43 protein-coding genes are annotated in these 44,999 nt (G+C 64.9%); 25 read left to right on the forward strand and 18 right to left on the reverse strand.

Annotated elements, in window-relative coordinates; translation table 11 throughout:
• The 5 genes from AC1DT2_RS00655 to AC1DT2_RS00675 all read left to right on the forward strand — a co-directional run.
• On the forward strand, positions 1-419 hold a 419-nt coding region (locus tag AC1DT2_RS00655; RefSeq protein WP_477293452.1), incomplete at its 5' end, for a glucoamylase family protein.
• On the forward strand, positions 416-1,705 hold the full coding sequence (locus AC1DT2_RS00660) for a sugar ABC transporter substrate-binding protein (protein WP_477293454.1): 1,290 nt from the start codon (positions 416-418) through the stop codon (positions 1,703-1,705). The genes AC1DT2_RS00655 and AC1DT2_RS00660, both read left to right, overlap by 4 nt.
• Complete coding sequence (locus tag AC1DT2_RS00665) at positions 1,702-2,580, forward strand: carbohydrate ABC transporter permease (protein ID WP_477293456.1); 879 nt, start codon at positions 1,702-1,704, stop codon at positions 2,578-2,580. Before AC1DT2_RS00660 ends, AC1DT2_RS00665 begins: the two co-directional genes overlap by 4 nt.
• Positions 2,577-3,398, forward strand: coding sequence for a carbohydrate ABC transporter permease (locus AC1DT2_RS00670; RefSeq protein WP_063571280.1), 822 nt, complete (start codon positions 2,577-2,579; stop codon positions 3,396-3,398). Before AC1DT2_RS00665 ends, AC1DT2_RS00670 begins: the two co-directional genes overlap by 4 nt.
• Before the next feature lie 5 nt (positions 3,399-3,403).
• Positions 3,404-6,148 carry a discoidin domain-containing protein gene (locus tag AC1DT2_RS00675; RefSeq protein ID WP_477293459.1) on the forward strand — a complete coding sequence of 915 codons (2,745 nt, stop codon included), beginning with the start codon at positions 3,404-3,406 and terminating at the stop codon, positions 6,146-6,148.
• A 57-nt stretch (positions 6,149-6,205) separates the two neighbouring features.
• On the opposite strand, the gene AC1DT2_RS00680 is transcribed toward AC1DT2_RS00675, so the two are convergent.
• From AC1DT2_RS00680 to AC1DT2_RS00720, 9 genes are all read right to left on the reverse strand, one after another.
• Positions 6,206-6,565 (reverse strand): hypothetical protein, encoded by a 360-nt coding sequence (locus AC1DT2_RS00680; RefSeq protein WP_213949107.1) that lies wholly within the window; start codon positions 6,563-6,565, stop codon positions 6,206-6,208.
• A gap of 217 nt (positions 6,566-6,782) precedes the next feature.
• Positions 6,783-7,613, reverse strand: coding sequence for a pirin family protein (locus AC1DT2_RS00685; protein ID WP_477293461.1), 831 nt, complete (start codon positions 7,611-7,613; stop codon positions 6,783-6,785).
• A gap of 182 nt (positions 7,614-7,795) precedes the next feature.
• Positions 7,796-8,467, reverse strand: coding sequence for a YecA/YgfB family protein (locus AC1DT2_RS00690; RefSeq protein WP_477293463.1), 672 nt, complete (start codon positions 8,465-8,467; stop codon positions 7,796-7,798).
• Positions 8,464-9,231 (reverse strand): exodeoxyribonuclease III, encoded by a 768-nt coding sequence (gene xth / locus AC1DT2_RS00695; RefSeq protein WP_477293465.1) that lies wholly within the window; start codon positions 9,229-9,231, stop codon positions 8,464-8,466. The genes AC1DT2_RS00690 and xth overlap by 4 nt, the downstream gene beginning before the upstream one ends.
• Before the next feature lie 49 nt (positions 9,232-9,280).
• Positions 9,281-11,329 carry a M3 family metallopeptidase gene (locus AC1DT2_RS00700; RefSeq protein ID WP_477293467.1) on the reverse strand — a complete coding sequence of 683 codons (2,049 nt, stop codon included), beginning with the start codon at positions 11,327-11,329 and terminating at the stop codon, positions 9,281-9,283.
• A gap of 48 nt (positions 11,330-11,377) precedes the next feature.
• Positions 11,378-11,911 (reverse strand): gamma carbonic anhydrase family protein, encoded by a 534-nt coding sequence (locus tag AC1DT2_RS00705; RefSeq protein WP_477293469.1) that lies wholly within the window; start codon positions 11,909-11,911, stop codon positions 11,378-11,380.
• 40 nt (positions 11,912-11,951) lie between these two features.
• Positions 11,952-12,260, reverse strand: coding sequence for a hypothetical protein (locus AC1DT2_RS00710; RefSeq protein ID WP_477293471.1), 309 nt, complete (start codon positions 12,258-12,260; stop codon positions 11,952-11,954).
• A gap of 134 nt (positions 12,261-12,394) precedes the next feature.
• Complete coding sequence (locus AC1DT2_RS00715) at positions 12,395-12,682, reverse strand: hypothetical protein (protein ID WP_063573592.1); 288 nt, start codon at positions 12,680-12,682, stop codon at positions 12,395-12,397.
• A gap of 96 nt (positions 12,683-12,778) precedes the next feature.
• Positions 12,779-13,312: an energy transducer TonB gene (locus AC1DT2_RS00720; RefSeq protein ID WP_477293474.1), complete on the reverse strand. Its 534-nt coding sequence runs from the start codon at positions 13,310-13,312 to the stop codon at positions 12,779-12,781.
• A 298-nt stretch (positions 13,313-13,610) separates the two neighbouring features.
• Between AC1DT2_RS00720 and AC1DT2_RS00725 the strand changes: the two genes are divergently transcribed.
• Complete coding sequence (locus tag AC1DT2_RS00725) at positions 13,611-16,850, forward strand: protease pro-enzyme activation domain-containing protein (RefSeq protein ID WP_477293476.1); 3,240 nt, start codon at positions 13,611-13,613, stop codon at positions 16,848-16,850.
• Between the two features lie 170 nt (positions 16,851-17,020).
• On the forward strand, positions 17,021-17,479 hold the full coding sequence (locus tag AC1DT2_RS00730; protein ID WP_477293478.1) for a DUF4126 domain-containing protein: 459 nt from the start codon (positions 17,021-17,023) through the stop codon (positions 17,477-17,479).
• A 20-nt stretch (positions 17,480-17,499) separates the two neighbouring features.
• Here AC1DT2_RS00730 and AC1DT2_RS00735 read toward each other — a convergent pair whose 3' ends face one another.
• Positions 17,500-19,806: a TonB-dependent receptor gene (locus AC1DT2_RS00735; RefSeq protein ID WP_477293480.1), complete on the reverse strand. Its 2,307-nt coding sequence runs from the start codon at positions 19,804-19,806 to the stop codon at positions 17,500-17,502.
• 238 nt (positions 19,807-20,044) lie between these two features.
• On the opposite strand from AC1DT2_RS00735, the gene AC1DT2_RS00740 reads away from it, so the two are divergent.
• The gene (locus tag AC1DT2_RS00740) at positions 20,045-20,659 is read left to right on the forward strand and encodes a LysE family translocator (protein WP_477293482.1); all 615 of its coding nucleotides are present in this window, start codon (positions 20,045-20,047) and stop codon (positions 20,657-20,659) included.
• A gap of 52 nt (positions 20,660-20,711) precedes the next feature.
• Positions 20,712-21,029: a hypothetical protein gene (locus AC1DT2_RS00745; RefSeq protein ID WP_477293484.1), complete on the forward strand. Its 318-nt coding sequence runs from the start codon at positions 20,712-20,714 to the stop codon at positions 21,027-21,029.
• Positions 21,030-21,072: 43 nt separating this feature from the next.
• Here AC1DT2_RS00745 and AC1DT2_RS00750 read toward each other — a convergent pair whose 3' ends face one another.
• From AC1DT2_RS00750 to AC1DT2_RS00760, 3 genes are read right to left on the reverse strand one after another with little or no spacing between them, the layout of a single operon-like run.
• The gene (locus AC1DT2_RS00750) at positions 21,073-21,342 is read right to left on the reverse strand and encodes a YkgJ family cysteine cluster protein (RefSeq protein ID WP_477293486.1); all 270 of its coding nucleotides are present in this window, start codon (positions 21,340-21,342) and stop codon (positions 21,073-21,075) included.
• A 13-nt stretch (positions 21,343-21,355) separates the two neighbouring features.
• Positions 21,356-22,186: a shikimate dehydrogenase gene (gene aroE, locus AC1DT2_RS00755; RefSeq protein ID WP_477293488.1), complete on the reverse strand. Its 831-nt coding sequence runs from the start codon at positions 22,184-22,186 to the stop codon at positions 21,356-21,358.
• Positions 22,187-22,244: 58 nt separating this feature from the next.
• Complete coding sequence (locus AC1DT2_RS00760; protein ID WP_477293490.1) at positions 22,245-22,793, reverse strand: lipocalin family protein; 549 nt, start codon at positions 22,791-22,793, stop codon at positions 22,245-22,247.
• Between the two features lie 131 nt (positions 22,794-22,924).
• On the opposite strand from AC1DT2_RS00760, the gene AC1DT2_RS00765 reads away from it, so the two are divergent.
• A complete protein-coding gene (locus AC1DT2_RS00765; RefSeq protein ID WP_477293492.1) occupies positions 22,925-23,200 on the forward strand; it encodes a hypothetical protein in 276 nt (91 codons plus the stop codon).
• Positions 23,201-23,225: 25 nt separating this feature from the next.
• On the opposite strand, the gene AC1DT2_RS00770 is transcribed toward AC1DT2_RS00765, so the two are convergent.
• A complete protein-coding gene (locus AC1DT2_RS00770) occupies positions 23,226-24,710 on the reverse strand; it encodes a RimK family protein (protein ID WP_063572511.1) in 1,485 nt (494 codons plus the stop codon).
• A gap of 242 nt (positions 24,711-24,952) precedes the next feature.
• Between AC1DT2_RS00770 and AC1DT2_RS00775 the strand changes: the two genes are divergently transcribed.
• The 14 genes from AC1DT2_RS00775 (at position 24,953) to rbsB (ending at position 36,192) form a co-directional block, all read left to right on the forward strand.
• The gene (locus AC1DT2_RS00775; protein ID WP_063572512.1) at positions 24,953-25,423 is read left to right on the forward strand and encodes a GNAT family N-acetyltransferase; all 471 of its coding nucleotides are present in this window, start codon (positions 24,953-24,955) and stop codon (positions 25,421-25,423) included.
• A gap of 43 nt (positions 25,424-25,466) precedes the next feature.
• On the forward strand, positions 25,467-25,676 hold the full coding sequence (gene lptM / locus AC1DT2_RS00780) for an LPS translocon maturation chaperone LptM (protein WP_213949097.1): 210 nt from the start codon (positions 25,467-25,469) through the stop codon (positions 25,674-25,676).
• 5 nt (positions 25,677-25,681) lie between these two features.
• A complete protein-coding gene (gene dapF / locus AC1DT2_RS00785; protein ID WP_477293496.1) occupies positions 25,682-26,512 on the forward strand; it encodes a diaminopimelate epimerase in 831 nt (276 codons plus the stop codon).
• Between the two features lie 49 nt (positions 26,513-26,561).
• Positions 26,562-27,248, forward strand: a complete 687-nt coding sequence (locus tag AC1DT2_RS00790) for a DUF484 family protein (RefSeq protein ID WP_063574262.1) — start codon at positions 26,562-26,564, stop codon at positions 27,246-27,248.
• A complete protein-coding gene (locus AC1DT2_RS00795) occupies positions 27,245-28,123 on the forward strand; it encodes a tyrosine recombinase XerC (RefSeq protein WP_213949095.1) in 879 nt (292 codons plus the stop codon). The genes AC1DT2_RS00790 and AC1DT2_RS00795 overlap by 4 nt, the downstream gene beginning before the upstream one ends.
• 198 nt (positions 28,124-28,321) lie before the next feature.
• Positions 28,322-28,855 (forward strand): ATP-dependent protease subunit HslV, encoded by a 534-nt coding sequence (hslV, locus tag AC1DT2_RS00800; RefSeq protein ID WP_063572655.1) that lies wholly within the window; start codon positions 28,322-28,324, stop codon positions 28,853-28,855.
• A gap of 4 nt (positions 28,856-28,859) precedes the next feature.
• Positions 28,860-30,200, forward strand: coding sequence for an ATP-dependent protease ATPase subunit HslU (hslU, locus tag AC1DT2_RS00805; protein ID WP_213949094.1), 1,341 nt, complete (start codon positions 28,860-28,862; stop codon positions 30,198-30,200).
• A gap of 39 nt (positions 30,201-30,239) precedes the next feature.
• Complete coding sequence (locus AC1DT2_RS00810; protein ID WP_063572653.1) at positions 30,240-30,860, forward strand: hypothetical protein; 621 nt, start codon at positions 30,240-30,242, stop codon at positions 30,858-30,860.
• 184 nt (positions 30,861-31,044) lie between these two features.
• The gene (locus AC1DT2_RS00815) at positions 31,045-31,398 is read left to right on the forward strand and encodes a gamma-butyrobetaine hydroxylase family protein (protein WP_046968103.1); all 354 of its coding nucleotides are present in this window, start codon (positions 31,045-31,047) and stop codon (positions 31,396-31,398) included.
• 116 nt (positions 31,399-31,514) lie between these two features.
• Complete coding sequence (gene rbsK / locus AC1DT2_RS00820; RefSeq protein ID WP_477293518.1) at positions 31,515-32,408, forward strand: ribokinase; 894 nt, start codon at positions 31,515-31,517, stop codon at positions 32,406-32,408.
• Positions 32,408-32,806, forward strand: a complete 399-nt coding sequence (rbsD, locus tag AC1DT2_RS00825; protein WP_477293500.1) for a D-ribose pyranase — start codon at positions 32,408-32,410, stop codon at positions 32,804-32,806. The genes rbsK and rbsD overlap by 1 nt, the downstream gene beginning before the upstream one ends.
• Complete coding sequence (locus AC1DT2_RS00830) at positions 32,806-34,287, forward strand: sugar ABC transporter ATP-binding protein (RefSeq protein ID WP_477293502.1); 1,482 nt, start codon at positions 32,806-32,808, stop codon at positions 34,285-34,287. Before rbsD ends, AC1DT2_RS00830 begins: the two co-directional genes overlap by 1 nt.
• Position 34,288: 1 nt before the next feature.
• Positions 34,289-35,233: an ABC transporter permease gene (locus tag AC1DT2_RS00835; protein ID WP_477293504.1), complete on the forward strand. Its 945-nt coding sequence runs from the start codon at positions 34,289-34,291 to the stop codon at positions 35,231-35,233.
• Positions 35,234-35,256: 23 nt separating this feature from the next.
• Positions 35,257-36,192 (forward strand): ribose ABC transporter substrate-binding protein RbsB, encoded by a 936-nt coding sequence (gene rbsB, locus AC1DT2_RS00840; RefSeq protein WP_477293506.1) that lies wholly within the window; start codon positions 35,257-35,259, stop codon positions 36,190-36,192.
• A gap of 139 nt (positions 36,193-36,331) precedes the next feature.
• Here the strand turns inward: rbsB and AC1DT2_RS00845 are convergent, their stop codons facing one another.
• Together AC1DT2_RS00845 and AC1DT2_RS00850 are read right to left on the reverse strand one after the other, a co-directional pair.
• Complete coding sequence (locus AC1DT2_RS00845; RefSeq protein ID WP_477293508.1) at positions 36,332-38,896, reverse strand: FtsK/SpoIIIE family DNA translocase; 2,565 nt, start codon at positions 38,894-38,896, stop codon at positions 36,332-36,334.
• 165 nt (positions 38,897-39,061) lie between these two features.
• The gene (locus AC1DT2_RS00850; RefSeq protein ID WP_477293510.1) at positions 39,062-39,856 is read right to left on the reverse strand and encodes an SDR family NAD(P)-dependent oxidoreductase; all 795 of its coding nucleotides are present in this window, start codon (positions 39,854-39,856) and stop codon (positions 39,062-39,064) included.
• A gap of 184 nt (positions 39,857-40,040) precedes the next feature.
• On the opposite strand from AC1DT2_RS00850, the gene AC1DT2_RS00855 reads away from it, so the two are divergent.
• Positions 40,041-40,376 carry a winged helix-turn-helix transcriptional regulator gene (locus AC1DT2_RS00855; RefSeq protein ID WP_477293512.1) on the forward strand — a complete coding sequence of 112 codons (336 nt, stop codon included), beginning with the start codon at positions 40,041-40,043 and terminating at the stop codon, positions 40,374-40,376.
• On the opposite strand, the gene AC1DT2_RS00860 is transcribed toward AC1DT2_RS00855, so the two are convergent.
• Both AC1DT2_RS00860 and AC1DT2_RS00865 read right to left on the reverse strand, forming a co-directional pair.
• On the reverse strand, positions 40,363-43,515 hold the full coding sequence (locus AC1DT2_RS00860) for a DEAD/DEAH box helicase (protein WP_477293514.1): 3,153 nt from the start codon (positions 43,513-43,515) through the stop codon (positions 40,363-40,365). The two genes, AC1DT2_RS00855 and AC1DT2_RS00860, sit on opposite strands and share 14 nt — an antisense overlap.
• A 104-nt stretch (positions 43,516-43,619) precedes the next feature.
• Positions 43,620-44,801 carry an MBL fold metallo-hydrolase gene (locus AC1DT2_RS00865; protein WP_477293516.1) on the reverse strand — a complete coding sequence of 394 codons (1,182 nt, stop codon included), beginning with the start codon at positions 44,799-44,801 and terminating at the stop codon, positions 43,620-43,622.
• Between the last annotated feature and the right edge of the window lie 198 nt (positions 44,802-44,999).

Below are 44,999 nucleotides of genomic sequence, written 5' to 3' on the forward strand. Positions count from 1 at the left end.
CCGGTTACACCGCACGAGGCGCCGGCCTGGACTACATCTCCGACGACGGCACCATCGTGCCCACGGCAGCCGGCGGCTCGATCGCCTTCGCGCCCGAGATCGTGATTCCCGCGCTCGAGGAGATGAAAAAGAAGTACGGCCAGTACATCTATACGAAGTACGGCTTCGTCGACGCCTTCAACATGACCTTCGACACCAAGACCGAAGTGCGCACCGGCAGGCTGGTACCGGGTTTCGGCTGGGCAGACACCGTGCACCTGGGCATCGACCAGGGCCCCATCGTGTTGATGATCGAGAACTACCGAAGCGATTTCGTCTGGTCGGTGATGAAGAAGAACCCGTATATCCGCAAGGGTCTGCAGCGCGCCGGCTTCACCGGCGGCTGGCTCGATGCCGATACGGCCGCCAACCTGTGGTGAGTCGCGTCACCCGCGCTTGCCGGACCACCCTGGCGCTGGCGCTTGCCGCCGTCGCGGTGGCCGGCTGTGCGAAACCGGACGCGGACGCGCGGACCCTGCAGTTCTGGACCATCGGCCGCGAAGGCGAGGCGGTGGAAAAGCTGCTGCCGGAGTTCGAGCGTGAGCATCCCGGCCTGCACGTGTCCGTGCAGCAGCTGCCGCTTACGGCCGCTCACCAGAAGCTGCTGACGGCCTACGCCGGTGACTCCACGCCAGATATCACCCAGCTGGGTAACACCTGGGTGCCGGAACTGGTGGCACTGGACGCGATCGAGCCGCTCGACGCACGCGTCGCCGCGTCGAAGGTCGTCGATCGCAACGACTATTTCCCGGCCATCTGGTCCACCAACGTCATCGACGGCAAGCTGTACGGCGTGCCCTGGTACGTCGACACGCGCCTGTTGTTCTATCGCAAGGATCTTCTCGCGAAGGTCGGTTACGACCATCCGCCGCGCGACTGGAACGAGTGGCAGGCGATGATGGCGAAGCTGTCGCAGCCGCCCGGCAAGACCTATGGCGTGCTGCTACCGACCAACGAATTCGAACAGCTGCTCGCGCTCTCCCTGCAGCAGGATGAGCCCTTGCTGCGCGACGATGGTCGCTACGGCAATTTCCGCAGTGCCGGTTTCAAGAAGGCGCTGACCTTCTACGTCTCGCTGTTCAAGAACAAGCAAGCCCCGATGATGACCAACGTCGGTGTGGGCAACCCGTGGGCGGCTTTCGGCCAGGGCTTTTACACGTTTTATCTGTCGGGTCCGTGGAATATCGGCGAGTTCCGCAAACGCCTTCCACCCGAGCAGCAGGGCGATTGGGCGACCACGCCGTTGCCGGGGCCCGACGGTCCGGGCGCATCGAATGCGGGCGGCTCCAGCCTGGTCATCTTCCGTGCGTCGAAGCACAAGGATGACGCCTGGGCGCTTGTCGAGTTCCTCTCGCGCCCGGCCATCCAGGAGCGCTTCTACCAGATCCTCGGCGACATGCCGCCGCGACGTTCCTCGTGGGAAGCGCCCGCGCTGCGTAACGACGACAAGGCCACGGCCTTCCGCGAGCAGCTCGAGCGCGTGAAGCCCACGCCGCCGGTGGCCGAGTGGGAACGCATCGTCACCGAGATGCAGCTCGTCGCCGCGCAGGCCGCTCATGGCGATCTCTCCATCGACGAAGCCGCCGCCGAGATCGATCGCCGGGCGGACCGCCTGCTGGAGAAACGTCGCTGGATGCTCGACCACGGCCATAAGGCATCGCCATGAATACCTCCCGCGCCGCCTGGCTGTTCATCACGCCCGCGCTGATCATCCTCGGCCTGTTCTTCCTGCTGCCGGTGGTCGCGGCGCTGATCCTTTCGGTCACCGATTACGATCTTTATGCGCTGGCCGACATCCGCAACCTGCGCTTCGTTGCCCTGCAGAACTACTGGCAGCTGCTGCAGCGCCCGCTGTTCTGGTCGGCACTCGGCCATACGGTGTACTTCGTGGTAGTCGGCGTGCCCTTGTCGCTGATCGCTTCGCTGGGTTCGGCGATGCTGCTCAATTCACCACTCGTCCGGTTCAAGCCCTTCTTCCGCACGGCGCTGTTCGCACCCGTCGTGACGACCGTGGTCGCGGTCGCGGTGATCTGGCGTTACCTGTTCAACACCAAGTACGGCCTGGTCAACTACGCGCTCGATGCGATCGGCATGCCGACCATCGACTGGCTGGGTGATCCGCACTGGGCGATGCCGACGATCATCCTGTTCGCCGTGTGGAAGAACTTCGGCTACAACATGATCATCTTCATGGCCGGCCTCCAGGCGATACCCGGCGATCTCTACGAGGCCGCGCGCATCGATGGTGCGTCGGCCTTTGCGCAGTTTCGTCACATAACCCTGCCGATGCTGAAACCCACCATGGTGATGGTGAGCATTCTTACCGTTTCCGGTTACTTCCAGCTGTTCGCCGAGCCGTATGTCATGACCGAAGGCGGCCCGCTGCAGAGCACCACCTCGGTGCTGTACCTGATGTACGAAGAGGGCTTCAAGTGGTGGAACCTGGGTTCGGCCTCGGCCGTGGCCTTCATCCTGTTCGTCATCATGTTCGCGGTCACCGCGACGATGCTGCGCCTGTCGCGGCAGGGAGAGAAGGCATGAGCCCACGTCTGGCCAAGGCCCTCATCAACGGCCTGCTGATCGGCGCCGCGGCGATCGCCATTGCGCCGCTGCTGTACATGCTGTCCGTGTCGTTCATGCCGCAGGGTGAGGCGAGTGCCTTGCCGCCGCCCATCCTGCCCACGCATCCGACGCTCGCCAATTATCGCCAGCTGTTCCTCAACGCCGGCATGGGCCGTTACCTGGTCAACAGCCTGCTGATCTCGACCGCGATTACCGTGGTCTCGCTCGCCTTCAACCTGATGGCCGGCTACGCCTTTGCCAAGCTGGAATTCAAGGGGCGCCAGCGGATCTTCCAGGTGCTGCTCGGCGCGCTGGTGATCCCGGCACAGGTAGCGATGCTGCCGCTGTTCCTGCTGCTGAAGTACATGGGCCTGGTCAACACTTATGGCGCGGTGATCGTGCCTGCGCTGGCGACCATCTTTGGCATCTTCCTCGTGCGCCAGTACGCCAGCGGTATTCCGGACGACCTGATGGAGGCGGCGCGCATCGATGGTGCTGGCGAATTCCGTATCTTCGCCACCATCGTGATGCCGCTGCTGAAGCCGATCATGGTGACGCTGGCGATCTTCACCTTCCTGGCCGCGTGGAACGACTTCATGTGGCCGTTGATCGCACTGACCGGACAAGAGCACTACACGCTGCCGATCGCGCTGGCGTCGCTGTCGCGCGAGCACGTGCAGGACAGCGAGCTGATGATGGCTGGCTCGGTCGTGACCATCCTTCCGGTACTCGTTCTGTTCCTCGCCCTGCAGCGCTACTACCTCGAAGGTCTGCTCATGGGTAGCGTCAAGGGATAAGCCGTATGTCGCGTTTCGCTTTATTCAAACTGGCCGCGTCTGCGTGCTTCCTCGTCGCCTTGCCGACGTTTGCCACGGACAAGGCACGCACGCTCGACACCTTCGATACGGCGACAGGTTGGGCAGCGATCCACACCGATGATGTGTCGGCTACGCTGCGCCCGATGCCCGGACGCGTGGGACAGGCCATCTGCCTCGCCTACGATTTCAACGGCGTGTCGGGCGCAGCGTCTATACGCAAAACCCTGCCGATCGATTACCCGGATGGCTTCGCGCTGAGTTTCGACGTGCGCGGCCACATGCCGCCAAACACCTTGCAGCTGAAGCTGGTCGACGATAGCGGCGACAACGTCTGGTGGTTCCAGCAACCGCACTTCATGCCGACCGGCACGTGGACAACCGTCCAGGCGACGAGCCGCCAGGTCGAGTTCGCGTGGGGGCCTGTCAAAGACCGCGCCTTGCGTCATACGCGCGATATCGAGTTCGTCGTCTATGCCGAGGCGCAACCTGGGCAGGCGGCGAATCGTGGCGAGGTCTGCTTCGACAATCTTCGTCTCACACCGCGAATGCCGGAGGCGGTGGCCGTGCCGCCACCGACGCCGAACGCCGTGTTCGAGTCGCGTGCCAGGCAGGTACGTCGCGGACTGTACCCGCGCGGCTTCTCGGGCGAGCAATCGTACTGGACCATCGTCGGTGTGGATGGCGGTAGTCGTGATTCCGCGCTGCTCTCCGAAGACGGTGCGGTGGAAATCGTACGCGGCGGCTTTTCCATCGAGCCCTTTCTCGTCTCTGGCGGCAAGCTCATCACCTGGGCGGACGTCACGACGACGCAGTCGCTGCGCGACCGCTACCTCCCGATGCCGTCGGTGCGCTGGGCGACAGGTGGACTCACCCTCGATACAACGGTATTCGCACAGGGTCCTGCAGGCGCCTCGCGATTGCTGCTGAGCTATCGGGTCGCGAACGACAATGACACCGCGCGCGATGTGACACTGGCGCTCGCCACGCGCCCGTTCCAGGTGAATCCGCCGACGCAGTTCCTCAATGCGCCGGGTGGCACCAGTCCCATCCACGATCTTGCGTGGGATGGTCGGGCATTGACCGTCAACGGTGCGCGCAAGGTGGTGCCCTTGCAGGCGACGACCGCCTTCGTCGCCAGCGCCAGTGCGCCGAAAGCGCTCGGTGAACGACTGGATGCAGGCGAACGCCCGAGCATGAAGGCGATTCACGACGCGACGGGCTTCGCTCAAGGCGCGTTGCTGTACGACCTGCATGTACCGGCGCATGGTCACGTCGATCTTGGCGTCGTCGTGCCGGTGAAACAGGACGACGTGGTTGACGTGCCCGCGGACGCTGGCACCTGGCTGGCCACCCAGGCCGACGCCGTCGCCGCGACCTGGCATGAAAAGCTCGACCGCGTCGAGGTGGCGGTACCGTACACGGCGCAACCCATCGTTGACACCATGAAGAGCGGCGTCGCGCAGATGCTCATGTCGCGTGACGGGCCTGCGCTGCAGCCCGGTACGCGCTCGTATGCACGCACCTGGGTGCGCGACGGCGCGATGATGCTCGAAGGGCTGCTCCGCACGGGCCACGAAGATGTCGCCTCTGCCTTCATCCGCTGGTACGCACCGCACCAGTTCTCCAGCGGAAAGGTGCCGTGCTGTGTCGACGCGCGCGGTTCCGATYCGGTACCCGAGAACGATAGCCACGGCGAACTCATCTTCAGCGTGGCCGAGCTCTGGCGCTACACGCACGACCGCGGCACCGTTGATGCACTGTGGCCGCATGTCGAGAAGGCCGTGACGTACATGGACACGCTACGTGCCAGCGAGCGGGAGCCGGAGCGCCTGCGGAATGCCGACCGTCCGCTCTATGGCCTGATGCCTGCCTCGATCAGCCACGAGGGCTATTCGACCAAGCCGATGCATTCGTACTGGGACGACTTCTGGGCACTCAAGGGCTACGACGATGCCGTCGAACTCGCTGCCGCGCTCGGTCACGCGGACAAGGTCCCGGCATACACGGCTTCGCGCGATCAGTTCCGCGGCGATCTGCATGCGTCCATCGAGGCGGCCGTGAAGGCGCGCGGCATCGACTTCCTTCCGGGTTCGGCCGAGCTTGGCGACTTTGACGCTACCTCGACCACGATCGCGTTGTCGCCGGGCGGCGAGCAGTCACGCCTGCCGAAGGCGTTGGTCGAGCACACCTTCGAGAGGTACTGGCAGGGATTCGTGGCGCGGCGCGACGGCCAGGTGGCGTGGGAGGACTACACGCCCTATGAGGTGCGAACGATCGCCACCTTCGTCCGGCTGGGCTGGCGAGACCGTGTCAACGACCTCATCGCGTTCTTCTTCGCCGATCGCCGGCCGGCCGCGTGGAACCAGTGGGCGGAGGTCGTCGGCCGCGACCCGCGCAAGCCGCGCTTCGTCGGCGACATGCCCCACGCGTGGATTGCCTCGGACTTCGTCCGATCAGCGCTCGATCTGTTTGCCTACGACCGCGAGGCGGACGGCAGCATGGTCCTGGCAGCCGGCGTGCAGCCTGGCTGGCTGGAAGGCGAGGGCATCGCCATTCGCGACCTGCGCACGCCTTACGGGCGTCTGGGCTACACACTGGTGGCAAAGGGAGCACAAGTCACCCTGACCATCACCCAGCCCATCCATCCGCCGGGCGGCCTGATCCTCTCGCTCCCTTCAGGCGAAACGAAGATCCCCCCGAACGCCAGCACCTTCAAAGCCACCCTGTAGGAGCCGATTCATCGGCGATCCCGCGCCAGCGGGCCAGACAGGGCGAAAGGCCCAGGCTTAGTGCGTAGCAACCCGCGTCCGCAACAGCGCATCCACCGCCTGCTGCCACTCCGCCGATCCCGGCTTCGCCTGCGGAGCCTCTTCGCCCAGCTTGGTATTCACCGCCTGGTCCCAGGCCGGGGTATCCGGTTTCGGACCATGGCCGTCATCGCTGATGGCCAGGGTCTTATCGACCCAGGCGAACCAATCGGGCGATCCCAGCACGGGGTTTGCGGGCGCGGTCTTACCGGGCGCCGGGGCAGACGCCGTCGTCGTCTCGGCCGAGGGTGCAGCCGTTGGCGCGGGCGCTTGCGACGGTGAACACGCCGCAATGATGAGAGCTGCCGTGATGGGCACGGCGGTAAAAAGGAAGCGCATGGGCAATGAAATCCTCGCGAATGCCGATGCGCCGATGCTAAAGGGCCGTTCCCGTCCGGCACTTAAACAGGGTGGGGAACTTCTCGTGCTTGTTCAGGTTTGGGGTTCTTGTTGGAGTCGGCGAATTGGCCCGCTGCGCGGGATCGCCGATGAATCGGCTCCTACAGGGGCCGATTCATCGGATATGGGGGAGCCGATTCGTTGGTACGAGGAACCGTCAGAACTTGCCGGCGCGGAAATCCGCGATCGCTTCGTGAATCTGCGCCGGGGTGTTCATGACGAACGGGCCGTAGCGCGCGACAGGTTCAGCGAGCGGACGGCCGGCGACGACCAGGACACGAGCGGACTCGTCGGCCGCGAAGGTCACCGTCTTTCCCTTGGACAACACCGCCAGCTCACTACGCGCCAGCGATTCACCCGCCACCACTGCGGCCTTCCCATCGAACACATAGGCAAACGCGCTGTGTCCTTCGGGCAGATCGAGTTCGAAACGCGCACCTGCGTCGAGGGCGATATCGAGATACACCGGCTCAGTCGCCACGGCGGACACCGGACCCTTCGCGCCTGCCAGTTCGCCGGCAATGACGCGCACGGCCACGCCTTCCACCGGATGCACCAGCGGAATATCCGAAGGAGGGATGTCCTGATAGCGCGGTTCGACCATCTTGTCTGTCGCCGGGAGGTTCACCCACAGCTGAAAGCCCCACATGAGCCCTTCTTCCTGCTGCGGCATTTCCGAATGCAGGATGCCGCGCCCTGCCGTCATCCACTGCACGCTGCCCGGACCGAGATCCCCGCGGTTGCCGTGGTTGTCGCCGTGCTGCATGCGCCCGGCGAGCATGTATGTGACGGTCTCGAACCCGCGGTGGGGATGCTCGGGAAAGCCCTCGATGTAGTCGCCGGGCTGGTCGGAGCGAAACTCGTCGAGCAGCAGGAAGGGATCGAGCATGTCGAGGGCGGGCTGGCCGATCACGCGCTTGAGTTTCACGCCGGCGCCGTCGGCGGTGTCCATGCCGCGAACGCGGCGGACGATGCTTCGTTGGGTCATGACGGGTCTCCGGTAGCTGATGCGACCAAAGATGACGCCAATCGGCGACGGGGCCAAGACGCGTCCGGTGAACGATCTGTCCTGTGGGAGCCGCTTCAGCGGCGAAAGGCCAACGGAGCGGTGACGCGGCAACGCCTATCGCCGCTGAAGCGGCTCCCACATGGAAAACAGTCAGCGCTTTCTTAATGCACCCAGTGGCCCGAGCGCTGCCGCGGCGGGCCTTCTTCACCGTCCACGCGCGGGCGGGTCATCGCTGCCAGTTCGTCTTCGGTCGGCGCGTTCTGGCGCCAGTACTCGCCGACGGCATTGAGCACCTCGGGCAACTGGCCCAGGCACTCGTCGTACTCCTCGTCGGTGAGCTTCTCGAACTCGGCATCGGCCTGGAGTACGCCTTCATCCACGGCAAGGGCCATGATCGGGCCGAGCAGCTGCATCAGGTTCGGGTCCTCGGYCAGGCGGTTTTCCCAGAGCTGTGCGCGCATGTCGATGCCGCGACTGAAGCCTTCACACCAGCCGGCGGCAGAGAGCATGGGACCGTCTTCGGTGTCGATCTCACCGAGGATGGGCTCATAGGCATCGACGTCGAGTTCAGCGCTGATGGAATCGTTGAGCTTGGCTAGCAGGGCGAGCAGCCGGTTCCCTTCGTCCTCGTCCTCGAAGGCGTCATGCAGGATCTCGTGCAGCCACTCTTCCGGCTTCACTTCGAGCGGCCCGATGGCGATCGCCGAGAGAAGGCCATGCAAGCCGTCGAGCATCAGGTCGCCGTCGCCACCGTGCATCCGCAGGTAGGTATCGAGGACTTCGAGCTCGGCGTCATCCAGCGAGCTGGGCCATTCGGACTTGGGTGTGTTCAAAGCATCAACTCCAGCGCGACGGGCGCGTGGTCGGACGGTTGCTCCCACTTGCGCGGGGCCTTGTCGATGATCGACGAGGTTACCGACGATTTGAGCGCATCGCTGATCAAGATGAGGTCGATCCGCAGGCCCATGTTGCGGCGGAACCCGGCCTGGCGGTAGTCCCACCAGCTGAAGAGACCGGCTTCGTCGTTGAACATGCGAAAACTGTCGTGAAGGCCGACATCGAACAGCGCCTGCAGTGCCGCGCGCTCGGGCGGGGAGCAGAAGATGTCTTCGCCCCAGGCCACGGGGTCGTATACGTCGCGGTCGTCGCGGCAGATGTTGAAGTCGCCCAGCACGACCAGCTTCGGATACTTCAGGATCTGCTGCTCGAGGAAGTCGCGGACCTTCGCCAGCCAGTGCAGCTTGTAGGTGTACTTCTCGTCACCCAACGCCTTGCCGTTGACCACGTACAGATTCACGACACGGATATCGCCGACGGTGGCTGCGAGGATCCGACGCTGCGGATCGTCCAGGCCCTCGATATCGGTGACGACATCGCTCAGCTCACCGCGCGCGAGGATAGCCACGCCGTTATAGGTCTTCTGACCGGAGAAGACAGCCTGATAGCCCATGGCCGCGATCTCGTCGACGGGAAACTTGTCATCGGTGAGCTTGGTTTCCTGCAGCGCGATGATGTCCGGCTGCGCCTCGCCCAGCCATTGCTGGAGATGGGGCAGACGGACCTTCAGCGAATTGACGTTCCACGACGCGATCTTCATGGCGATATTGTAAAGGAACGGCCGCGCGGCGACCCGCGCGGCCTGTGCCTCAGGCCCCCAGGCCGTAGCTCTTCAGCAGTGCATCCGGCCGCGGCTCACGGCCCCGGAAGGCCTTGAACGACTCGAGCGCCGGCCGTGTCGCGCCCACGGCGAGAATCTGCTCGCGGAAGCGCTGTCCGGTCGCACGGTTCAGCACCCCGGCTTCCTCGAACGGCTCGAACGCGTCCGCCGACAGGACCTCGGCCCACAGATAGCTGTAGTACCCGGCCGAGTAACCGCCGGCGAAGATGTGGGTGAAGGCATGCGGGAAGCGCTGCCAAGCCGGTGGGTGCATGACGGCTACTTCGTGGCGCACCTGCTCGAGTACGTCGAGCGGACGGGCGCCCTGCGCGGGGTCGTACTCGAGGTGCAGACGGAAGTCGAACAGGGCGAATTCCAGCTGGCGAACGAGGAATAACCCGGCATGGAAATGCCGCGCATCCAGCATCCGTTGGTAGAGGTCGTCCGGCAGCGGCTCGCCCGTCTCGTAGTGCCTGGCGAACAGGCGGAGCGCCTCGCGATCCCAGGCGAAGTTCTCCATGAACTGGCTCGGCAGCTCCACAGCGTCCCACTCCACGCCATCGATACCGCCGACCGACGGAATATCGACCTCGGTCAGCATGTGATGCAGGCCGTGGCCGAATTCGTGGAAGAGGGTGAGGACGTCGTCGTGCGTCAGCAGCGCGGGAGCCCCATCGGTCGGCGGCGGGAAATTGCAGGTCAGGAAGGCTATCGGCAGTTGTAGGTGGTCGCCGTCACGGAAACGCGACTCACATACGTCCATCCAGGCGCCGCCGCGCTTGCCCGAGCGCGCGTAGAGGTCGAGGTAAGCGCCGGCAAAGATCGAGCCGTCGGCATTCATCACGTCGTAATAGCGCACATCTTTATGCCAGGTGTCGACGTCATCGCGAGGCGCGAAACGGACGCCATACAGGCGCTCGACCACAGCGAACAGGCCGTCGATGGCGCCGGATGCCGGGAAGTAGGGCTTGATCTGCTCTTCGTCCAGTGCGTAACGCTGCTGGCGGAGACGCTCGGAGGCGAAGCCGACATCCCAGGGCTCGAGGTTGTCCAGCTTCAGTTCTTCCGAGGCGAAGCGGCGCAGTTCCTCGAGTTCCTTTTTCGCCACGGGCTTCGCCCGGGCGGCAAGATCGCGAAGGAAGGCGAGTACGACATCGGGCGACGTAGCCATCTTCGTCGCCAGCGATTCCTCGGCGGCATTGGCAAAGCCGAGCAGTTGGGCAGCCTCGTGGCGCAGGGCCACGATCTTCTCGATGCGCTCGGAGTTGTCGAACTTGCCCTTGTCCGGCCCCTGGTCGGAGGCCCGGGTCTGGTACGCGTAGTACACGGCCTCGCGCAGGTCGCGATTCTCCGCGTAGGTCAGCACCGCCTGCACGCTGGGCTGCTTCAGGGTGACCAGGAAGCCGTCGAGCGACTCCTCACGGGCGTATTCGCGCAGCACGGCGCGGCCCGAGGCGGGAATACCCGCCAGGTCACGCTCGTCGGTGATGTGCTTGCGCCAGGCTTCGCTGGCGTCGAGCACCGCGTTTGAGAACTCCGTGGTCAGCTTCGAAAGCTCCACGCCGATCTCGCGGAAGCGACTGCGGGCCGGCTCCTCGAGCGCCACGCCAGACAGACGGAAGTCGCGCAGGGCATGGTCGACGGCGGCACGCGCCGCGACGGGCAGTCCGGCGAAGTCACCGCGATCCGCCACGGCCTGGACGGCGGCGTAGAGATCGCGGTTCTGGCCGACTTCAATCCCATGATCGGTAAGCTTTTCTTCCGCCGCGCCATGGGCCTTGCGCAGGGCTTCGGAGTCGGCCACCGAATGCAGGTGGCTGACCGGTGACCAGGCACGGGACAGCACCTGGTCCAGGCGTTCCTGGGCCAGCATCACATGGTCGAAATCCCGCACGGCGTCGGCGGCGGCAATCCGGTCGATGGCGGCGCGCTGCTCGGCGATGAGGCTGTCGATGGCCGGCTCGATGTGTTCCGGACGGATCGCCGAGAACGCCGGCAAGCCGTTGGGGTCGAGAAGGGGATTGGTGCTGCTGTCCATCGGTGATCTCCTGTCAGGCGTCCAGCGTGGTGTTGCGGCCCGGTCAAATCAAGCCAGGTAGTCGTCTTTCAGGCGCACGTAGTTGGCCGCCGAGTAGTACAGCTGCGCCACCTGCGCGTCGCTGAGCACCCTGACCATCTTCGCCGGGTTGCCCAGCCAAAGCTCTCGCTCGCCGACCACCTTCCCGGGCGGGACCACCGCGCCGGCGCCGACGAAGCCGTTCTTCCTGACAACGGCGCCATCCAGCACGGTGGCATGCATGCCGATGAGGCAGCCGTCCTCGATGGTGCAGGCGTGGATAACGGCGCCGTGGCCGATGGTCACATCCTCGCCGATGATCGTCGGGAAGCCGCCGGGGGTGTACGGCCCGTCGTGGGTCACGTGGATGATCGCGCCGTCCTGCAGGTTGCTGCGGGCGCCAATGCGGATGTGGTGGACATCGCCCCGGGCGACGGCGCCGGGCCAGACGGAGGCGTCGTCGCCGAGCTCCACGTCACCGATGACGGTGGCCGCGGGGTCGACATAGACCCGCGCGCCGAGGCGGGGATGGATGCCCTTGAAGGGCCGGATCGAGGTAGGCATGGCGCCATTCTAATCGGTCGCGCCACGCCCACCGTGGGCATTACATGAACGCGCCGCCCACGATACGGCCGTCGGCGTCCATCTTCGGGAAGTAGCGGCTGTGGTTCTGGCGCATTTCTCGGGTGGTCATCATGTCCGGGGTGACCAGCATGACGTCCGGGTAGGCCGCGTGGAACTGCTCGGGGGTGGGCTTTGTGGCGATAAAGGCATCGAAAGCCTTCATGTCAGTGACGAAACCCGCCGTCGGCTTCGGCTGCGCGGCCGGCCCGGTCTGCGGCGCGGTCTGGCAGGCCACGAGGGCAGCGCCACCGAGCACGGCGGTGAAAAAGAGGATGGCGAGACGATGCATGGCGAGGCTCCTTGCCTGGGGGAGCCCGATTATGGCGCGACAAACGGCTCTGGACGATGAACGCCGTTGCGTCTGCCGGGTTTGTGCACCGGTAAATAAGGCGGCCGCGATAACGACGCGGCCGCCGGCCTTACTTAGTGGAAGCTGCCGCCGACAATGCGGCCGTGCGCGTCCAGCTGCGCGAAGTAGCGGCTGTTATCCGTGCGCATTTCCATGGTCGTGACGTCACCCGGGAGGACGAGGCCCACGCACGAGTAGGCCGCGCGGAATTCGACCGGCGTCGGCTTGCCGGCGATGAACTTGTTGAATGCGTTGCTCTCAACGGTGCAGCGCACTTCGTTGCCGCCATGGATCTGGGCCGTAGCCGCGACCGGGGCGGCGACGAGAAGAGCGAGGGCGAGCGGGCGGAGGTACTTGTTCATGATCAGGCTCCTTGCCTTGATGGATAGGTATGGCGTGCCGTCGCTGACACGCGGTACGACTATCACCCGAAAAGCCCCGCAAAAACCTGAATTCGCCTAGCCGTTTCGCCTACGGATTGCGTCAGCTTTCGCCTCGTCTTCGGCCGTGACGACCCGTTGCTGGGCATCGAGCTTCGCGCCCAGGATGATCAGCGTGTAGTTGGTCGGATCGTAGTCGCGCAGCAACGCGATCTCTCGGCGCGCCTCTTCCAGCTCGCGACGATTGATCTGTCGTTCGATCTCCTGCGATGCGAACGGCAGTGTCTCGCGCAAGGCATCCTGCGCCGTCGCGTTCTTCGGATCGAGCTGGCTGACGCTGAGGTAGTACTCGTAGGCGTTGTTGCCCTGCGGCGCCACGAGGCGCCCTTCCTTCGTGGCATCGCGCGCCAGGCCGAGGAGGATATCGATTTCCGGCGCCGCACCGGACGACGGGCCGGCATCGCTGCTCAACGTGCCCGAGGCGTCGGTGGAGGATGTCGCCTGGTGGCTGCGAAACGCGACGACGCCAACGATGACCGCAAGTGCGGCCACGCCAACGGCAATAGCTAGAACCGTGCGTCGGGGAAACGCCGCGGTGAGTGTCTGGGACATGGGGGTGGTTCCGTGGCGCACCCGCAACCAGGCCGTCCCCCTGTTGGACGACCCCAGCGGGCTTGTCATCTTGGCGGCGAAATGTTGCAGCGACGTTGCGGTCGTCGCGGATCGCAAGAAATTGCCTTTGACGCACATCTGTCATTTAGACGGCCAAATGTGACTGCGGTCATGGTTCGTGCCGATGCACAGGACTACGGTGGCCCGACTGATCGCCCTGAAGACGTGGCATTGAGGGGGGAGRCCTGATGCAGGGAGCTCGGTGGGGATACAGCACTCACGCAAGGGAGTAGACACAATGTCACGCAGGTTCACACCCTGGCTCGCATTCGCGAGCCTGACGGCAGGCTATGTCCTGTCGTTACCCGCCCCGGCGACCGATTTGCAGCAGGCGGCACGCGCGCTGCAGCCAACGGCCGCCGCGCGCATCACGACCAAGGTCGAAAACACATCCACGTTCGCACTACCCGGTACGACACCCCGAGAGGCCATGGCCCAGTACGATGCCGGGGCGATGTCGGCGGGGGATACGGTAAACGACATCACCCTCGTACTGAAACGCGACGACGACCACGAGAACGCATTCCGCTCGTACCTCTCGCGCCTCAACAATCCGGCATCACCCGACTTCCACCACTGGCTGACCGCGGCCCAGCTCGGCGACCGGTTCGGGCCCTCGGCGCAAGACGTGAAGACGGTGCAGCAGTGGCTACGCTCGCAAGGCATGACGGTATCGGCCATTTCCAGCGACCACATGCGTATCGTGTTCTCGGGTCCGGCCAGCGCCGTGGCGAAGGCCTTCGGCACTTCGTTGCATCACTACACGGTGAACGGCGAGAAGCATTTCGCCAACAGTACCCAGACGCGCATTCCCGCGTCGCTTTCGCCGGTTATCCGCAGCGTGGCGCTGCATGACTTCTTCCCGAAGCCACAGCACACGGCGCTGATGCACAGCACRTTCGATCGCAAACATGGCAAGTGGAGCACGGCCGACGCGGCGAAGCCCGCGTTCACCGTACCACCGGGCACGAGCGATCCGAACATCACCTACGACATGGTGCCGGCCGATTTCAACCAGGTCTACAACGTGAAGTCGCTGTGGGATCGGCGCAATGCATTGCGCGGGGCAGGACAAACCGTCGTCGTACTGGAGCGCACCAACGTGCTTCCCGATGACGTCGCGCGTTTCCGCAACGCGTTCCTCCCTGCCGATGCGAAAGGCAGCTTCAGCATCCTGCATCCGCTGGATGGTGGTGTCGCCTGCGCCGACCCCGGCGTGAACGGCGACGAAGGCGAAGCCGCGCTCGATGCCGAGTGGGCCGGTGCGGCTGCACCGGACGCGAACATCGTGCTCGCATCGTGCGCCGATAACGGGGCCACCTTCGGCCCGTTCACGGCGGCCGCGCGCCTCCTCGAAGGCGGTCCCGACGGAAGCCTCCCTCCGTCCATATGGAGCCTGAGCTACGGCGCGTGCGAGTCCGGTGATCCGAGCGACGCCTTCACGGCGGACGCGATCTGGTCGTCCGCCGCGGCCGAAGGCGTGACCGTGTTCGTCTCCACCGGAGACGGCGGTTCAACGCAATGCGACCAGGGTGCGTTGTTCTGGTCGACCTCGGGTGCCGCGGTCAACGGGTTGGCGTCGTCGCCCTCATCGGTAGCCGTGGGCGGTACGGACTTCAACGACCGTGGCCAGCAGTCTACTTACTGGACCACGACGAACCTGCCCTATTACCAGTCCGCCATCAGCTATATCCCGGAAATGACCTGGAACAACAGCTGCGCCAGCAGCCATCTCTACACCCTGCTCGGCTACAAGGACGGCATCACGGCGTGCAACGACAGCGTCGGGCGCGGTCAGGACTTCCTGCAGGTCGGCGGTGGCGGTGGTGGCCCCAGTGGCGTCTTTGCGCAGCCGGAGGAGCAGATCGGCCTGAATGGTTCCATCAATCACACCTCGCGAACGTTGCCGGACGTGTCGCTGTTCTCGGCCAACGGCATCTTTGGCCATGCGCTGGTGTTCTGCATGTCCGATGCGGATAACGGCGGTACGGCTTGCGACTTCAGCAATCCGGACAGCGTGTTCGCCAATTCGGCAGGTGGCACCTCGTTCGCCGCACCGGCGATGGCCGGCGTGCAGACGCTGATCAACCAGGCCGCCGGCGACCGCAGCGGTAACGTGCTCCCTGCGTTCTACGGCATCGCCGCACGCCAGTTCGGCACCGTCGGCTCGCCGAACACGAAAAGCCTTACCGCGTGCAACGCCAGCAACGGCGCGACGATCGGCACGGACTGCGTGTTCAACAACGTCACCGAAGGCGACATCGTCCAACCCTGCGCTACCGGTACGCTCAATTGCGACACGGGCCGCAAGCTCAATAACATCGTCGGCATCGTTGAAGGGGGCGATCCCACCACCAACGCCCTGGTGCCGGCCTGGAAGAGCAATGTCGGCTACAGCCTGGCGACCGGTCTGGGTACGATCAACGCGGCCAACCTGGTCGACGCCTTCCTCGGCTGGGGTGCACCGGCCAAACGTGGCTACGCCGCATCGGCGGACTTCCTCTCGCTCAACAACCTGTTCACCAACGACGGCTACAGCGACTTCGCCTATGTCGATCCCACGCAGGGAGTGCTCCACTCGGTAGCGATGAAGGGTGCGGTGAGCCTGTATGACGAAACCCAGGCAATCGATCCCAGCCTGACGGTGGCCGCCTTCGGTGACCTGATTCCGGGCCTGGATGCGCTTTCGCTGAAGTCGGGCGAGATCGTCCTGCTAGGCGCCGACAACCAGGTCAATGTCTGGGTCTCGACCGGTACCGGCGGTTACTACACCTTCGTGGTCAACCATGTCGTCCCGGCTACGTGGAAGCTTCTCGGCAGCGGCGTCAACGACGCCAGCGGCACGCAGAAGCTGGTCTGGTTCGACACGGCGACATCGCAGATCGTCTGGTGGTCGCTGGACCTGGATCCGACCACGCAGAACGACATCATCGTCACCGCCGAGTCCGCACCGATCGATGGCGTTGCCGGTGCCACGCCCACCCTGGCCGACGCCAACGGCGACGGTTACACGGACCTGGTCTGGACCCGCGCCGACAACACCTCGCTGGCGCTGTGGATCGCCGACCAGCGAGGCAACTTCGTTGCGCATGCCTTGCCGGATCGCCCGGTGGGCGCGACGCTCTACGGCGTCGGTGATATCGACGGCAATGGGACCACCGACCTGATCTGGACGGATACGACCAACGCTCAGGTCAGTTGGTGGACACTGGACAGCTTCCGCGTCATCGCGAAGAAGAGCCGTGCCATCCCCGCGGGTTACACGCTGGCCAGCATCGGCGACTTCGACGGCGACGGCCTGGCCGACCTGCTCTGGCGCAACGCGAACAACCGCGTGTTCGAGTGGCAGGGCACCGGTACCGGCTTCACCTCGTTCAAGGTGGCCGATGCGTGGGGTACCGCCCTCGTGCTGGCCAAGCAGGACATCGTGCCGGCTAACCGATTCCAGGGTAGTCGCCGCGTGGCTTCCGCACCGTAAGGCATGACGACGGGTCGGCCCCCGGCCGGCCCGTCACCTTGCATCAGGCCGTGAACGGCTATCTCGGCCAGTGACTTCCCCTGCCAACCCGCCACCGCGCTAGGTTTGAGCAAGCCACACGCATCCGGCCACGCTTGAATGGGCCCACTACCCAGGAAAGGAATGCCGTAATGATCTTCGTCCTTGCTCTTCTCATCGGCGTCGTCGCCGGTCTGCGCGCCATGATGGCTCCGGCTGCCGTGGCCTTCGCTGCCCGCTTCGGCGGCCTTGCGCTCGCCGGAACACCGCTGGCCTTCATGGGCTACGCATGGACACCGTGGGTCCTCGGGATCGCCGCCGTTGGCGAACTGATCACCGACCAGCTGCCATCCACGCCGAGCCGGAAGATCCCGGTCCAGTTCGGTACCCGTGTGGTCACGGGCGCCCTGTCCGGCGCCTGCATCGGCGCCGCACACGATGCGCTGGTCATCGGCCTGGTCGCCGGCGCCATCGGTGCCGTCCTTGGCACGCTGGGTGGTTCGGCATTGCGCACGAAGATGGCCGCCGCGTTCCGGAGCGACCGTCCGGCGGCCATCGTCGAAGACATCGTGGCGATCGCCCTTGCCGTGCTGGTCGTCGCCTCCGCCTGATTTCCGACGGTGTGCCGTCGTCAGAACTTCGCGTTGAGGTTCACGAAGTACTGGCGCGGCGCACCGGCCATCAGGGTCTGGTTGTAACCGTCCGGGTCGGAGGCGACGTAGCCGTTCGTGCCGGTAGACGCGAAGTAGCGCTTGTCGAACAGGTTGGTCACGTTGAAGCCGATGCTCATTTCCTTCAGCACCGAGAGATTGCCGATGTCGTAGGCGAGACCGGCATCGACCACCCAGTACGACGGTACGGACGAATCGTCGGTGTAGGTGATATAGCGACGACCGGTGTACTTGCCTTCGACGTTGGCGCGCCAGCCCGCGATCTCGTAGCTTACCGAGCTGGAGAACATCGTCTTCGGTACGCCAACCACGTACTTGCCCGCCGTGTGGACGGTGCCCGAGTTCTGGTAGTCATCCTGGTACTTGGAATTGTTATACGAGAACGAATTGAGCCAGCTCAGTCCCTGTAGCGGCTTCCACAGGAACGCCACGTCTGCACCGCGGCTCTTCACGTCGCCCACGTTGTTCAGCGACGCGGCGCAGGTCACGACCGCCGGGCAAGGMGTCGTTGCCAGCAGGCGATTCTCGAAGCGCGTGTAGAAGAGGCCCAGCGAGGCCTCGAAGGTTTCGCCGTGCGCGCGATAGCCGGTCTGCCAGGTCTGCGACTCTTCCGGCTTCAGGTGATCCTTTGCCGCATCGAACGCTGCCTGTGACGTGCTGAAGGGCGTGATGCCAAAAGCGGAGATGTTCTTCGCATACGAGGCGTAGACGTCCTGGTTGGCATCGAGCTTGTAGTCGATACCGGCCTGCGGCAGGAAGCCCTTCTTCGCGCGCATCTGGCCCTGCGCGAACGCGGTGGTCGGCACCAGGGAGGTCGCGTCGGTGGTCACGCGCAGCGACTTCGCGCCGAAGTTGATCGTCAGCTGGTCGTCGAGCAGGTGGATCGTGTCCTCCGCGTAACCCATGCGCGTCTTGGTTTCGTAGTGCTGCAGGAAGGCCCGCAGGAACGGATCCTGGTCGTTATAGACCGTGTACAGCGCCGTGTACTGGCCATTCAGCGTGAAATAGTTGCGCTCCTGATTGGTGTTCGAATTCTCGCCCCAGATACCGACCTCAATGTCGTTGTTGCCGAGGTTGAACTTCAGCGCCGAAGTAATGCCGTAACGATCCAGCCCATAGTCGGTGGTACGCATCGAGATGGGCATGGTCGGCGAGGATGCCTGGTACGGCGTGGCCCACTGACCCTCGCCGCGATCGGCGTGGTAATAGCCCGTGGTGTCGAGCGTGGCACCGCCGAGATTGAACGAACCCGACAGCCCGGTCAGCGTGTCACGACGAATGCCGCCGCCGGCATAGTAGGTCGCGTCGCCCTTGTCGTAGTTGGCGGGAAGCCCATTGAGCGAGGCCGGGTACTGCCCCTTGCCGTTCAGTGCGTTGGCGATCTGCACGGCCGAGTTCCAGTCCGGCTGCAGGTAGTCCCAGTTCCAGCCCAGCACGCGCTGGCTGGTCAGGGACAGATCCATGTAGTCGTATTCCTTGCGCTTGCTGCTGTCCACGAAGAGGCTGATGCGGTTGCCGTCGCCCCACTGGTACAGCGCCTTCAGGTTGGCCTGGTTCGACTTCTGGTCGCCGAAGCCCTTCCACTTGTCCGTATCGGCGTTGGCGAACGACGCGTATACGGAGAAGCCGTGGTAGTCACCGGAGTCGACGCGGACGAAGGTCCGGTGCGTGGAGTCGGAGCCGAGCACCTGGTTCAGGCGCACGCCCGGCGTCATGTCCGGATCGGCCGAATAGAACTGCACGGTACCGCCAAGGTTCGTGTTCGACGCGGTACCCAGCGCGCCGGCGCCCTGGGCGAGTTCCACGGTGGCGAGATTCTCGGTGGTGATGGCGCGCGTGACCTGAAGGCCGTCGGTCACGCCGTAGCCCATGGTGCCGAGCGGAATCCCGTCGAGGGTAAAGCCGAGGCGGGACTGGTCGAAGCCGTGCAGGGTGATCTGCGTCGACCACTCGTAAGCGCCCCAGGGATCGGCGGACTGGAACTGCACGCCCGGCAGCTTATCGAGTGCTTTCAGCGCGCTGGTTCCCGGCGTCTGCTGCTTGGTGATCTCCTCGACGCCGATGCTCTGGATCTGTCGCGTTTCACCCGGCGCAATCACCGACACGGCGTCTAGCTGCTTCGCGTCCTTCGTGGTCGCGGCGGTGTCGGCCGCCGGTGCCGCCTTGTCGTTGTCGTTGTCGGCGGCGTGGACGAAACCGGCATGCAGCGAAAGCGCAAGCGCGGTGGCGAGGGCGGTGCGACGAAGCGAAGCACGTGCGAACGTCATCGGGTCGATCCCCTGGAGGTGTAAAACCAGGGAGAGTCGCGGATACGCATGTATCGTCGTTTACTTACAGATGACGGCTGGTTGACGGTGGTTGAAAACGTGATGCCGGTGCCTTCGCGGCTTTTTTGTCCAACGCGCAGCTTTCGTCCAAAACCACTTCGGACTTCTGGACGTCCGTAAGCTGTAACGTTTTCCGAAACGCGCTACAGTCCAACGTCAGTCTTCCGGCCGCGTTGTCATGATCGATTGGACCGCCATCACCACCGTTCTTTCCGTGTACGTCGTCGGCGTCGTGCTGCCGGGCCCCAACTTCGTGGCCGTCGCGCACAAGGCCGCCTCGACGACAACGCGCGAGGCACTGGCCCTGGTCGCTGGCGTCGTCGTGGTCAACCTGTTCTGGGCAAGCTGTTCCATCCTGGGTATCGGCATCGTCTTCGCGACCTTCCCATGGATCGCCCTGGCTGTGAAGGTCATTGGCGCCAGCTACCTGATCTGGTTCGGCGGGCGCCTGATCTCCAAGGCCGGCAGCGCCAGCGCCGCACGGATTTCCAGCGGGGGGCGCAGCCTGGGTCAGGCTTTCCGCACCGGCGTCGCGACCAACATCGCCAACCCGAAGTCGATGGCCTTCTATGCGGCCGTCTTCGCCGCCGCCGCGCCGAAGCACGTCTCGAGCCCCACGTTCGTCGGCATGCTCGCCACTGTAGCGATCGTCGCCGCGGCCTGGTACGGCATCGTTGCCCTCGTGTTCGCGACACCGAGCGTTGCCGCGCGTTACCGACGCGGCAAAGCGTGGATGGATCGCGTCTGCGGCGCCATGATCGTCGCGCTCGGGATTCGCCAACTGGTTCGCTGAAAAGACCCGGTCATACCGACAGCCTAGGCTGTGTCATGAGCAGGAGCTTCCGATGAATGTCGCTGTCCGTCTCGTCTGGCCCACCGTCGCGCTGCTGGCGCTGGCGGGCTGTGCCAGCGCACCTACCACGCCCGTGAACGTCGCAGCAGCACCGGTCGCGCCGATCGCCGTGTCCTGCCAGACCGATGCGATTACCGACCAGCCGTGCATCGCGGCTGCCCGCAAGCGCTGTAGCGCACCCACCGTGGACACCATTCGTCTGGTCCTGGCAAAACAGGTACCCGCCGACGCGCAGGACACGCAGAAGACCGTTTACGAGTACCAGGCGACGTACGCGTGCCCGGCGCAGCCCGTGGCCACGGTGCCCTGAGCGACCCCGTCACGCTGGAACGTAGGTCAACCTGCAGAACCTCTCAGTGGGTGGCCGTCGCCCGCTCCAGGCCGGTGATCCAGTCCATTGCGTAATCCCGATCCGGTCCGCACATCTCCGCATCGGGCCGCAGGCCGCCGCAAACCGTCGGCCGTTCCGGCCGACCGAAGATCGCGCAACGGTTGTCGTCGGTCAGCTGCACGCAGCGCACGCCCGCCGGCTTACCGTGAGGCATGCCGGGGATGGGCGAGCTGATGGAGGGCGCGATGCAGCAGGCACCGCAGCCCATGCGGCAGGACAAGGACATGGTCATGACCGGGTGGGCGTCAGAACCTCTGGCGCAGGAGGTTGTAGACAGGATCCGTATCCGGCCGCGTACCGTGCCAGCGCTCGAACGCATCCGCGGCCTGTTCCACCAGCATGCCGAGGCCGTCGCGGAAGTAGCGCGTACCTGCCGCGGTGGCCCAGCCTTTGAAGTCCGCTGCGGCAGCCCCGTAACAGAGGTCGTAGCAGGTGCTGTGGTCCTGCAGGATCGACATGGGCAGGTCGAACGTGCCGCCGATGACGCCGATCGAGGTGGCGTTGACGACGAGATCGAAGCACTTTCCCGTCAGGTCGTCCCAATACCGGGTATGGCAGCGGGCGGGCTCGCCGATGGCGTCGGCCAGTTCGTCGGCGCGCTCCGGCGTGCGGTTGACGATGGTCAGCGTCTCGACGCCTGCATCGAGCAGTGCCCAGGCGACGGCGCGTGCGGCGCCGCCGGCGCCGAGGAGGAGGGCATCGTGCCCGCGCAGGTCGAGCGCGTGACGTTCCGTGATATCTCGGACGAAACCGCTGCCGTCGGTGTTGTGTGCCTGGAGCTTGCCGCCAATCAGGGGGGTGAGCGTGTTGGCCGCGCCGGCGCGGACGGCCGCCTCCGAACGCTCCTGCGCCACGTTCAGGGCAGCGCGCTTGTGCGGCATGGTCACGTTGGCCCCGAGGCCGCCTTCGGCGAAGAAGCGGCGAACGGCCGGTTCGAACTGGTCCGGCGCGGCATCGATGGTCTCGTAGCTCAGGCGGATGCCGAGTTGTTCGGCAAAGGCCTGGTGGATCTGCGGGGACAGCGAATGCGCGATCGGATGACCGAACACGGCAAAACGGTGCGCTTCAGCGCTCATGGACACTCCTGGATCGACGCCGGACCGAATCCGCCCGGTACGCCAATTCTAACGCGGCCTACTGATAACCGGGCTTGCCGACATCGTCGGCAGACTGCGGAACGCGGCGCATCTGCTCGACCGGGAAACCCTGCTGGCGGGCGATGTCGATCAGACGCTGGTAGACGGCATCGTCCATGGTCCGATCCTTCGACATGATCCAGAGCAGTTTGCGTGAGGGTAGGCCCACCATGCTGACGCGGTAGTCATCGGACAGGGCGAGGATCATGTAATCGGAGCGGAACGGCCATAGCAGCTGTACCTTCCAGCGGCTGGCGTCTTTCGGATCGGGCAGCCACGCCTTGCCGTGCCAGGTCTTCGCGGGCTGATCGAAGCCTTTCCGGTAGTGGTAGATGTTGTCGATCTGGCCGTCCGGCCGTAGCGAGTACTCGTCCGCCGTGGCCACCTTGCCGCGCTCGGCAAAGTTGGGAATGTTGCCCACGACGTACCAGGTACCCATGTAGCGGGGCAGGTCCACGGGGCCCACGGTCTTCAGCGGGGCATCGGCGGCGCATCCGGCCGTGGTCATGCCGGCGGCGAGGAGGAGGACCAGCGAGAGTCGGTTCATGGAGGCAGCGTGGTCGGCTGGGCGTCACGGTGGGGTCAACGGGTCGCGATCCCTGAGACGGGGGGTGCCTAGCCTGAGTTCACCGACACCGCGCTCCCGCCCACCACGCCGCCGCTTTCCGGAGTTACGCCATGAACGACACGCTCTCGCCCCGCCGCGTTCGCGCCCTGATCGCCATGGCCTGGCTGGCCGTGGGCACCTTGCTACTGTTGGTGACGCCGCTCTCGGCGCATAGCGAGTCGCTGGGCTGGACGCCGGCGTTCTGGCTGACGCTGGCGCCGGCCAGCGTGCTGGTGGCAATGAAGCCGGGGCTACCGCTGTCGCTGCTGGCGTCCCTTGTGGGAGCCGCTTCAGCGGCGATGGGGTGGCTGCCTGGGTCCGGCCCGCTGCCGCGGGATCGCCGATGAATCGGCTCCTACAAAAGCCTGGGCATCAGGTTTTTATGCCCAGGCGCTTGAGTTCGAGGCGGCGCAGGAACTCCTGCATGATGCGCAGGTAGAGGTCCTCGCCCAGGTAACCGTCCTCGACGCCGGCATCGATCGACGGATTGTCGTTTACCTCGATGACCACGGGTCTGTCACCGACCTGCTTGAGGTCGACGCCGTAGAGACCGTCGCCGATGGTCTGCGTCGCCTTCAGCGCCAGCTTGACGACTTCGGCAGGCGCCTCCCGCACGGGCACCGTACGGAATCCGCCGGATTTGGCCGTGCCCTTGGCGCCGTGGTTGTAGATCTGCCAGTGACCGCGCGACATGTAGTACTGACAGGCATAGAGCGGCTCGTGATTGAGCACGCCGATGCGCCAGTCGAACTCGGTGTACAGGTATTCCTGCGCAATCAGCAACGCGCTGTGCGAGAACAACTCCGCCGCGGCCTTCTCCAGCGCTTCGCGCGTCTCCACCTTGACCACGCCCCGAGAGAACGAACCATCCGGAATCTTCAGCACGATGGGCAGGCCCAGGCGATCGGGCAGTTCGCGCACGCGCCTGGCGTCGTCGCGGTAGATGATCTCCGTGATCGGCGTGGCGAGCTTGCGTGCCACCATCAGATCATTAAGGAAGATCTTGTTCGTGCAGCGCAGGATCGACGTGGGGTCGTCCATCACCACCATGCCTTCCTTTTCCGCGCGGTGCGCGAAGCGATAGGTGTGGTTGTCGCTGGCCGTGGTTTCGCGAATGAACAGGCCGTCGTATTCGGCGAGGCGCTGGTAGTCGTTCTTGCCGATCGGGTCGACCTCGATACCCAGGTGCTTGCCTGCTTCGATGAAGTGCTTCAGCGCCTTCTTGTTCGAAGGCGGCATGCTTTCGTTCGGGTCGACCAGCATGGCGATGTCGTATCGGAAGCGGCGTCGCGCCTTGGGCTTGCGCCAGAGCTTCTTGGAAAACTTGTCCAGCGCCTGGGCGAAGGCGTCTTCCTGGGCGTCGTCCAGCGTGTGCAGGCCCACGGGTTTGATCGACGAGACCTGCCACACACGCTCGCGCTCGAACTCGATGCGCATCAGCGGGCAGGGGAACATCTCGAAGATCTGCCTCGCAAGATCCTGCAGGTCTTCATAAGCGGTCTCGCCGAAGTAGACGAGCACGCCGAAGTCGGTGGTGTCACGACCACCCGCCGGCAGGAAGTTCGCCAGTTTCTGGTTGAGGTCGTCGATGTCCAGGCCGTAGAGGGAACGACGGCGCAAGTCGTTCACCGTGCGCACCGAGGGGATCACCTTGTGGCCGCGCGCTTCCGCCAGCAACGACACGTAGTAGCCGGTGCCGAGGTACTTGTAGCTGCGGCAAAGGTTGATGACGTGCGTGCGCTCGTCGTCGCCACCCACCGGCTCACGGAGGTAGTCCATGGCGCTGACGACATCGGCGGATGGGTAATAGGAGCCCCAGTCCGAGGCTTTTTCCACGACGATGACGAGCCGGCTCATGAGACCTCGACAGACGACGAATACCTGCGCGGCGACTCCACCTGGAGTCGTTTGTTTCGTCGGTGGCGCAGTGTGGTCCTCCGGTGCCGCGGCGCACAAGCGCCAGCGATGAAGCCTGTTTAAACGAATTCATGAAAAAGTCATTGATCGACCCGGGCCCGAGGTCTACAGTGCCGCGCTTGCCGATTCTCCCCGTCCGGCTCCGCAGCCGTCATCCCCTCGCGCCGGAGTTCCCAAAGCGCATGCGTCCACCCCCGGTTACCGCTGCGGTTCGCGTTCGTCGCGCCGAGGTCAGCGATCTAGACGATCTGGTCGCCCTCGAGGAATCGAGCTTCACCCAGGACCGCCTCAGCCGCGCCCAGTACCGCAAGCATCTGGATAGCGAAAGCGCGCTGGTGCTCGTTGCCAGCGCGAATCATCGCCGCTTCCTCGGCACGGCGGTGGTGTTCTTCCGTAAGGGCAGCACCGTCGCGCGCCTGTATTCCCTTGCTACCAAGCCCCAAGCCCAGGGCAAGGGCGTGGGATCGGCGCTGGTCGTTGCCTCTGAGGATACGGCCCGCTCGCGCGGCTGCCGTGCGCTGCGGCTCGAAGTGCGCAAGGACAACGACGTGGCCATTCGTCTCTACGAACACCTGGGCTACCGGATCATCGGCGAGTACGCGCGCTACTACGCCGACGGTGCGGATGCCCTGCGCTTCGAAAAGCCGCTCTGAGTACCGCGGGGCTATACTGGCCGCCGTTTACGGGGAATCGCCCATGCGCCGACTGATCCTGCCGTTCGCCATCGCCGCTACCGCCGCGCTTTCCGGTTGTGGCCAGAAGGGTGACCTGTTCTTGCCCCCGCCGCCGGCGCCGGGTACGACAGCCAATCCACAGGGCGTGCATCCCGCCGCCGCCTCGACGGTGGAGGGCCCCGCACGGGCCACCAGTACCATCACCCCGTTCAACTCCGTCATTCACCAGTAACGACGATGCCCAACCGCTTCACCAAGATGCATGGGATCGGCAACGACTTCGTCATCGTGGACTGGCGCGAGGACGCGGGGCGAACGCCTAACGCGGCCCGCATCGCCGCCCTGGCCGATCGACACACCGGCGTCGGCTTCGACCAGCTGATCAGCATCGAGCCGGCGCGGGATCCCTCCTGCGAGTTCTACTACGGCATCTGGAATGCGGATGGTTCGCCCTCGGGCCAGTGCGGCAACGGCGTGCGCTGTGTCGCCGCGTGGCTGTTCCGCGACGGGGTGATCGAACGCGACACCGATGTTCGCCTGGAAAGTCCCTCCGGACCGGTCACGGTGCGGGTACTGGATGAGGGCCGCGTGGTGGTCGACATGGGCGAGCCGGATTTCGATCCAGCCTCCCTGCCGTTCGATGCACCCGCGCCGGCCGCGACATACACCCTGGAAGTCGTCGGCGAGCGGATCACCTTCGGCGCCGTCTCGATGGGCAATCCGCATGCGGTCGTCTTCGACGATGACCTTGCCGATCCGCGAATCGACCTGCTCGGCCCGGCGCTGACGGCCCACCCCGCGTTCCCGCAGGGCGTGAATGTCGGCTTCGCCCAGCGCCTCGGACCCGATCGCATCCGCCTGCGCGTACATGAACGCGGCAGCGGCTGGACCCGCGCCTGCGGCACCGGCGCCTGCGCCGCGGCGGCGGTGGCCCAGTCGCTGGGCATGGCCGCCCCGGTTGTGCACGTTGAACTCCCCGGCGGCACCCTCACCATCGAATGGCACGGCCCCGGCCACACGCTGTGGATGACCGGCCCTGCCGCCTTCGTTTTCGAAGGCGAAGTGTGACGTTCGCACGCGAACGGGGCACACTCGCTCTAAACAGGAAGCACACCCCATGACCGACACCGCGATCGACGGCGACATCAAGCCAGCCACCGTGGCGTCCTACCTGCGGCGACACCCGGATTTCCTCGCCGATTACCCCGAACTGGCCAACGCGCTCACCCTGCCCAGCAGCAACGGACCGGCGGCATCGCTCGCCGTGCACCAGCTGCGCGGCCTGCGTGACAAGAACGCCGAGCTGGAAACACGGCTGAAGGAGCTGGCCGCCATCGCTGGCGACAACGAGAAACTGATGCGCCGCGTGCACGGTCTGATGCTTGCGCTGCTCAGCGCGAAGGACATCGAAGAGACCGTGCGCAGCGTGGTCCGTCGCCTGACCGAGGACTTCCAGTCCGAGCGGATTCGCCTGGTTTTCTTCGGCGACCTGGCCGGCCTGCCCGATGAGCCGTGGCTGCTTCGCGAGCCTCGCGGGAGCTCGGGCCTGCCCGAGTTCGCCTCGTTCCTGGAGCACGCCGACCCCGTCGCCGGGCGCCTTGCGCCGGACAAGTTGCATCGCCTGTTCGGCAACGAGGCCCCGGATGTTCGTTCGGCCGCGCTGATGCGCGTCGGGCCGGACGCCTTGCTGGCCATCGGCAGCGCCGACGCCGACCGCTTCCACCCGGGCATGGGCACCCTGTTCCTGGACATGATTTCGACCACCGTCGGCTCGGCGATCGAACGGGCGCGGAAGGCGGCGTGAGCCCGCGCGAGGCCGTCGAGGCCTTCCTTCGGCATTTCTCCGCCGAACGCGCGCCGTCGGTCCACACCCTGGCGGCCTACCGCCGCGACCTCGAAAAGCTGCTTCGTTTCATGGAAGCCGAGGGACTGACGAGCTTCGACGCGCTCAGTCCCGATCGACTTCGCGGCATGATCGCCCGTGAACATCGTGGTGGCCTACAGCCCAACAGCATCCAGCGCCTGCTTTCCGCCTGCCGCACGCTATTCCGTTACCTCACGCGGGAGGGCCAGCTGGCCCACGACCCGGCCGCCGCCGTTCGCGGACCGAAGGTGCGCCGCAAGCTGCCACAGGTGCTGGACGCCGATGAGGCGAAGGAGCTGGTCGAGACGAATCTCGGCGGCACGCTCGCACCGCGCGACTCGGCCATGATGGAGCTGTTCTATTCCAGTGGCTTGCGTCTGTCCGAACTCACCGGCCTGCACTGGGGCGACCTCGATCTCGAGGATGGCCAGGTTCGGGTGCTCGGCAAAGGCAGCAAGACGCGCATCCTCCCGGTGGGCCGTTTTGCGATCACCGCCCTGAAAGCGCTCGCCGCCCTTGGCGGGGCCGGGCCCGAGCAGCCGGTGTTCAAGGGCCGCGGCGGGGCGCCGATCAGCGCCCGTGCCGTGCAGATGCGGCTGGCCAAGCTGTCCAGCGGGCAGACCAAGCGAGTCCATCCGCACATGCTCCGGCACACCTTCGCCAGCCACATGCTGGAGTCGTCCGGCGACCTGCGCTCCGTGCAGGAACTGCTCGGCCACGCTGACATCGCCACCACCCAGATCTATACCCACCTGGATTTCCAGCACCTGGCCAAGGTGTACGACGCGGCGCATCCAAGAGCGAAGCGAAAATAGGTAAACGTAGGAGCCGATTCATCGGCGAATAATGAATAACCCCGCGGCGCAGCCGCGCCCCCTAGGTTGCTTGCCTCAGTCTCCACCGAAGAAAGAGCTCGCCGATGAATCGGCTCCTACCAGGGCACCGCCTACCCCAAGGCTTGCTACCTAAGGCCCCGGCCCCCACGTCTAGCCGACTCCCTAAAGGAACGCGCTATGGAACCGATGCACGCTACGACCATCGTCTGCGTCCGCCGGGGCGACAAGGTCGTCATCGGCAGCGACGGTCAGGTCACCCTTGGCAATACCGTGATGAAGGCCAACGCCCGTAAGGTGCGCCGCCTCGGCAAGGGCGATGTCCTGGCCGGGTTCGCTGGCGCCACGGCTGACGCCTTCACCCTCTTCGAGCTTTTCGAGGAGAAGCTGGTCAAACACGGTGGCAATCTCACCCGTGCCGCCGTGGAAATGGCCAAGGAATGGCGCACCGACCGCCGCCTGGGCCGCCTCGAGGCCATGCTGGCTGTGGCTGACAAGGAGGCCTCCCTGCTGATCTCCGGCAATGGCGACGTGCTCGAGCCCGACCACGGGCTGATCGCGATCGGCTCCGGCGGTCCGTACGCGCAGTCCGCCGCGCTGGCGCTAATGGAGAACACCGAGCTCGATGCACGCACGATCGTGGAGAAATCCCTGAAGATTGCCGGCGATATCTGCATTTATACCAACCACAACACCTCCATCGAGGAGCTCTGAGCCGATGTCCGAACTCACTCCCCGCGAGATCGTCAACGAACTCGACCGTTACATCATCGGCCAGCAGGACGCCAAGCGCGCCGTGGCCATTGCGCTGCGTAACCGCTGGCGCCGCATGCAGCTGGAGCCGGGCATGCGTGAGGAAGTCACGCCGAAGAACATCCTGATGATCGGCCCGACCGGCGTCGGCAAGACCGAGATCGCCCGGCGGCTGGCCACCCTGGCGAACGCGCCCTTCGTGAAGGTCGAAGCGACCAAGTTCACCGAAGTGGGCTATGTCGGCAAGGACGTGGAGTCGATCATCCGCGATCTCGCCGATGTCTCCTACAAGCTGGTGCGCGACCAGGCCAAGAGCCGGGTTCGTAGCCAGGCCGAGGACGCCGCCGAAGATCGTCTCCTGGACGCGCTTCTCCCGCGCCGCCAGGCCGCCACCGGTTGGGACGACACCGGCGCGCAGGCGCCAGCCATCGACAGCGACACCCGCCAGAAGCTCCGCAAGCAGCTGCGCGAAGGCGCGCTGGACGATCGCGAGATCGAACTGGATTTCGCCACCAACGTCGGCGTCGAGATCATGACCCCGCCGGGCATGGAGGAAATGAGCCAGCAGCTGGGCAAGATGTTCCAGAACCTGGGTGGCTCGAAATCGCAGAAGCGCAAGATGACCATCCGCCAGGCGCGCCCGCTGTTGATCGAGGAGGAGGCCGGCAAGCTGCTCAACGACGACGAGCTACGCACCCGTGCGGTGGACCTCGCCGAGCAGAACGGCATCGTCTTCATCGACGAAATCGACAAGGTCGCCCAGCGCTCGGAATGGGGTGGTGCGGGCGTGAGCCGCGAGGGCGTGCAGCGCGACCTCTTGCCCCTGGTCGAGGGCTCCACGGTGTCGACGAAGTACGGCGCGATCAAGACGGACCACATCCTGTTCATCGCCTCCGGCGCGTTCTCGCTGGCCAAGCCTTCGGATCTCATTCCCGAATTGCAGGGGCGCCTGCCGATTCGCGTGGAACTGTCGGCGCTCTCCGTCGACGACTTCAAGCGCATCCTGCGCGAGCCGCACAACGCGCTGACCAAGCAATATGTTGCACTGCTCAACACCGAGGGCGTCACGCTTGAGTTCACCGAGTCCGGCATCGATCGTCTGGCCGAGGTGGCGTTTCAGGTGAATGAGCGTACCGAGAACATCGGCGCCCGCCGCCTGCACACGGTCATGGAACGCCTGTTGGAGCGCATTTCCTTCGAAGCAGCAGACAAGTCCGGCGAAAAGCATGCGATTGACGCCGAATATGTCGACAAGACGCTGTCTTCGCTCGTCAAGGACGAGGATCTGAGTCGTTACATCCTCTGAACAATGAGGGGCCGCCCCTCTGGTAAACTATTGACGTATATGGGCAAGGTTATTCAACTCAAAACCAACGGCCAGCGTGCGAGCCTGCGTGAAGCGCAGGACAGTCAGCAGCTGGTGCGTCTGTGGCGTGACGAACTCGAACACGGCAGCTTCTGCGGCTACGTGGGCGGAGTCGGCCGCGAATTTTTCCTTCTGTGGGTCATCGGCGACGGCGTCAGCTATGACGGCATGTACATCATGCGGCATCGCGACATCTCCGAATTCGAAGCCCCGGACAAGCACAGCACCTTCCTGGAGAAAGCGCTCGCGCTGAAGGGCATCCGCCCGACACCGCCGGCGGATTTCCCGCTGGACGACATCCAGCAGGTGGTCAAGGCCGCCGCTGCGCACGCGCCGGTCATTGGCGTGCATGTCGACAGCGAAGACGAAGCCGAGGTCTGCTACATCGGCCGGCTTGTCAGCGTGGAGGAAGAAGGCTTCAACATGCAGGAAATCACCCCCGATGCGGAATGGCTCACCGAGCCGTCGTTCTTCTCCTGGGACGAGATTTCCACCATCAGCATGGAAGACGCCTACGCCACCTCGCTGCTCGCTGTTGCCGGCGTGCCGCCACCGATCGAACAGGGCGACACCGGCGGCGGCTTCGGCAGCGCGCACTAAACCAAGGCCGTTCTTCTGCTCTCTTGTAGGAGCCGATTCATCGGCGAAGGGTGTTCGCGGCAACATTCGCGCACCCCTCGCCGCAGGGATCGCCGATAAATCGGCTCCTACCGAGCAAGGGCAAGGGCAAGAGCATCGCCGATGAATCGGCTCCTACATTTATTTGATTCAAGGCCACCGGCCCATGTCCCGCCCGCGCCCCCTCGATATCGTCCTGCACTCGGCCTCGCGCATCCTCGAGGTCAGTTTCGACAACGACGAACGGTTCCGACTTCCCTGTGAATATCTCCGGGTGAACTCGCCCAGCGCCGAAGTGCAGGGCCACGGCCCCGGACAGAAGGTGCTCGTGGCCGGCAAGCGCAACGTCGGCATCACCGCGCTCGAACCGACCGGCCACTACGGCGTCCTGATCCGCTTCGACGACGGCCATGCCAGTGGCATCTTCGGTTGGGACACGCTGTACGACCTCGGTCGCGCCTACGACACGTCGTGGCCCGCTTACCTCGCTGAGCTCGAGGCCAAGGGCCTCTCCCGGTAAATGGAAAGCACGCGCATCAAAGCATCCTGCGCGTGCAAGGCGTATATTTGCGCGCCATCCCCATCACACCGGCGAACAACGGACGTTCCGAAGTCACCACCGCGGAGCTACATGGCATGACGCGAATCGTCGTCGTCGGAAGCATCAATATGGACCTGGTCACCCTCGCGCCGCGCTTTGCCGGCCCGGGCGAGACACTGACCGGTGACCGTTTCCTAACCATTCCCGGCGGCAAGGGTGCGAACCAGGCCGTCGCCGCCGCTCGCCTTGGCGCCTCGGTATCGATGGTCGGCTGCGTCGGCGACGATGCGTTCGGCAAGCAGCTCTATGAGGGCCTCGTCGCCGAGGGCGTCGACGTGACGCACGTGAGCCGGGTTGACGGTATAGGCAGCGGTACGGCGTCGATCACGGTCGCCGGTGGCGAGAACAGCATCGTCGTGGTGCCTGCCGCCAATGGCCGTGTCACGCCCGCCCAGGTCGAAGCTGCTCGCGACATCATTCGTGGCGCCGACGCGGTGCTGGTCCAGCTGGAAATTCCCCTCGATGCGGTGGACGCCACGCTTCGCATCGCGCAGGAAGAGGGCGCTCCCGTCATCCTCAATCCCGCCCCCGCGCAGTTGCTGCCGGTCGAGTGGCTGTCGCGCGTGCGCTTCCTCACGCCGAACCAGCACGAACTCGCCACCGTGCTCGGCGCGGACGGTGAAACCGATTTCCGCGAGCTCATGCGACGCGCGCCCTGCCCGGTCGTGCTGACCCGTGGCGAGGACGGCGCATGGTTCCGCGACAAGGACGACGAGCCGCGGCACCAGAGCGGTTTCAAGGTCGACGCGGTGGACAGCACCGGCGCCGGTGACACTTTCAACGCCGCGCTCGCGGTGTACCTCGCCGAAGGCCTCGACGTGGCGGTGCGCAAGGCTTGCGCCACCGCGGCGATCGCCGTCTCGCGCCTGGGCGCCCAGGGCGGCATGCCGCGTGCCGACGAGGTCACGGCGTTCCTGGAGACACATTGATGAAACGCAGTGGCCTGCTTCACGCGGAACTCAATCGCGTGATCGCCGCGATGGGGCATACCGATACGCTGATCATCGGCGATGTCGGGTTACCGGTTCCGCACGGTGTTCCGTGCATCGACCTGGCGGTACTGCCCGGTACGCCGGATTTCGCCACCGTGTTCGAGGCCGTGTATGCCGAGCTCGCCGTCGAAAGCGTGACGGTCGCCAGCGAGATCCATGCGCACAATCCGGCACTGGTGGCGCTCGCCGCACGACTGGGTAAGGACGGTGTGCCCGTGAATGAGGTATCGCACGACGACCTCAAGCGGTTCAGCACACGCGCCGTCGCCGTGGTGCGCACCGGCGAAACCTCGCCGTACGCCAATGTGATCCTGCATGCCGGCGTGACCTTCTGATGGCCGCGCAGCTGGTCAGCATGCACGACATCCACAAGGCCTTCGGCCCGGTGAAGGTGCTCGAAGGCGTCGACTTCGAACTGGTCGCCGGCGAAATACACGCCTTGATGGGTGAGAACGGCGCGGGCAAATCCACCCTGATGAAGATCCTCACGGGGATCTACGCGCCGGACTCCGGCACGATCCAGGTCGACGGCAAGCCCGTCTCGATCGCCACGCCCGCCGACGCCGAGAAGTACGGCATCGCGATCATCCATCAGGAACTCAACCTGATTCCGGCCCTCAGCATCGCGGACAACCTGTTTCTCGGTCGCGAGATCCAGCGCTTCGGCCTGCTGGATCGCAAGGCGATGACGAAGAAGGCGATGGAGTGGCTCGCCCAGGTCGGGATGGAAAAGCTCGACCCCGATACCCGCGTCGAACGCCTTTCCGTCGGCACGCAGCAGATGGTCGAGATTGCTCGCGCGCTCGGCCAGAACGCGCGCGTCCTGATCATGGACGAGCCGACCGCCGCGCTGACCGAACACGAGACGACCACCCTGTTCAAGCTGATCCGCGCGCTTCGCGAGAAGGGCACGGGCATCGTCTACGTTTCCCATCGCATGGAAGAAATCTTCGCGCTCTGCGATCGCATCTCCATCCTGCGCGACGGCAAGTTCGTCGGCACGCGTCCCGTGCCGGGGCTGGCCTTCGACGAAGTTGTGAAGATGATGGTCGGCCGCACGCTCGAAGCGCGCTTCCCGGTCCGCAGCTCCACGCCGGGAAAGGTTCGCCTGCAGGTGGAACACATCAGCGGCGGCATGGTGAAGGACGTGAGCTTCGACCTTCGTTCGGGCGAAGTGCTTGGCGTCGCCGGCCTGCTGGGGGCGGGGCGCACCGAACTGGCGCGTTTGTTGTTCGGCCTCGACAAGCCTTCCGAAGGCCGCGTGCTGCTCGACGGCGACGTGGTGACCGCGACCAACCCCAACCAGGCGATCCACGCCGGCTTCGGTTTTCTCACCGAAGACCGCAAGGCGCAGGGCCTGGTGCTCGACCTCAGCTTGCGCGAGAACATCAGCCTGCCGCGGGTACCTGCGCATGTCGGCCTGGTCGATCGCGGTGGCGAGAAGACACAGACACGTGGCCTGATCGACGCCTTGAAGATCCGCACGCGCGACATGGAGCTCAATGTCAGTGCGCTGTCGGGCGGCAACCAACAGAAAGTCGTGCTGGCCAAGTGGCTGGCACTCAAACCGCGCGTACTCATCCTCGACGAACCCACGCGCGGCGTCGATGTCGGCGGCAAGGCCGAGATTTATCACATCATCAATCAACTCGCGGAGCAGGGCGTGGCCATTCTCATGATTTCCTCGGAACTGCCGGAGGTACTCGCCATGAGCGACCGCATCCTGGTGATGCACGAGGGCCATGCAACGGCCCTGCTCGACGCCCACGGTGCCACCCAGGAAACCGTGATGACTGCCGCGACCGGAGGCCACTGACATGACGCTTCAACTCAACTGGAGCCAGGCCAAGACGCTGTTCCAGCGCCTCGGCTCGGTCATCGGGCTGCTCCTACTCTTCATCGTGCTATCGGTGCTGAGTCCGGACTTCCTTACCACGGGCAACCTGCTCACCGTGCTGCGCCAGGTGTCGATCAACGCGCTGATCGCGTTCGGCATGACGTTCGTGATCCTGTCCGGTGGTATCGATCTGTCGGTGGGTGCGATCCTCGCCTTCACCGGTGCGATTACCGCCGGCCTCATGGCGGCCGGCCACGGCATGGTGCTCTCGGTAGGCGCAGGCCTCGCGCTCGGAGCGGTGCTCGGCATGGTCAACGGTGCACTGGTTTCGTGGGGCAGGGTGGCGCCATTCATCGCCACGCTGGGCACGGTTACCCTGCTGCGCGGCCTCACGCTGTCGTATACGCAGGGCAGCCCGATCCCCGTCACCAACCCCGGCTTCGCCATGCTCGGTGGCGGCTATATCGCCAACCTGATCCCGCTGCCGGTGATCTGGATGGCCGTCGCCTTCATCCTCTGTGGCTTCCTGCTGCGCGGCACGGTGTTCGGCCGCCATGTCGTGGCGATCGGCGGTAACGAAGAAGCGGCCCGTCTCTCGGGCGTGCGTATTTCGCCGATGAAGCTCGCCATCTACGGTCTTTCCGGTCTTCTCTCCGCGTTCGCGGGCGTCGTGCTTACCTCGCGTCTGTACTCCGCGCAGGCGACGGCCGGTGCAGGCTACGAGCTGGACGCGRTCGCCGCGGTGGTGCTTGGCGGTACCAGCCTGGCCGGTGGCCGCGGCTGGCTCTTCGGCACCCTGATCGGCGCCTTGCTGATCGGCTTCCTGAACAATGGTCTCAACCTGCTCGGCGTAAGCTCTTTCTACCAGCAGGTGGTGAAGGGCATCGTCATCCTGATCGCCGTCCTGCTCGACAGGCGGCAGTAAAAAACAAAACGAGGGAATACACCATGCGTAAAGTCACCTTTCTCGCCGCGGCAGCGGCAACGCTGCTCGCGGCCTGCTCGCAGCAGGGTCCGGGCGAATCCACGCCCGCCGCTTCATCGACCGCGGGTGGCGCTGCCGCTTCCGGTACGCCGGTGATCGGCCTGGCCTTGTCGACGCAGAACAACCCGTTCTTCGTCGAACTCAAGGACGGCGCCCAGAAGGCCGCCAAAGACGCCGGCGTGCAGCTGGTGGTGGTCGATGCACAGGACGATCCGGCTCGCCAGATCTCCAGCGTCGAAGACCTGATCCAGAAGCGCGTCTCGGTAATCCTGCTTAACCCGACCGACTCGTCGGCGCTGGCGGGCGCCGTGCAGTCCGCGCAGCGCGCGAACATCCCGGTGATCACGCTCGATCGCGGCGTCGACGGTGCCGAGGTCGCGTCGCACATCGCGTCGGACAACATCGCCGGCGGCAAGATGGCGGCGGACTTCCTCGCCAAGCAGCTTGGCGGCAAGGGCAACATCATCGAACTGCAGGGTGTCGCCGGTACCTCGGCGGCGCGTGAACGCGGCAAGGGCTTCGACGACGAAATCGCCACCACCGGCATGAAGGTCGTTGCGCAGCAGCCGGCGAACTTCGACCGTGCGCAGGGCCTTTCGGTCAGCGAGAACCTGCTCCAGGGCAACACCGAYGTCCAGGCGATCTTCGCCCAGAACGACGAAATGGCCCTCGGTGCGGTGCAGGCCCTTGCTGGCAAGAACAAGAAGATCCTCGTCGTCGGCTTCGACGGCACGCCCGACGGCAAGACTGCCGTGCAGAGCGGCGCCATGGCCGCCACGGTCGCCCAGCAGCCGGAAGAGATCGGCAAGCTCGGCGTCGAGACGGCAAAGAAGCTGATCGACAAGCAGACGGTCGACAAGTCGATCGCCGTGCCGCTGAAGCTCCTCACGAAGGAATAAGCGTCGCGTGTGAAAAGGCCGGTCACCTCACGGTGGCCGGCCTTTTTTTGCGTGCTGTGTTCTTTGTAGGAGCCGATTCGTCGGCAATCCCTAACCGTGCCGCACCACCCATCGCCGATGAATCGGCTCCTACATGGGCTTAGTCAGAGGGACCCGGCGCGATGACTTCACGCTGGCCGTTGATACCCATCGACGAAACGAGTCCCGCGGCTTCCATCGCCTCGACCAGGCGCGCCGCGCGGTTGTAACCAATGCGGAACTGGCGCTGCACGAACGAGATGGACGCACGGCGAGAGCGCAGCACGAAGGCCGCCGCTTCGTCGTAGAGGGGATCGAGCTCGGCATCGATGCCGTCTTCGCCCGCCTCACCGTCCATGGCTTCGCTCGGCGGACCGGCAAGGATCTCGTCCTTGTAGTCCGGCTCACCGAACTGCTTCAGCCACGCGACGATGCGATGCACTTCTTCATCGGCGACGAAGGCACCGTGGATGCGCTGTGGATAGCCCGTACCCGGCGGCAGGAACAACATGTCGCCCTGGCCGAGCAGACTCTCCGCGCCCATCTGGTCGAGGATGGTGCGCGAGTCGATCTTCGACGACACCTGGAAAGCGACGCGCGTGGGAATGTTCGCCTTGATCAGGCCGGTGATCACGTCCACCGACGGACGCTGCGTCGCAAGGATCAGATGAATACCCGCGGCACGTGCCTTTTGCGCCAGCCGCGCAATCAGCTCTTCAATCTTCTTGCCGGCCACCATCATGAGGTCGGCCAGCTCGTCGATGATCACGACGATCATCGGCAAGGTGTCGAGATGCTCCGGCACTTCCGGATGCGCGGGGAAGGGATTGAACAAGGGCTTGCCCGCCGCGCGTGCCTCGCGCACCTTCTGGTTGAAACCGGCGAGGTTGCGCACACGCAGGTCCGACATGACGCGGTAGCGGTTTTCCATCTCGGCCACGCACCAGTTCAGCGCGTTGGCGGCGAGCTTCATGTCGGTGACGACGGGCGCCAGCAGATGCGGGATACCTTCATAGACAGAGAGCTCCAGCATCTTCGGATCGATCATGATCATGCGGACGTCTTCAGGCGTGGCCTTGTAGAGCATCGACAGGATCATCGCGTTCACCGCAACCGACTTGCCCGAACCCGTGGTGCCGGCAACCAGCATGTGCGGTGCCTTTGCCAGGTCGGCAACCACCGGTTCGCCGGTGATGCCCTTGCCCATGGCCAGCGTCAGCAGCGAATCGGACTCGCGATACTCGGCGGAGTCGAGAATCTCCGACAGCGCGATCATCTGTCGCTGCTCGTTCGGTAGCTCGAGGCCCATGCATGTCTTGCCCGGAATCGTCTCGACCACGCGGATGGTGGTGCGGCCGAGGCCGCGGGCGAGATCCTTCATCAGCGCGACGATCTGGTTGCCGCGAACACCGACGGCTGGCTCGACTTCGTAGCGCGTGATGACAGGGCCCGCCGAGGCGCCGACGACCTGCACCGGAACCTTGAACTCGCGCAGGCGTTGCTCGATCAACTCGCCGGTATCGCGGAGATCTTGCTCGGAAATGGCAAGCGCGGCATTCGAGCTGGGTGAGGCCGGAGCGAGCAGGGTCAACGGAGGGATACCGACGGCGCTGACACCGCCGCCGTTACGCAGTGGCCTCACGGGCGTCAGCGTGACGGTGCGGAGCGGCTCGACGTGCGGTGCATCGTTGGCTGCCACGGCGAAGCGCGAGACGGGGGCGATCGCCGGAATGGTCGGCTCGACGACGGGCGCTATGGGTTCCGCAGGCACGACAGGCTCTGCAAACGACGTCACGAGCGACTCGTAAGGCAAGCGCTCTTCCTCGGCGCGACGCGAAGCGGTGAACGAGTGTTCTTCCGCGCGTGCCGGTCCGGAGTTTGCGATGACCGGTCGCTCTGGCGTGCGGTATGACGTGGCGACCCGTGCCGGCTCGCGACGGATCTCGACGTCGCGCTCATCGGTGTCGTTTTCGGGGGACGCCGAAGCCAGCGCGCGCGGTGCGAGCCACGGCTCACGAATGACGGTGTCGGGTTTGACGCGATGGCGCGGCAGCACCGGTGTCGATACCGACGGACGCACAGGATCGTTGTTCTTCGGCTCGGCGCGCGGGACGTCGCGTCGGGTGGATGTCGCATGGGCCGGCTTGGCAATCGGCGCTGGGTTGGCAGGCTTCGCAGGCACCTTGGTGCGACGACGGGCGGCTGGCGCTCGGTCGGCACGGCGCACGGCGGATGCAGGGCGACGGCCCGTGGCGCGGGAGGCCGTGCGCGTCATGAGGCGGCGCGTGCCTTCGATGGCCAATGCACCCATCGGCTCGAGAAGCCCGTTCAGACGCACGATGGCCGCAGACCACGGCACGCCCAGGTACCAGGGCAGTGCGACGACGAAGGTCGCGAGTGCGATCAGCGAGGTGATGGCGGCGCCGGGGAAATCACCGAACGCGGTGCCAAGCCAGCGGCATACAACACCACCGACGGAAGGATCGTCGGTGTAATGCGAGATCACGATGCCCTCGAGCGCCGTGCTCGCCAGCAGGACCAGGGCAAACCCCGACCAGAAGCGAATCGCTCCCGGGCCGACCGTGGGCGGACGACGCCGACGGAGCAGCGCGGCGCCGATGCGCCAGAGCAGGGGGAGTAGCCAGAGCGTGGACAGCCCGAAGGCGCCAAAAACAAAAGAGGGCATGCCGAACCGCAAGAGAATCGAGCGAGCCCCGTAGTTTAGCGCGCATTCGTGCGCGTCGATGTGTAAAGGTGGGATAAGCCGCTGTTCACACTCGGAAGCATGCCGATCGGGCCAGCTTGGCTGGCCCGATCAGCGGATGGCGCCCGGTGCGAACGGCGTTCGCTGTTACACGCGGTAGCGCGGAGCCACGTCCTTGCGCGAGAGGTTCGGGCCCATCGCGAGGCGGGCGGCGTCGTAGGCCAGGTACTGACCTTCGTCCGCGAGCGGCGGAATGGTGACGACTTCGCCGCGATCGAAGCCCAGGAGGCCCGCGTCGACCAGGTCCGCCGTTTCCATGACCATGCCCGGCAGGAGCGCGTCGACGTCCTTGCCGGACTTCTCCCAGATCTCCGAACGGGTGGCGCCCGGCAGCACGGCCTGGGCGCGCACGTTCGTCCCCTTCAGCTGCGCGGCGAGGCCAAGGGTGACGTTGAGCACGTGGGCCTTCGAGCCGCTATAGATGCCGTCGAACAGGTCCGGCACGAATGCCAGAACAGAAGCGATATTGATGATGCCGCCCTTGTCGCGGGCCTTGAACACCTTGGCAGCGGCGGCGGAGAGGACCGTCGGCGCGGTGATGTTGATGGCGATGAGCTGCTCGATGGCAGCGGTGTCGTTATCGAGGATGCTGCCTTCGAGGGAGATGCCGGCGTTGTTTACCAGCAAGGTGATCGAGGCGTCCTCCTTCAGGCGCTTCTCAACGAGGGCGACGTCCGCCTTCTGGGTCAGGTCGGCCTTGAGGGCTTCGACCTTGCGGCCGGTCTTCTCGCCGATGGATGTGACCAGTGCCTCCAGGCGGTCGAGTCGGCGGGCGACCAGGATCAGGTCGTAACCGCGGGCGGCGAGGCGCTCCGCGTAGACCTGGCCGATGCCCGAGGAAGCGCCCGTCACGATGGCCGTGCCTTTGTTTTCAGTGCTCATGGTGTCTCTCCGGATGGGTTAGTTGCAAAAGGATAGTAACTAGGTTGCCATACGATAGTGACATCGATATCATAATGCAATGGACATCGACAAACTTTCTTCCGGTACCTGCGCGATCTCCCGTGGGCTCGCCTTCGTGGGCGACACCTGGAGCGTGCTCATCCTTCGGGATGCCAGCCGTGGCATGAGCCAGTTCGACCAGTTCAGGACCAGTCTCGGCATCGCGCCGAACATCCTTTCGCGTCGATTGAAGGCCCTCACCGAGGCCGGCGTCTTGGAAAAGCGCCGCTACAGCGAGCGTCCGCCGCGCGACGAGTACGTGCTGACGCAGGCGGGGCGCGACTTCATTCCGATCATGGCGGCCATTGGCGAATGGGGCCGCACCTATAACGGCGGCGGTCCGCCCACGAGCCATCTGGCCAGTGACGAGACGGGTGAGCCGATCAAGGCGGTGGTGGTCGATGAATGCACCGGCAAGCCGCTGATCGCGACGCCGATGCATTTGGTCATGCCGGAATAGTCGCGCGGGATTCGATCATCGGCGGCGGCGACGGGAGTAGATCGGCGATGTCGTGGAACAGCCGGCGACGACACCAGTCGTTGCGATCACCGATGACGTAGAAGCGGCGTTTCGCCCGAGTCGCCGCGACGTTGAGCAGATTCGGCTCGGACACGGCCCAGTTGCGGGCACCCGGCGCATCCGATCGTCCGCCGAGCACCAGGATCACCACGCTGGACTCCTTGCCCTGCATGGTGTGAATCGTTCCGTGGACCATCTTTCCTTTCAACAGGCGCCTGAGTTGGTTCCTGACGTCTTGGAACGGAGTGATCACCGAAATATCCGCCGGATCGACGCCCTCAGCGGCAAGGCGATCGAGAAGCAACATCAGCGCTAAGCCCTCCGCGGGGACCCAGTTGTCCTCCGATCGACCGGTCACGTCGACCCAGCCGGTGCAAAGACTCGCCAGCGTCTCTGTCCTGGGTGGAAGCGTTCCATAGACCATCGCGCCGTCGTAGGCGATACGGTTGGCCAACTCGAACATCGGCTTGTCGCAGCGTCGGTGAACTACCAAGGGCAAGCCCACCCAGGATTTCGCACCTTCCGGGCCGAGCATCCTGCCGACCGGATTTGCTTCGTCAGCGAGTCCCTGGGCGGACAGCCTGCTGGGAATCCAATAAGGATCGACACCGTAGGCCTTACGCATGTGCTCGAGGACGGAGTCGGGCACGGTCAGGACGGGCGTCAACTGCAACGGATCGCCCACGACGACGGCACGCCTCGCACGCCAGAGGGCGCCGACGGCAGCCTGCGGAGTCGCCTGCCCCGCTTCGTCGATCAACAGCCATCCGATCTCGCTAACACCGAGCGTGCGAAAGGAGCGAGCGAAGGACGCAAAGGTGCTGCTCAAGACCGGGACCGCCATGAATAGCGTCGCCCACGCCGAACGTATCGCTGCGCGTGGCGTGGCGCGATACGTTCCGCCGGCGAGGATCGCCATCGCCAGATCCATGTTCGCCTTGACGCGCTTAGCCTCTATTTCGAAGAAAGTGCGTTGCAGGCGTAACGCCTCCATGAAGACGTTCGCGCGAGCCTTGCGCCAACCGGGCAGGCGCCACGGCTCCGCCAGTTCGATGTCGGCACCGCGGCCGATCCGGTCCGTCTGCAGCCAGGTGACCAGATGAGCGGCGCCCAGACGATGTGCAAGGGCGAGCAGCTCGGCGTGCAGTCGAACGCGTCGGGCCGTGACCTCGTCGAGCGCCGCGTGAGCCTCGTCCATGCGTTTCCTGGCGCTGCTGACGGCTTGCTCGTGTCGACGCTCGCGAAGGTCGTAGGCTGCGAGGTCCGCCCTCGCGTCGCGTTCTTCCTGACGGATATGGCTTCGTTCGTTCGCCCAGCGGCGATACGCACCCCAGAGACTGCGAAGGTTGGCGAGCAAGCCGGGACGAGTGCATTCGTGCGATGCAATCCGGTCCATGTGTCTTTGCACGGCTTCCCGAAGCGCATGGCGAGCCGATGCGGCGGATTCGTTCTGACGCGTTGCGTTTTGCCATGCGGTGGTCGCGAGATCTGCTGCCTGCCTGCACGCCAGTTCGCCGCGGCGGGCTTCGCGAGCTTCCTTCAGGCGCACGTCCAGGCCCGTCGCTTCGGCCCGCAGGTCGGCAGCCGCTGCTTTTGCGGCCCGATAGCGGCTGACCGCTGTCGACCAGGCTTCCTGGCGTGTGGCCGTCGTCCACGTCGTCGCAGATTTTTCCTTCAGCCAGTCGCTGAAACCCTGGGCTTTGCGTGCCGTCGACGCAGCGCCATCGTCCCCAGGTATCGGGGGAAGGTCGCCGGCGCCGTAGTAGAACTTGTTCGTGAAGTCGGTGCGGTTGCGCTTGGCACCGAGTTTCGCCGACACGAGACCCCAGGCCGGGCGGCCAGCCAGCAACTCGGCAAGATCGCTGAAGTGATCGTTGTCCGGGTCGAGCCATGATGTGTCGATCCTGTCGCGCTGCGGAAGCTCCATGGTCACGTTCTCGACGGCGCCGTTGTTGGACGACGCGACGACGATCTCGTAACCGAACAGGGCTTCTTTGAACGTGTAGCAGTACTTCGTGCGGCCGCCATCCTGTATCTGCTCAACTTCATGACGCGCGTTCGCCGCGAAGGCGTCCGACGCGCGTGGCAGCGAAGCAAGCACGTCCGCGCGCTCAGTCACGACGGCGGCAATGATGTCGCGCAGCATCGTCGTCTTCCCCGTACCCGGAGGACCGTTGACGGACTGAATGCCGCTTGTCGTGCGTAGCTCGCCGAGAATGCGGTTCACCGCCAATTGCTGTGCGTGCACCAAGCCGCGGTGATCCTCGGCTGGCCAGCATCCCTCGGGATGCCGATCGGGCAGAAGCGTATCTATAAGGAATTCCGACTGGCCATCGTCGGTGACATCGACCCGGTGCGCGCCGTCGTGGCGAGCCAGGTAGGCCCTGAGCGGACCGCTCGTCGTACCCTCGCGCAGGTGCGAGGCGACGTCCGCCAGGTCGTCAAGAATAAAGCTGTTGAGCGGATCGTCGCCGACGTCCCCAGCATTCTTCGGGTCGGTCGGCAACGAAAGGACACGAGTCCGCCGTTTGTCTTCGGCAAAGAAGGACGACAATCCGACGAGTTCAAGCACACGATCGATCAGCGCCTGATACGCATCGCCATCGACGATGCCACCGAGGTGCTCCTTCGCTAGATGAGTCGCCTCCCGCTGTGCCAGGTCGAACCCCCGCGTCCAATCCTGCCCGTTGTACACCCGCCCCAGCATCCAGGCCGCGCTCGACAAGACGAGACTGTCGGCGACCATGCGACCGTCTTCAGTAAAGCGCAATGCGAAGAGGGCGATGTCGCGGTCCTGCGGCTCACGGTAACCGTGTTCTTCACCAAAAGCCGTGCACAGCACACGATCGACCTCGGCACTGGTGAACCAGTGCCCATAGAACCGATGCGACCAGACCTTGCCTTCCTTCCGTTCCTGGCGTGCCAACGGGCTCGACGGGTTCCAGGGAAGCGGTGAATCCCGGTCCATGTCATGAAAGAAAGGCTGGTGCGCCTTGTCCCTCGTCTTGATGTCGGGAATGGTCTGCGGCTGAAGAAGCTCGACGGCGTGCCAGTATCTGATGAGATCGGACGAATCCATTCGGTTTCCGTGTCGGGGGACTGAGCGCGATTATCCGACACTCGGGATGACAACATCACAACTTCCGTTTCGACAGAAGGTTACCGGCGCGCCTAGCTTGCCAATCACGGGCAGCTCGGCAGGTCGAACTTCTGCGCGGGATCGCCGTGCGTCGATGCGACGATCGGCTTCTCTTTCGCCGTGGCCACGCGCTGAGGTGGCCACCAGCGAGGGATGACGGGGTGCGTCGTGGGTTCCACCGCCTGCCCCGGCTCCGGCACGAGCACGTCCGCATGGCTGCATGTCGCCGCGGCAAGGATGCGCTCCGGCGGTTCGGTCCACGCATGGTGCGCTAGCTTGATAAGGCCCCAGTGCACGGGGATGAGCACCTTTGCGCGCACCTCCTCGTGCACCTTCATCGCCTGCTCCGGACCGAGGTGCCAGTCCGGCCACTGGGCGTCGTACTGGCCTGATTCGATCAGGCTCACGTCGAACGGCCCGTACTTCGTACCGACGTCGGCGAAGGTATCGTTGAAGCCGGTATCGCCGGAATAGAACACGCGATGTTCCTTGCCGATCAGCGCGTATCCCGTCCAGAGCGTCACGTCGCTACGCGCGGACAGACGTCCGGAGGCATGGCGCGATGGCGTGGAGACGATGTCGAGGTTGCCGACTTTCGCGTCCTGCCACCAGTCGAGTTCGGTGATGCGTTCGGCGGGTACGCCCCAGCCACGGAGATGCGAAGCAACGCCGAGCGGCACGATGAAGCGGACGCCAAGGGCATTGAACGCCTGGATGGAAGCGCGATCGAGATGGTCGTAATGATCGTGCGAAACAATGACCGCATCGACATGGGGAAGATGGTCGATGGGAACCGGCGGTTCATACCAACGTTTCGGGCCGAGCCAGGAGAAGGGCGAGGCGCGCTCGCTCCATAGCGGGTCGACGACGATGTTCGTGCCGTCGATCTCGAGCAGCATGGATGAGTGGCCGAACCAGGTAACGCGCAGGCCGGATGCCGGCGGCACTTTGTACAGCGCCGAGGAGTCCATCGTCGGAACGGGCGCGTCGGGCTCTTCGCCGGGCGCCGATTTCAACATCTGAAACGCGCCGCCTTTCACGTTCGTATACATGGGCAGCGGATTTTCGAACTTGCCGTTATGCCACTCGGGCGACTTCGCGTCGCGCGCGGTCTGCACGGCGTCGGGCAGCGTGCCGATGTTCGGCCATGCGCTGATCGCGACGAACGCGAGGAAGGCCGCGATGAATGCGACCAGGATGAGGGTGTAGCGGAGGAATCGCTTCAAACCGTGTCCTTGGCGGTGGTCGGGTTTGAAGATAGCAGCAAGGGCATCGCCGATGAATTGCAGTGGTCAAGCTTTTCTGGACACCGGTGTAGGAGCCTGAGCCGCCAGTTGCTCGAAGAGCACTGGCGGGATGTCGTTTAGTCGCGAGTGTTGCCGTTCTAGGTTGTAGTAGATCAGAAAGTCGGTCAGCTCCTTCTC

The organism is Luteibacter sp. P4_E6 (assembly GCF_056401535.1).

Bases quoted from the DNA above. Each gene is read 5' to 3' on its own strand.
- AC1DT2_RS00740 (WP_477293482.1), top strand. From the start codon at position 20,045: ATGATCGATTGGACCGCCATCACCACCGTTCTTTCCGTGTACGTCGTC.
- aroE (WP_477293488.1), bottom strand. From the start codon at position 22,186: ATGAGCGCTGAAGCGCACCGTTTTGCCGTGTTCGGTCATCCGATCGCG.
- dapF (WP_477293496.1), top strand. From the start codon at position 25,682: ATGCCCAACCGCTTCACCAAGATGCATGGGATCGGCAACGACTTCGTC.
- AC1DT2_RS00810 (WP_063572653.1), top strand. From the start codon at position 30,240: ATGGGCAAGGTTATTCAACTCAAAACCAACGGCCAGCGTGCGAGCCTG.
- AC1DT2_RS00745 (WP_477293484.1), top strand. From the start codon at position 20,712: ATGAATGTCGCTGTCCGTCTCGTCTGGCCCACCGTCGCGCTGCTGGCG.
- AC1DT2_RS00665 (WP_477293456.1), top strand. From the start codon at position 1,702: ATGAATACCTCCCGCGCCGCCTGGCTGTTCATCACGCCCGCGCTGATC.
- rbsD (WP_477293500.1), top strand. From the start codon at position 32,408: ATGAAACGCAGTGGCCTGCTTCACGCGGAACTCAATCGCGTGATCGCC.
- AC1DT2_RS00855 (WP_477293512.1), top strand. From the start codon at position 40,041: ATGAGCCAGTTCGACCAGTTCAGGACCAGTCTCGGCATCGCGCCGAAC.
- AC1DT2_RS00830 (WP_477293502.1), top strand. From the start codon at position 32,806: ATGGCCGCGCAGCTGGTCAGCATGCACGACATCCACAAGGCCTTCGGC.
- lptM (WP_213949097.1), top strand. From the start codon at position 25,467: ATGCGCCGACTGATCCTGCCGTTCGCCATCGCCGCTACCGCCGCGCTT.
- AC1DT2_RS00845 (WP_477293508.1), bottom strand. From the start codon at position 38,896: ATGCCCTCTTTTGTTTTTGGCGCCTTCGGGCTGTCCACGCTCTGGCTA.
- AC1DT2_RS00860 (WP_477293514.1), bottom strand. From the start codon at position 43,515: ATGGATTCGTCCGATCTCATCAGATACTGGCACGCCGTCGAGCTTCTT.
- AC1DT2_RS00730 (WP_477293478.1), top strand. From the start codon at position 17,021: ATGATCTTCGTCCTTGCTCTTCTCATCGGCGTCGTCGCCGGTCTGCGC.
- AC1DT2_RS00720 (WP_477293474.1), bottom strand. From the start codon at position 13,312: ATGTCCCAGACACTCACCGCGGCGTTTCCCCGACGCACGGTTCTAGCT.
- AC1DT2_RS00710 (WP_477293471.1), bottom strand. From the start codon at position 12,260: ATGCATCGTCTCGCCATCCTCTTTTTCACCGCCGTGCTCGGTGGCGCT.
- AC1DT2_RS00750 (WP_477293486.1), bottom strand. From the start codon at position 21,342: ATGACCATGTCCTTGTCCTGCCGCATGGGCTGCGGTGCCTGCTGCATC.
- hslV (WP_063572655.1), top strand. From the start codon at position 28,322: ATGGAACCGATGCACGCTACGACCATCGTCTGCGTCCGCCGGGGCGAC.
- AC1DT2_RS00705 (WP_477293469.1), bottom strand. From the start codon at position 11,911: ATGCCTACCTCGATCCGGCCCTTCAAGGGCATCCATCCCCGCCTCGGC.
- AC1DT2_RS00700 (WP_477293467.1), bottom strand. From the start codon at position 11,329: ATGGACAGCAGCACCAATCCCCTTCTCGACCCCAACGGCTTGCCGGCG.
- AC1DT2_RS00770 (WP_063572511.1), bottom strand. From the start codon at position 24,710: ATGAGCCGGCTCGTCATCGTCGTGGAAAAAGCCTCGGACTGGGGCTCC.
- AC1DT2_RS00850 (WP_477293510.1), bottom strand. From the start codon at position 39,856: ATGAGCACTGAAAACAAAGGCACGGCCATCGTGACGGGCGCTTCCTCG.
- AC1DT2_RS00760 (WP_477293490.1), bottom strand. From the start codon at position 22,793: ATGAACCGACTCTCGCTGGTCCTCCTCCTCGCCGCCGGCATGACCACG.
- AC1DT2_RS00715 (WP_063573592.1), bottom strand. From the start codon at position 12,682: ATGAACAAGTACCTCCGCCCGCTCGCCCTCGCTCTTCTCGTCGCCGCC.
- AC1DT2_RS00775 (WP_063572512.1), top strand. From the start codon at position 24,953: ATGCGTCCACCCCCGGTTACCGCTGCGGTTCGCGTTCGTCGCGCCGAG.
- AC1DT2_RS00815 (WP_046968103.1), top strand. From the start codon at position 31,045: ATGTCCCGCCCGCGCCCCCTCGATATCGTCCTGCACTCGGCCTCGCGC.
- AC1DT2_RS00790 (WP_063574262.1), top strand. From the start codon at position 26,562: ATGACCGACACCGCGATCGACGGCGACATCAAGCCAGCCACCGTGGCG.
- AC1DT2_RS00765 (WP_477293492.1), top strand. From the start codon at position 22,925: ATGAACGACACGCTCTCGCCCCGCCGCGTTCGCGCCCTGATCGCCATG.
- rbsK (WP_477293518.1), top strand. From the start codon at position 31,515: ATGACGCGAATCGTCGTCGTCGGAAGCATCAATATGGACCTGGTCACC.
- AC1DT2_RS00670 (WP_063571280.1), top strand. From the start codon at position 2,577: ATGAGCCCACGTCTGGCCAAGGCCCTCATCAACGGCCTGCTGATCGGC.
- AC1DT2_RS00685 (WP_477293461.1), bottom strand. From the start codon at position 7,613: ATGACCCAACGAAGCATCGTCCGCCGCGTTCGCGGCATGGACACCGCC.
- AC1DT2_RS00680 (WP_213949107.1), bottom strand. From the start codon at position 6,565: ATGCGCTTCCTTTTTACCGCCGTGCCCATCACGGCAGCTCTCATCATT.
- hslU (WP_213949094.1), top strand. From the start codon at position 28,860: ATGTCCGAACTCACTCCCCGCGAGATCGTCAACGAACTCGACCGTTAC.
- xth (WP_477293465.1), bottom strand. From the start codon at position 9,231: ATGAAGATCGCGTCGTGGAACGTCAATTCGCTGAAGGTCCGTCTGCCC.